The 56521-nt window shown below is 63.6% G+C and carries 52 protein-coding genes and 3 pseudogenes (2 of these 55 only partly in view); 28 read left to right on the top strand and 27 right to left on the bottom strand.

Translation table 11 applies throughout. The annotated features are described in order from the left end of the window. From NOV72_RS15320 to NOV72_RS15305, 4 genes are all read left to right on the top strand, one after another. On the top strand, positions 1 to 1183 hold the 3' portion of the coding sequence (locus NOV72_RS15320; RefSeq protein WP_106855450.1) for an ABC transporter ATP-binding protein. It extends 128 nt beyond the left edge of the window; 1183 of the gene's 1311 nt are visible here — the last part of the coding sequence; its start codon lies beyond the left edge, outside the window; the stop codon is at positions 1181 to 1183. 7 nt (positions 1184 to 1190) lie between these two features. Continuing rightward, a complete protein-coding gene (locus NOV72_RS15315) occupies positions 1191 to 4919 on the top strand; it encodes a polysaccharide pyruvyl transferase family protein (RefSeq protein WP_106855449.1) in 3729 nt (1242 codons plus the stop codon). An 11-nt stretch (positions 4920 to 4930) separates the two neighbouring features. Continuing rightward, positions 4931 to 6031 (top strand): non-hydrolyzing UDP-N-acetylglucosamine 2-epimerase, encoded by a 1101-nt coding sequence (wecB, locus tag NOV72_RS15310; RefSeq protein WP_106855448.1) that lies wholly within the window; start codon positions 4931 to 4933, stop codon positions 6029 to 6031. A 137-nt stretch (positions 6032 to 6168) separates the two neighbouring features. Then, positions 6169 to 7146: a glycosyltransferase family protein gene (locus tag NOV72_RS15305; protein ID WP_245933058.1), complete on the top strand. Its 978-nt coding sequence runs from the start codon at positions 6169 to 6171 to the stop codon at positions 7144 to 7146. A 5-nt stretch (positions 7147 to 7151) separates the two neighbouring features. Here NOV72_RS15305 and rfbD read toward each other — a convergent pair whose 3' ends face one another. From rfbD to rfbB, 4 genes are read right to left on the bottom strand one after another with little or no spacing between them, the layout of a single operon-like run. Further along, positions 7152 to 8033, bottom strand: coding sequence for a dTDP-4-dehydrorhamnose reductase (gene rfbD / locus NOV72_RS15300; protein WP_106855446.1), 882 nt, complete (start codon positions 8031 to 8033; stop codon positions 7152 to 7154). Then, a complete protein-coding gene (gene rfbC / locus NOV72_RS15295; RefSeq protein WP_106855445.1) occupies positions 8030 to 8581 on the bottom strand; it encodes a dTDP-4-dehydrorhamnose 3,5-epimerase in 552 nt (183 codons plus the stop codon). Before rfbC ends, rfbD begins: the two co-directional genes overlap by 4 nt. Beyond that, complete coding sequence (gene rfbA, locus NOV72_RS15290; protein ID WP_106855444.1) at positions 8566 to 9459, bottom strand: glucose-1-phosphate thymidylyltransferase RfbA; 894 nt, start codon at positions 9457 to 9459, stop codon at positions 8566 to 8568. Before rfbA ends, rfbC begins: the two co-directional genes overlap by 16 nt. Positions 9460 to 9469: 10 nt before the next feature. Next, positions 9470 to 10531 (bottom strand): dTDP-glucose 4,6-dehydratase, encoded by a 1062-nt coding sequence (gene rfbB / locus NOV72_RS15285; protein ID WP_106855443.1) that lies wholly within the window; start codon positions 10529 to 10531, stop codon positions 9470 to 9472. 256 nt (positions 10532 to 10787) lie between these two features. Here rfbB and NOV72_RS15280 point away from each other — a divergent pair, with 256 nt between their 5' ends. Continuing rightward, positions 10788 to 11642, top strand: a complete 855-nt coding sequence (locus NOV72_RS15280; RefSeq protein ID WP_106855442.1) for a symmetrical bis(5'-nucleosyl)-tetraphosphatase — start codon at positions 10788 to 10790, stop codon at positions 11640 to 11642. Here NOV72_RS15280 and NOV72_RS15275 read toward each other — a convergent pair. Genes NOV72_RS15275 through NOV72_RS15250 form a run of 6 tightly spaced genes read right to left on the bottom strand, consistent with a single transcriptional unit; the run spans position 11611 to position 16287 of the window. Continuing rightward, entirely contained in the window at positions 11611 to 12411 is an 801-nt protein-coding gene (locus tag NOV72_RS15275) for a lysophospholipid acyltransferase family protein (RefSeq protein ID WP_106855441.1), read from the bottom strand. The two genes, NOV72_RS15280 and NOV72_RS15275, sit on opposite strands and share 32 nt — an antisense overlap. Positions 12412 to 12413: 2 nt before the next feature. Next, the gene (locus NOV72_RS15270; RefSeq protein WP_106855440.1) at positions 12414 to 13691 is read right to left on the bottom strand and encodes a dihydroorotase; all 1278 of its coding nucleotides are present in this window, start codon (positions 13689 to 13691) and stop codon (positions 12414 to 12416) included. A 10-nt stretch (positions 13692 to 13701) separates the two neighbouring features. After that, positions 13702 to 14727, bottom strand: coding sequence for an aspartate carbamoyltransferase catalytic subunit (locus NOV72_RS15265; protein ID WP_106855439.1), 1026 nt, complete (start codon positions 14725 to 14727; stop codon positions 13702 to 13704). A gap of 42 nt (positions 14728 to 14769) precedes the next feature. After that, positions 14770 to 15279, bottom strand: coding sequence for a bifunctional pyr operon transcriptional regulator/uracil phosphoribosyltransferase PyrR (gene pyrR, locus NOV72_RS15260; RefSeq protein WP_106855438.1), 510 nt, complete (start codon positions 15277 to 15279; stop codon positions 14770 to 14772). Then, on the bottom strand, positions 15266 to 15712 hold the full coding sequence (gene ruvX / locus NOV72_RS15255; RefSeq protein WP_106855437.1) for a Holliday junction resolvase RuvX: 447 nt from the start codon (positions 15710 to 15712) through the stop codon (positions 15266 to 15268). The genes pyrR and ruvX overlap by 14 nt, the downstream gene beginning before the upstream one ends. Continuing rightward, entirely contained in the window at positions 15709 to 16287 is a 579-nt protein-coding gene (locus tag NOV72_RS15250; RefSeq protein WP_106855436.1) for a YqgE/AlgH family protein, read from the bottom strand. Before NOV72_RS15250 ends, ruvX begins: the two co-directional genes overlap by 4 nt. Before the next feature lie 30 nt (positions 16288 to 16317). On the opposite strand from NOV72_RS15250, the gene NOV72_RS15245 reads away from it, so the two are divergent. After that, positions 16318 to 17808: a cryptochrome/photolyase family protein gene (locus NOV72_RS15245; protein ID WP_106855435.1), complete on the top strand. Its 1491-nt coding sequence runs from the start codon at positions 16318 to 16320 to the stop codon at positions 17806 to 17808. Here NOV72_RS15245 and NOV72_RS15240 read toward each other — a convergent pair. Both NOV72_RS15240 and NOV72_RS15235 read right to left on the bottom strand, forming a co-directional pair. Beyond that, on the bottom strand, positions 17805 to 19199 hold the full coding sequence (locus NOV72_RS15240) for a FimL-related protein (RefSeq protein ID WP_106855434.1): 1395 nt from the start codon (positions 19197 to 19199) through the stop codon (positions 17805 to 17807). The two genes, NOV72_RS15245 and NOV72_RS15240, sit on opposite strands and share 4 nt — an antisense overlap. A 323-nt stretch (positions 19200 to 19522) precedes the next feature. Continuing rightward, the gene (locus NOV72_RS15235; RefSeq protein WP_044041514.1) at positions 19523 to 19693 is read right to left on the bottom strand and encodes a rubredoxin; all 171 of its coding nucleotides are present in this window, start codon (positions 19691 to 19693) and stop codon (positions 19523 to 19525) included. A gap of 308 nt (positions 19694 to 20001) precedes the next feature. Here NOV72_RS15235 and NOV72_RS15230 point away from each other — a divergent pair, with 308 nt between their 5' ends. Genes NOV72_RS15230 through NOV72_RS15220 form a run of 3 tightly spaced genes read left to right on the top strand, consistent with a single transcriptional unit; the run spans position 20002 to position 22102 of the window. Then, the gene (locus NOV72_RS15230) at positions 20002 to 20877 is read left to right on the top strand and encodes a hydroxymethylpyrimidine/phosphomethylpyrimidine kinase (protein ID WP_106855433.1); all 876 of its coding nucleotides are present in this window, start codon (positions 20002 to 20004) and stop codon (positions 20875 to 20877) included. 32 nt (positions 20878 to 20909) lie between these two features. After that, positions 20910 to 21689: a DUF72 domain-containing protein gene (locus NOV72_RS15225; protein ID WP_106855432.1), complete on the top strand. Its 780-nt coding sequence runs from the start codon at positions 20910 to 20912 to the stop codon at positions 21687 to 21689. A gap of 20 nt (positions 21690 to 21709) precedes the next feature. Further along, positions 21710 to 22102: a hypothetical protein gene (locus NOV72_RS15220; protein ID WP_106855431.1), complete on the top strand. Its 393-nt coding sequence runs from the start codon at positions 21710 to 21712 to the stop codon at positions 22100 to 22102. A gap of 96 nt (positions 22103 to 22198) precedes the next feature. Here NOV72_RS15220 and groL read toward each other — a convergent pair whose 3' ends face one another. From groL to NOV72_RS15205, 3 genes are all read right to left on the bottom strand, one after another. Next, entirely contained in the window at positions 22199 to 23839 is a 1641-nt protein-coding gene (gene groL, locus NOV72_RS15215; RefSeq protein ID WP_106855430.1) for a chaperonin GroEL, read from the bottom strand. A gap of 95 nt (positions 23840 to 23934) precedes the next feature. Then, positions 23935 to 24225, bottom strand: a complete 291-nt coding sequence (locus tag NOV72_RS15210) for a co-chaperone GroES (protein WP_106855429.1) — start codon at positions 24223 to 24225, stop codon at positions 23935 to 23937. Between the two features lie 629 nt (positions 24226 to 24854). Continuing rightward, on the bottom strand, positions 24855 to 25268 hold the full coding sequence (locus tag NOV72_RS15205) for an IclR family transcriptional regulator domain-containing protein (protein ID WP_245933057.1): 414 nt from the start codon (positions 25266 to 25268) through the stop codon (positions 24855 to 24857). A gap of 15 nt (positions 25269 to 25283) precedes the next feature. Here NOV72_RS15205 and NOV72_RS15200 point away from each other — a divergent pair, with 15 nt between their 5' ends. The 6 genes and pseudogenes from NOV72_RS15200 (at position 25284) to NOV72_RS15175 (ending at position 29972) form a co-directional block, all read left to right on the top strand. After that, positions 25284 to 25577 (top strand): hypothetical protein, encoded by a 294-nt coding sequence (locus NOV72_RS15200; protein ID WP_245933056.1) that lies wholly within the window; start codon positions 25284 to 25286, stop codon positions 25575 to 25577. Between the two features lie 4 nt (positions 25578 to 25581). Continuing rightward, a pseudogene (locus NOV72_RS15195) lies at positions 25582 to 26029 on the top strand (type II 3-dehydroquinate dehydratase). Positions 26030 to 26148: 119 nt separating this feature from the next. After that, positions 26149 to 26964, top strand: a complete 816-nt coding sequence (locus NOV72_RS15190; protein WP_106855428.1) for an IclR family transcriptional regulator — start codon at positions 26149 to 26151, stop codon at positions 26962 to 26964. A 155-nt stretch (positions 26965 to 27119) separates the two neighbouring features. Beyond that, entirely contained in the window at positions 27120 to 28448 is a 1329-nt protein-coding gene (locus tag NOV72_RS15185) for an MFS transporter (protein ID WP_245933055.1), read from the top strand. Between the two features lie 59 nt (positions 28449 to 28507). Continuing rightward, positions 28508 to 29179 carry a DUF4286 family protein gene (locus NOV72_RS15180; RefSeq protein WP_106855426.1) on the top strand — a complete coding sequence of 224 codons (672 nt, stop codon included), beginning with the start codon at positions 28508 to 28510 and terminating at the stop codon, positions 29177 to 29179. 61 nt (positions 29180 to 29240) lie between these two features. Beyond that, positions 29241 to 29972, top strand: a complete 732-nt coding sequence (locus tag NOV72_RS15175; RefSeq protein ID WP_106855425.1) for an SDR family oxidoreductase — start codon at positions 29241 to 29243, stop codon at positions 29970 to 29972. 379 nt (positions 29973 to 30351) lie between these two features. Here the strand turns inward: NOV72_RS15175 and NOV72_RS15170 are convergent, their stop codons facing one another. Beyond that, entirely contained in the window at positions 30352 to 31035 is a 684-nt protein-coding gene (locus tag NOV72_RS15170) for a TetR/AcrR family transcriptional regulator (protein ID WP_106855424.1), read from the bottom strand. A gap of 106 nt (positions 31036 to 31141) precedes the next feature. Here NOV72_RS15170 and NOV72_RS15165 point away from each other — a divergent pair, with 106 nt between their 5' ends. The 6 genes from NOV72_RS15165 (at position 31142) to NOV72_RS15140 (ending at position 39328) form a co-directional block, all read left to right on the top strand. Then, positions 31142 to 32041 carry a TauD/TfdA dioxygenase family protein gene (locus tag NOV72_RS15165; protein ID WP_106855423.1) on the top strand — a complete coding sequence of 300 codons (900 nt, stop codon included), beginning with the start codon at positions 31142 to 31144 and terminating at the stop codon, positions 32039 to 32041. A gap of 35 nt (positions 32042 to 32076) precedes the next feature. Next, complete coding sequence (locus tag NOV72_RS15160) at positions 32077 to 33510, top strand: aldehyde dehydrogenase family protein (protein WP_245933054.1); 1434 nt, start codon at positions 32077 to 32079, stop codon at positions 33508 to 33510. Between the two features lie 61 nt (positions 33511 to 33571). After that, positions 33572 to 34858, top strand: coding sequence for an MFS transporter (locus tag NOV72_RS15155; RefSeq protein WP_106855422.1), 1287 nt, complete (start codon positions 33572 to 33574; stop codon positions 34856 to 34858). 81 nt (positions 34859 to 34939) lie between these two features. Then, on the top strand, positions 34940 to 36082 hold the full coding sequence (locus NOV72_RS15150; RefSeq protein ID WP_106855421.1) for a porin: 1143 nt from the start codon (positions 34940 to 34942) through the stop codon (positions 36080 to 36082). A gap of 53 nt (positions 36083 to 36135) precedes the next feature. After that, the gene (locus tag NOV72_RS15145) at positions 36136 to 37782 is read left to right on the top strand and encodes an acyl-CoA dehydrogenase family protein (RefSeq protein ID WP_106855537.1); all 1647 of its coding nucleotides are present in this window, start codon (positions 36136 to 36138) and stop codon (positions 37780 to 37782) included. Between the two features lie 46 nt (positions 37783 to 37828). Beyond that, positions 37829 to 39328: a class I adenylate-forming enzyme family protein gene (locus NOV72_RS15140; protein ID WP_106855420.1), complete on the top strand. Its 1500-nt coding sequence runs from the start codon at positions 37829 to 37831 to the stop codon at positions 39326 to 39328. A gap of 251 nt (positions 39329 to 39579) precedes the next feature. Here NOV72_RS15140 and NOV72_RS15135 read toward each other — a convergent pair whose 3' ends face one another. Further along, positions 39580 to 40383 (bottom strand): hypothetical protein, encoded by an 804-nt coding sequence (locus NOV72_RS15135; RefSeq protein WP_106855419.1) that lies wholly within the window; start codon positions 40381 to 40383, stop codon positions 39580 to 39582. A 145-nt stretch (positions 40384 to 40528) separates the two neighbouring features. Next, a pseudogene (locus NOV72_RS32550) lies at positions 40529 to 40675 on the bottom strand (integrase core domain-containing protein); the annotation flags it as partial. A gap of 2 nt (positions 40676 to 40677) precedes the next feature. Here NOV72_RS32550 and NOV72_RS15130 point away from each other — a divergent pair. After that, a pseudogene (locus NOV72_RS15130) lies at positions 40678 to 40953 on the top strand (type II 3-dehydroquinate dehydratase); the annotation flags it as partial. A gap of 13 nt (positions 40954 to 40966) precedes the next feature. On the opposite strand, the gene NOV72_RS15125 reads toward NOV72_RS15130, so the two are convergent. From NOV72_RS15125 to NOV72_RS15105, 5 genes are all read right to left on the bottom strand, one after another. Further along, positions 40967 to 42274, bottom strand: coding sequence for a chloride channel protein (locus tag NOV72_RS15125; protein ID WP_106855417.1), 1308 nt, complete (start codon positions 42272 to 42274; stop codon positions 40967 to 40969). Between the two features lie 75 nt (positions 42275 to 42349). Further along, the gene (locus NOV72_RS15120) at positions 42350 to 42769 is read right to left on the bottom strand and encodes a MarR family winged helix-turn-helix transcriptional regulator (RefSeq protein WP_106855416.1); all 420 of its coding nucleotides are present in this window, start codon (positions 42767 to 42769) and stop codon (positions 42350 to 42352) included. A gap of 106 nt (positions 42770 to 42875) precedes the next feature. Next, on the bottom strand, positions 42876 to 43124 hold the full coding sequence (locus NOV72_RS15115; RefSeq protein ID WP_106855415.1) for a pentapeptide MXKDX repeat protein: 249 nt from the start codon (positions 43122 to 43124) through the stop codon (positions 42876 to 42878). Between the two features lie 66 nt (positions 43125 to 43190). Continuing rightward, positions 43191 to 43967, bottom strand: a complete 777-nt coding sequence (locus NOV72_RS15110; protein WP_106855414.1) for a molybdopterin-dependent oxidoreductase — start codon at positions 43965 to 43967, stop codon at positions 43191 to 43193. Between the two features lie 19 nt (positions 43968 to 43986). After that, the gene (locus NOV72_RS15105) at positions 43987 to 44613 is read right to left on the bottom strand and encodes a cytochrome b/b6 domain-containing protein (protein ID WP_106855413.1); all 627 of its coding nucleotides are present in this window, start codon (positions 44611 to 44613) and stop codon (positions 43987 to 43989) included. 294 nt (positions 44614 to 44907) lie between these two features. Here NOV72_RS15105 and NOV72_RS15100 point away from each other — a divergent pair, with 294 nt between their 5' ends. Together NOV72_RS15100 and NOV72_RS15095 are read left to right on the top strand one after the other, a co-directional pair. Next, positions 44908 to 45456, top strand: a complete 549-nt coding sequence (locus NOV72_RS15100) for a sigma-70 family RNA polymerase sigma factor (RefSeq protein ID WP_106855412.1) — start codon at positions 44908 to 44910, stop codon at positions 45454 to 45456. After that, on the top strand, positions 45453 to 46094 hold the full coding sequence (locus tag NOV72_RS15095; protein ID WP_106855411.1) for a DUF1109 domain-containing protein: 642 nt from the start codon (positions 45453 to 45455) through the stop codon (positions 46092 to 46094). Before NOV72_RS15100 ends, NOV72_RS15095 begins: the two co-directional genes overlap by 4 nt. 4 nt (positions 46095 to 46098) lie before the next feature. On the opposite strand, the gene NOV72_RS15090 is transcribed toward NOV72_RS15095, so the two are convergent. Further along, entirely contained in the window at positions 46099 to 46500 is a 402-nt protein-coding gene (locus NOV72_RS15090) for a hypothetical protein (RefSeq protein ID WP_106855536.1), read from the bottom strand. 23 nt (positions 46501 to 46523) lie between these two features. Then, entirely contained in the window at positions 46524 to 49805 is a 3282-nt protein-coding gene (locus NOV72_RS15085) for an adenylate/guanylate cyclase domain-containing protein (protein WP_106855410.1), read from the bottom strand. Between the two features lie 232 nt (positions 49806 to 50037). Here NOV72_RS15085 and NOV72_RS15080 point away from each other — a divergent pair, with 232 nt between their 5' ends. Both NOV72_RS15080 and NOV72_RS15075 read left to right on the top strand, forming a co-directional pair. Beyond that, positions 50038 to 50379: a DUF4148 domain-containing protein gene (locus NOV72_RS15080; RefSeq protein WP_106855535.1), complete on the top strand. Its 342-nt coding sequence runs from the start codon at positions 50038 to 50040 to the stop codon at positions 50377 to 50379. Between the two features lie 203 nt (positions 50380 to 50582). Next, a complete protein-coding gene (locus tag NOV72_RS15075) occupies positions 50583 to 51281 on the top strand; it encodes a DUF2242 domain-containing protein (RefSeq protein WP_106855409.1) in 699 nt (232 codons plus the stop codon). A 13-nt stretch (positions 51282 to 51294) separates the two neighbouring features. Here the strand turns inward: NOV72_RS15075 and NOV72_RS15070 are convergent, their stop codons facing one another. Continuing rightward, positions 51295 to 53361: a D-(-)-3-hydroxybutyrate oligomer hydrolase gene (locus tag NOV72_RS15070; RefSeq protein ID WP_245933063.1), complete on the bottom strand. Its 2067-nt coding sequence runs from the start codon at positions 53359 to 53361 to the stop codon at positions 51295 to 51297. A 311-nt stretch (positions 53362 to 53672) separates the two neighbouring features. After that, the gene (locus NOV72_RS15065; RefSeq protein ID WP_106855407.1) at positions 53673 to 54044 is read right to left on the bottom strand and encodes a BON domain-containing protein; all 372 of its coding nucleotides are present in this window, start codon (positions 54042 to 54044) and stop codon (positions 53673 to 53675) included. Between the two features lie 606 nt (positions 54045 to 54650). On the opposite strand from NOV72_RS15065, the gene NOV72_RS15060 reads away from it, so the two are divergent. Together NOV72_RS15060 and NOV72_RS15055 are read left to right on the top strand one after the other, a co-directional pair. Further along, a complete protein-coding gene (locus tag NOV72_RS15060; RefSeq protein WP_106855406.1) occupies positions 54651 to 56126 on the top strand; it encodes a TAXI family TRAP transporter solute-binding subunit in 1476 nt (491 codons plus the stop codon). 138 nt (positions 56127 to 56264) lie between these two features. After that, positions 56265 to 56521, top strand: partial view of a 2-hydroxychromene-2-carboxylate isomerase gene (locus tag NOV72_RS15055; RefSeq protein ID WP_106855405.1) — the start only. It continues 403 nt past the right edge of the window; only the first 257 of its 660 coding nucleotides appear in the window; the start codon lies at positions 56265 to 56267; the stop codon falls past the right edge of the window.

Here is a 56521-nt window from a genome sequence, read left to right as displayed (position 1 = left end):
CGTGAAGCTGCCGGGCCGCGCCGCGCGCGAATACGGCCGCAATTTTTGGGCGTTGCAGGACGTCTCTTTCTCGGTGAAGCGCGGCGAAACCATCGGTATCATCGGGCGCAACGGTTCGGGCAAGTCCACGCTGCTGCAGATCATCGCGGGCACGCTTTCGCCGAGCAGCGGCGAGATCGCGGTCAACGGTCGCATCTCCGCACTGCTCGAACTCGGCGCGGGCTTCAATCCGGAATTCAGCGGCCGCGAGAACGTCCTGCTGTCGGCGCGGATCATGGGCGTGTCGCGCGACGAGATCGCCGCACGCTTCCACGATATCGAGGCGTTCGCGGACATCGGCGAGTTCATCGATCAGCCGGTCAAGACGTATTCGTCTGGCATGTACGTGCGTCTTGCGTTCGCTGTGGCGATCCACGTATCGCCGGACATTCTCGTCGTGGACGAGGCGCTCGCCGTCGGCGACACCGCGTTCCAGACCAAGTGCCTGACGCGCATCCGCGACATGCAGAAGTCCGGCGTCACGATCCTGCTGGTCACGCACTCCACGAACACGCTCGTCGAATATTGCGATCGCGCGATCTATCTGAAACGCGGCCGGCTGATCAAGGACGGCCCGTGCCGCGACGTGGTCAAGCTCTACGCTAACGATCTCGTCGATGAGGAAGGCGGCCGGGCGATCGACATTCCCGTGCCCGAGGACGACGCGGGAGAAACTCGCGAGCATGCGGAGAGCGTCTCGGAAACGAAGAAGGTCGTGTCGGACAAGACTTCGATTCTGGACGTGAAGATCACCGACGAGGACGGCCGCGACCGCACGACTTTCACCTTCGACGATCCGTTCAGGATCACCGTCTCGATCCGCGTGGCGCAACCTAACAACCGGCCGTGTTTCGGCGTGCAGTTGAAAAGCGTTGACGACATCGTGCTGTGGAGCACAACCACGCAGCACATGAATATCGACTTGGACCGGCTGGACGCGGGCACGTATCGCTTCTCCTGGTCGCTGCGTGCCAATTTCTCGGGCAACCGCTATGTCGTCGCGATCGGCGTGGGCGATGTCGAGTCAGGCGAGTACAAGCGCCACGCGCGCCTGCCGTACGCCGGCCACATCGATGTACTGCCGCAGAGCAATGGTGGCTCCGGCTGGCTCGCGCCCTGCCCCGTTTTCGACTTCACGAAATGAGCACGCCATGAGCAGGGAAAGCCATCACATGTCCGATCGCATCAGAGTAGTCGCCGTCGGTTATTACGGCGCACCAAATGTCGGCGATGAACTGCTGCTCGCCGCGCTCGCGCGCCAGGTCCACGCGAAAGGTGGTGAACTCGTCGCGCTCAGCAACAATCCTGAGTACACGAAGAGCCGGCTCGGCATCGAGGCCATCGATTATTTCAATCTCGGCGATGTCGGACGCGCGCTCGCCAAGGCCGACCTGCTGGTATTCGGCGGTGGCGGGATCTTCCAGGATCATCACCCGTTCAACGTCGAGGCGCTGTACGATCCGACGCAAAACGATATTGCGGCCTACGCGCGCGTCTTCTACATGGCGCGGCAGTTTGGCCTGCGCACGGCCATCTGGGCGCATGGCGTCGGGCCACTCAATCATCCGAAGGCGCGCGAAATCGTCAAGGACGTCTTCACTCATGTCGACGACCTCACCCTGCGCGACAACGACTCCCTCGCGCTTCTGCGGTCGGTGGGCGTCGAGCGCGCAATCGAAGTGGGAGCGGATCCGGGCTGGGGCTACGTCGCCGAACAGGCACAGCCGGTCATATTCGAGGCACCGGGCATTGAGACGCTTGCCGGACGCAAGAAGCTCGCGATCGTCGCGCGACATTGGGAGTTCTCGCACGACTGGGAAGAAAAGCTGATCACGGCATTGCGCAAGACGCTCACGCCAGAATGGTCGGTCCTCTGGATTGGCTTCCAATGGTCCGAAAGCACGAACGAGCAGACCTCCGACCGCGACTTCCTCGAGTCGATGAAGAGCCAGCTCGGCGCGAATATTGCAAGCATCGTCGTTGACCGGCTGACGCCGGACGAGGCACTGGCTGTGCTGCGCCAGTGCGACGCCGCGTTCTCGATGCGTTTGCACGCGAGTATCATGGCGATCGCGTCGAACATTCCGACCGCGGCGCTCGAATACGACCGCAAGATGGCGCTCGCGCACGACATGGCCGGCATGCCCGCCAGTCTGCGCGTGCAACTCACCGACGACGAGGCGAAGTTCAGCCACACGTTGCGCGCGTTGACCGGCGCCGACCCCGATGCGCCCGCGTGGGTCGCCGCGCCGGAGACGCTTGCCGGGCTGGCGGCGTCGTCGCATGTGCACGAAGTCATGCTAGACGGGGCCATGGACCGCGCGCGCAGGGTGGCGCAATCGAGAGAAGCGTGGCAAAGCCGTGATTTCGATTGGCTGAGCACGTGGCTCGAACAGACCATCTGGCAAAAGAATGCCGCGTTGAGAATGCGCGCGAAAGCGTTGGACATCCTGCGCTTTCGCGACAGTCAACTGAGTACGAGCGAAGCGCAGACGACGCAGGCGCGCGCGGCGGAGCAGGACGCGCTCGACCGGGTCGCGCAGTACGAGAAGCGCGTGTATGAACTGAGCGACATGTACAACGCATCGCAGCGCGCCTTCGCCGATCTTGGGCGCGAACTCGAAGCCAGCCGCGCCGAGACCGAAGCTAGCCGCGCGGAGACCGGAGCCAGTCGCGCAGAGATTGAAGCCACGCAGGAAGCGCTCGTCGTCGCGCAGCAACAACTCGCCGTGGCAAACGAGGCACGGCTCGCGCAGGAGCGTGAGTTTCAGGAAATCCGGAACCACCACCGCCTATTATTCAAATTGTTGAGGATCGCGCCTCCTGGCTCCACCGGCCAGTCCGCCGAGGCCGCCCGATCATCGTCCATGGGTCAGAACATGCTTGTCCGTAAGATCATCTCCGCTCCGCGCACCTATACGGACCGCGCCGTCTATATTCTGCGGAATGGCGGCGTGCGCGCCCTCGCCTCCGCCGCGAAACGCCACTACCGCACGCAGCAAGCCATGCAGGACGCGAACGCGAGGATCATCGACGCCTCGCCTCAGGAATTCTCGCCCACGGACCCGGACCTGTGGTTCCGCGCTGCGGCGAAGCTGCAACGCTCGGAGCTGTTGATCGTCTCGCAGCATCGCTACGACTGGGCCGGCGCGGCACACCGGCACGCGCAACTCGCGCTGGCCGCGTTGCACGCCGGACACCGGGTGATCTATCTGTACCTGTCTCCGAAGGATGGCACGACCGCCGCGACGCAGGCCGGCGCACTTCAGATACCCGGCCTGATTCACCAACCGATCGACGCCGTGACGCTCGAATATGTGTTCGAGCGGCTGTCCGAGTCCGCGCGGCTCGTGATCGGCGTGCCGGATGCGCAGGTGTCGCCGTTCTTCCAGTACGCGAAGCATCGCGGCATCGAGACGATTTTCGACGTCGCCTACGACTGGACGCATGCCGCCGAGCCTCATCGCGCAATGTATTCGACGCTCGTCGCGCAGGCTGACCGCTGCACGGTCGCGACGCCCGCGCTTGCCGAAGTCGTCCGTCAAAAGGATCGCGACGAAGTCGAAGTCCTGCCCGGCGCCGCAATGCACACGGTATTCGATCCGTACAAGACTTTCGAGGCGCCCGGCGGCTTTGCCGTGAAGAACGCCCGCGTCGCGCTGTTCCATTCGGTGAGTGGACTGGAATCGATCGACTGGGCGCTAGTGCGCCGCGCCGCCGAGGAGTCGCCCGACATCACGTTCTGCTTCGTCGCCGACGGCACGCCCGCGCCTGGCATGCCCTCGAACGTCGTCGTGCGCGCGGTCGAGTCGCTCGACAGGTTGCCGGCCTACGTCGCGCATGCGCATTTCCTGTTCTTTCCGCTCTTGCGCGATGCGCTCGTCGATGGGGACGCCACTGCGGGCATGTACGCTGGCCTGCATCTGCGCAAACCAGTCGTGACTTCGCTCGATTTCGGCATCACGCCGACGGCGAACCTGCATGTCTGCGAAGACGAAGCGTCGTTTGCCGCGCGTTGCGCGGAACTGGGCAAGACAGCATCCGTCCCGCTCGCCGACGACAGCTTCGTCTCGAAGAACAGCTGGCTCGCCCGGCTGGAGCTCTTGTGCCCGCCGGTTCCCCGACATGACGTGAGCGTCGTGATCCTGATCCACAACAATGCGAAGATCATCGCGCGCGCGCTGGAAACGCTGCTCGCGCATTGCGCACCGTATCTCGCCGATGTGATTGTGGTCGACAACGCGAGCGTGGATGGCGGCGCGGAGATCGTCGAGAAGGACTTCCCGCAGGTGAAACTGGTGCGCAATCCGGAGAACGGCTGCTCTTCGGGCCGCAATCTCGGCGTTGGACATAGCAAGGGGAAGTACATCGCGTTCTTCGATAGCGATCAGTGGTTCGCGGGCTCGTCCGGCTTCGCCGAGGCGCTGCACGTGCTCGAGAACGACGCGAGCGTCGGCGTGATCGGCTGGAACGCAGGCTGGTTCGACAAGACGCGTACCGATCTGGGCGGCATGATCGCCGACTATTGCCCGAATCGCGCGATGAACGGGGTCGCAATTCGCGATGGTTATCGCGCGGACATCGGCTTTCTCGGCACGAGCGGATTCTTCATGCGTCGCCGCACCTTTGACGCGACGCACGGCTTCGACACGTTTTACGATCCGACCTGCTTCGAAGACACGGACCTGTGCTTTCAGATCAAGGCGCTCGGCATGAAGGTGACGTTCCGCGATCTCTCAGGCGTGCGCCATCAGCCCCACCAGACCACGCAGGCCAACTCGGGCAGCGACAAATACACGGCGCTGTTCCTGCGCAACGCGCAGTACTTCAAGGAGAAGTGGCGCGAGTATCCTCACTTCTATCTCGACTACACGTGGTAAAGGAACCACGCATGCCGCAAACCGTTCTGTGCGCAGTGGGCACGCGCCCCGAAGCGATCAAGCTGGCGCCCGTCATCCTTGCGTTGAAGGCATGCCCCGAGTTCGACGTGCGCGTGCTCAACACGGCGCAGCACCGCGGCATGCTGGACAAGATCCTCGCATGCTTCGGGCTCGTTCCCGATATCGATCTCGACATCATGCGGCCGAATCAGTCGCTCGCCGGACTGACCGCGCGTCTGTTGACGGAGATAGATCGCGTGCTCGGCCAGGAAAAGCCCGCGCTCGTGCTTGCGCAGGGCGATACGACGACCGTGATGACCGTCGCGATGGCGTGCTTCTACCGGCGTATCGAATTCGGGCATGTCGAAGCGGGCTTGCGCACGGGCGATATCGACAATCCCTTCCCCGAAGAGATGAACCGTATTGTGGCGGGTCGTCTCGCGTCGCTGCACTTCGCCCCGACCGAAGGCGCGCGCCAGAACCTGCTACGCGAACGCGTACCCGACAACACGATCTGGATGACCGGCAACACGGTCATTGACGCGCTCCTTTCCGTCGCGCATGAAAAACCCGCGCTCGGACTTGATATCGACGAAAGCAAGCGTCTCGTGCTCGTCACCGCGCATCGTCGCGAGAACTTCGGCGAGCCGCTCAGAAACATTTGCTGTGCGCTGCTCGAACTGCTCGCGCGCCATGACGACATTCAGATTCTATTTCCGGTTCATCCGAACCCGAATGTGCGCGACGTGGTGTTCTCCATTCTTGACAGGCATCCGCGCATCATCCTGACCGATCCGCTCGACTATGTGCCGTTCGTCGCGGCAATGCAGCACGCGACGCTCATTCTGAGTGATTCCGGCGGCGTGCAGGAAGAAGCGCCTGCGCTCGGTAAGCCGGTGCTCGTGCTGCGTCACGAGACGGAGCGACCCGAGGCGATCGAGGCCGGCGTCGTGAGGCTCGTGGGCACGCGCACCGATGTCATTGTCGAAGCGGCGTCAAAACTCCTGAACGATCCCGGCGAATACCGCGCGATGGCGCGGGGCGTCTCGCCCTATGGCGACGGCCGCGCGGCCGGCCGCATCGTCGATGTACTTAAGGGACGTCTTTGCTGATGCGGCAACTCGTTTATGTGTCGCCCCTTCCGTGGGCAAGCTTTGCGCAGCGTCCGCACAAGTTCGTCGAATGGTTCCACGCGACGACGGGCGGTCGCGTTCTGTGGATCGACCCCTATGCAACGCGTCTGCCCGCGTTGCGCGATCTGCGCCGTCCGTCGGCAATCGCTTCGGGTGCGACGGTGCATCGACCGGAGTGGGTCACGGTTGAAGGCGTGCGCGCGCTACCTATCGAACCGATACCCGGCGGCACCCTGATCAACCGTCTCGGCTGGCGTCAGGTTGCGGAGCGCGTCGCGCGCTTCTGCGCCGCCGAGAAGACGCTTCTGGTGATCGGCAAACCGAGCGCGCTCGCGTTCGACCTGCTCAGGCACGCGGGCGCAGCGTGCTCCGCCTACGACAGCATGGACGACTTTCCCGCGTTCTACACCGGCGTGTCGCGTGCGGCGCTGGCACGCGTCGAGGCGCGCATCGCGGCGGACGTGGACCGGCTGCTCGTGTCGTCAACCGCGCTGCGCACGCGCTGGCAGACGCTGCGCCCCGACGCGTGCCTCGTCTACAACGGGCTCGATCCGTCGATCCTGCCAGCCCCCGACGTCGCCAAGCTCGCGCGGCTCGGCGATGGCAGGCCGAAGATAATCGGCTATCTCGGCACAATGGGCCCCTGGTTCGACTGGGTGTGGCTTACCGCGCTCGCGCGGCAGCGTCCGAACGATCGGGTCCGGCTGATTGGCCCGGTGTTTTCGCAACCTCCGGGCGCGCTGCCGAGCAACGTGCAGATGCTGCCGCCCGTGCCGCACGCCGAGGCGCTGAAGGCGATGCGCGAATTCGACATCGGCCTCATTCCGTTCATCCGCAATCAGCTGACCGGCGGTGTCGATCCGATCAAATTCTATGAATACCGGGCGATGGGCCTGCCCGTTATATCGACGGGCTTCGGTGAGATGGCGCTGCGTGGCAACGAACCGGCGACTTTTCTGATCGATGCACCTGATCAGCTTGGAGACGCGATCGATGCTGCCCTGCGCTGTCGCGCCAGCGACGTTGACATCGCCGAGTTTCGGGAAGCGAACAGCTGGCGTGCGCGCTTCGATGCTTCCAGCGTGCTCGAATAAAGTAATCAGCCCTGCTGCGCGCACAACTCCAGCGCCCGCAGCCAATCGGGAGCGACGAGGCCGAACACCTTGGCGAGCTTTTCGTTGGACAGGCATGAGTTGACAGGACGACGCGCCCTGACGGGATAGGCGGCTGCCGGAATCGGTTCGATGCGCGTCTGGTCTTCCTTGCCCCAGATGCGCAAGATCTCGCGGGCGAACTCGTACCAGGACGTCCTGCCGTGGTTCGTCAGGTGATAGATGCCCCGATGTTCGTCGAATGCGACGGACCTGTTTCGCTCCGCCGCCGCGATCTGGCTCAACATGTTCGCGGTAAGTTCTGCAATCGTCCGACTCCAGGTCGGCGCGCCGAACTGGTCGGCTACGATCGTGAGCTCGGGCCGCTGCTCCGCCAGTCGCAGGATCGTGCGCATGAAGTTCGCGCCGCGCGCGCCGTACACCCAACTCGTGCGCAGGATCAGATGGCGGCATCCGCTTTGCGCGATGGCACGCTCGCCCGCGAGCTTTGCTTCGCCGTAGACATTTAGTGGCGCGGCCGCATCGGTTTCGACATAGGGCGATGACTTCGCGCCGTCGAAAACGTAATCGGTGGAATAGTGGACGAACCACGCGTTGGTCCGCGCGCATTCGCTCGCGAACAACGCGGGCAGCTCGGCATTGAGCCGATGCGCTTCGTCGCGCTCGTCTTCGGCTCGATCGACCGCCGTGTATGCGGCAGGATTTACGATGACCTCCGGCTTCGTTTCACGCACGAAGTTTCTCACGCGGTCGAGATCGCGGAGATCGAGCGTGTTGCGATCCGGCGCGATAACGCGTCCCAATCCCTGCAGCGTGCGCGCAAGCTCAAAACCAATCTGGCCATTCACCCCGGTCAGCAGGATGGTCATACGTAGCACTCCGCTTCACTGAGCCGCTTGCCGTCGCGGTCCTTCGCGGCAAGCACCGGCTCGAAGTCGATGGGCCATTCGATGCCGATCGACTCATCGTTCCATACGATGCTGCGTTCGTGCTCCGGATACCAGTAGTCGGTCGTCTTGTAGAGAAACTGCGCCGAGTCCGACAGTACGACGAAGCCATGCGCAAAGCCCGGCGGCACCCACAATTGACGATGGTTCTCCGCGGAGAGCTTCACGCCTGCCCATTTGCCGAACCTCGGCGAGCTTTTCCTGATGTCGACGGCGACGTCGAATACTTCGCCTTCCACGACCCGCACGAGCTTGCCCTGCGCATGCTCGATCTGATAGTGCAGCCCGCGCAAAACGCCGCGCGCCGATCGCGAGTGATTGTCCTGCACGAATTCGACGCCCCTCGCGACCAGTTCGGCGAATTCACGCGCGTTGAAACTTTCGTAGAAATACCCTCGAGCATCGCCGAACACCTTCGGTTCGATGATCTTCACTTCGGGCAGCGCGGTCGCGCTCACCTGGATGGCCATGCAATGTGTTCCTTGGGAAGATTGAGCAGATATTGGCCGTAGGCGTTCTTCGCGAGTGGCGTAGCGAGTCTTACCAGTTGCTCTTCGTCGATCCATTTGCGCCAGTACGCGATTTCCTCCGGACACGCCACGATGAACCCCTGGCGCTTTTGGAGTGTCGCGACGAAAGTTGCGGCCTCGATGAGCGAATCATGCGTCCCGGTGTCGAGCCACGCATGGCCGCGCCCCATGATCTGGACGCTCAGCCTGCCGTCTTTCAGATAGCGCGCGTTGACGTCGGTGATTTCCAACTCGCCGCGCGGCGACGGCTGGATGTCCGCCGCGATGTCGCATACAGTGTTGTCGTAGAAGTACAGGCCTGTCACTGCGTAATTCGATCGAGGCGTCGCGGGCTTTTCCTCGAGAGACAGCGCGCGGAAATCATTGTCGAACTCGACGACGCCATAACGCTCAGGATCATGCACGTGATACGCGAAGATCGTCGCGCCGTCTTCGCGGGCATCGGCGCCTTGAAGCTGGGTCGCGAGATCGTGCCCGTAGAAAATGTTGTCGCCAAGGATGAGCGTCGACGGATTATTGCCAATGAACTCTCGCCCGATGATGAACGCCTGTGCCAGCCCGTCCGGCGACGGCTGGACCGCGTACTGGAAATTCATGCCCCACTGACTTCCGTCGCCGAGCATCGCCTCGAAGCGCGACGTATCCTGCGGCGTCGAGATGATCAGCACGTCGCGGATGCCGGTCATCATCAGCGTCGATAACGGATAGTAGATCATCGGCTTGTCGTACACGGGCAGCAATTGCTTGGACACGACATGCGTGATCGGGTAAAGCCGGGTGCCAGAACCGCCCGCGAGAATGATGCCTTTGCGCGTCATGGTCTTTCCTTCACGCGCGCTGCGCGTAGTTCGTCTCGACCCATTTCCGGTATTCGCCGGAGGCCACACCGTCAACCCATTGCTGATTGTCGAGATACCACTGAACCGTCTTCGCGATGCCTGTCTCGAACGTTTCCGCCGGCGTCCATCCGAGCGCGCGTTCGAGCTTGCGCGCGTCGATCGCATAGCGGCGGTCGTGACCGGGTCGATCCTTTACATACGTGATCTGATCGCGATAGGAGCCGCTGGATTTCGGTCTGAGCTCGTCGAGCAAGTCGCAAACCGTACGCACGACGTCGAGATTCTTCTTCTCATTCCAGCCGCCGACGTTGTAAGTCTCGCCGACGTCTCCGCGCGCAAGGACTTCGCGAATCGCGCTGCAGTGGTCGCCGACGTAGAGCCAGTCACGCACGTTCTGACCATCGCCATAAACGGGCAGAGGCTCGCCCGCGAGCGCGTTCGCGATCATCAATGGGATCAGCTTCTCGGGAAACTGATATGGGCCGTAGTTGTTCGAGCAGTTGGTGGTCAGTACCGGCAATCCGTACGTATGGTGATACGCACGCACGAGATGATCGGAAGCCGCCTTCGTCGCCGCATATGGGCTGTTCGGTGCGTAGGGCGTGGTCTCCGCGAATTGCGGGTCAGTGGACGAGAGCGAGCCGAAGACTTCGTCGGTCGACACATGCAGGAAGCGAAACGCCTGCTTCTGCTCCTCGGGTAACTTAATCCAATGCATCCGCGCGGCTTCGAGCAGCGTAAACGTGCCAACGACGTTCGTCTGCACGAAATCGGCCGGACCGTGGATCGAGCGATCGACGTGGCTTTCAGCGGCAAAATGCAGAATGGCGCGCGGCTGATGCTTTGCCAGCAGCGTATCAATCGCAGCGCGATCGCAGATGTCCGCGCGCTCGAACACAAGGCGGGCGTCGTGCTCAAGCGCCTTGAGCGTTCCCAGATTGCCCGCGTACGTGAGTTTGTCGATGTTCAGAACGGACTCATCCGAACTTTCGAGCCAATCGAGAACAAAATTGGCGCCGATGAACCCGGCACCCCCCGTCACAAGAATCATGAAAAACCTCTTCGCCGCTTCTGCAAATCAAAAAACGAAACACGCGACCGAACAAGCCAGAAATTCAGCGCTCGGCATGCGCCTGCCAGGTCCGCCGCCAGACTCACGATCGATTATAAAAGCAGGGAATGCAAAACCTTCTGTCTGAAATAGTAATAAAACCGCGAGTATGCGTGCTTGCAAATTTGCAATGCCAGACACGCCTCACCACCTGCCCCATAATCACCGCACACACCGCCTTCCGCATCCGCCTTCAATGACCGACGCCCTGACTTCCAGCATCGACAGTTCCCTCGCCCCGCTCGTCTTCGGCGATCTCCAAGGCTGCTGCGACCCTTTCCAGCGTCTCCTTAAAAAAACCGCGCCCTCCCCCGACACACCGCTCTGGTTCGCGGGCGACCTCATCAATCGCGGTCCGAAATCATTGCAGACCTTGCGCGAAGTGATCGCGCTCGGCTCGCGTGCGACGGTCGTGCTCGGCAATCACGATCTGAATCTGTTGTCAGTCGCCGCCGGACTGCGCAAATCGAAAAAAGGCGACACGCTCGACGAAATCCTCGAAGCGCCCGACGCCGCCGATCTCATCGATTGGGTGCGTCACAAACCCGTCGCGCATTTTGAGAACAACGTGCTGATGGTCCACGCCGGCGTCCTTCCCCAATGGGACGCGACGATGACGATGGAACTCGCCCACGAACTCGAACAGGCGTTGCGCGCGCCGAACTGGAAAGAAAAGCTGGCGGCGCTCTACGGCAATGAGCCGCATCGCTGGGAAGATTCGCTCACGGGCGCGGATCGCCTGCGCGTGATCTACAACGCGCTGACGCGCATCCGCTTCTGCACGCCCGAAGGCGCGATGGAATTCGCCAACAACGGCGGCCCCGACGCCGCGCCACCCGGCTACATGCCGTGGTTCGACGTGCCGGAACGCCGCACGCAGGACGTGACCATCGTGTTCGGCCATTGGGCGGCGCTCGGCCTCATGATTCGCGACGACGTGCTGTGTCTCGATTCAGGCTGTGTCTGGGGCAACAAACTCTCGGCGGTGCGCATGACGGCCGATCCCGCGCAGCGCGTGGTCACGCAGGTGAGCTGCTCGATGAAGAAGTGATCGCCACCTCAGCTGCCGTTTCGACGACAGCCGGCGCGCCACGCATCCGTTGCAGCGCCGCGTCGACCGCCGCCTGCGCCTCGCTCGCGAGCAACCGCCGGTCCGCGCCCGGCGCGAGCGGATCGCACACGTACAAATGCGCGGTGATCTTCCCCGCGCCCAGCAACGCATTCAGCGAATCGTTGAGCGACATATCGCCGATGTACGCCGGCGCGGTCGAATGCCTTCCTTGCGCATCTTCATACATCAGGCAGATCGGCTGCACCGGGCACGACGCCGAGACCGCCGCCTGAAACATGTTCGCGTGAAACGGCAGCAGCGACTGGCCATCGGTCGTCGTGCCTTCGGGGAACACGCACATCATTTCGCCCTTCATCAGGCGATCCGCCAACTCATGCATGATGCGCTTCGCGTCGCTGCGCTTCTCGCGCTGCACGAACACCGTGCCCAGTTGCTCCGCGAGCCAGCCGACGACCGGCCACTTGCGAATCTCCGCCTTCGACACGAACGGCGTCGGACGCCACGCGTTGATCACGTAAATATCGATCCACGAAATGTGATTGCCGACGACGAGCACGCCCGCATCGAGCCGCGCCTCGTCGTTGTGCACGACGAGCTTCATGCCGGAAAGCCGCAACATCTCGATCGACCATTCGCGGTTCAGCCTCATGCGCTCTGCCGCCGACACGCGCGAGAAACGCGTCGCGACGACCCACATGCCGTACAGCAAGTGGACGACGAGCCGCAACTTGCGCAACGCGTAGCTCATGATCAGCGGCTCTCGTACGCAACGTGCCCGCCGACGATCGTCGCACGCACGCGCGCCGGCAGCTCATAGCCGAGGAACGGCGTATTGCGGCCCTGGCTCTTCAGTTTCTGCGGATCGACGCGCCATTCGCTCGATGCATCGAACACGCAGAGATCCGCGATGGCGCCCGTCGCGACGCGGCCCGCGGGCAGCTTGAGCACATCGGCGGGTGCGGACGAGATGCGCGCGAGCGCCTTCGCGAGCGGCACGTTCGCCTCGCGCGCCCACTTCACCGTCAGCGACAGCAGCAGTTCGAGGCCGGTCGCGCCGGGCGTCGCTTCGGCGAAGGGCAAGAGCTTTTCGTCGTCGTCGAGCGGCGTGTGGTCGGAGCAGATCGCGTCGATGGTGCCATCGGCCAGACCCGAGCGGATCACGTCACGGTCGCGCTGCGAGCGCAGCGGCGGATCGAGGCGGAATTGCGCATCGAAATAACCGATGTCGATGTCGGTCAGATGGACGTGATTGATCGTCACGTCGCACGTCACGGCGAGACCCTCGGCCTTCGCCGCACGCACGAGCTCGACGCCCGCCGCCGACGACAGATGCGACAGATGCACGCGCGCGCCCGTCACGCGCATCAGTTCGAAAATGGTATGCAGCGCGATGGTTTCCGCCGCCACCGGCACGCCCGACAACCCGAGCCGCGACGCCACCGCGCCGCTCGCCGCCACGCCGCCCTTCGACATGTACGCGTCCTGCGGGCGCAGCCACACGGTGTAGCCGTACGTGGTCGCGTATTGCAGCGCGCGCTGCAAGGTGCGCGTATCGACGATCGGGTTATCAGCCTGCGAAAAACCGATGCAGCCCGCTTCGGTCAGCTCGACCATCTCGGTGATGGCCTCGCCTTTGAGGCCCATCGTGAGCGCGCCGAGCGGATACACATGCGCCAGATGCAGCTTCTGCGCGCGAAACTTGAGCATCTCGACGAGGCCCGGCTCGTCGAGCGTCGGGTCGGTGTCGGGCGGACAGACGAGGCTCGTCACGCCGCCCGCCATCGCGGCGGCCATTTCGGATTCGAGCGTCGCCTTGTGCTCGAAGCCCGGCTCGCGCAAGCGCGCGGACAAATCGACGAAACCCGGCGCGATGTAAAGCCCGCTCGCGTCGATGATCTTCGCCGCGTTGAAATCGAGAGGCGCCTCGCCGATGCCGACGATCCTACCCGCCGCGATAAACACGTCCTTGCGCTCTTCGGTGCCCGCGGCCGGGTCGATGATCGTGCCGTTTTGAATCTGGATCTTCATGTCGATTTCTTCAGTCGCTGTTGCCGGCCACGATGCCCATCACCGCCATGCGCACGGCGATGCCGAAGGTCACCTGATTCAGGATCACCGATTGCGGGCCGTCGGCCACCTGCGAGTCGATTTCCACGCCACGGTTCATCGGACCCGGATGCATGACGATCGCATCGGGCGCGGCGAGCGCGAGGCGCTCGGGCGTGAGTCCCCAACTCTTGAAATATTCCTGCGCGGAAGGCAGCAGCGCGCCGCTCATGCGCTCGTTTTGCAGGCGCAGCATGATGATGACGTCGACGCCCTTCAGACCTTCGTCGAGATTGTGATAGACGTGCACGCCCATCTGGTCGAGGTTGCTCGGCAAGAGCGTGCGCGGGCCGATCGCGCGCACTTCCGGCACGCCCAGCGTGGTCAGCGCGTGAATGTCCGAGCGCGCGACGCGCGAATGCAGAATGTCCCCGACGATCGCCACGCGCAGCTTCGTGAAGTCGCGCTTGTAATGGCGGATCGTGTACATGTCGAGCAGGCCCTGCGTCGGATGCGCATGGCGGCCATCGCCCGCGTTGATCACGTGCACGTGCGGCGCGCAATGCTCGGCGATCAGATACGGCGCGCCGCTCGACGCGTGACGCACGACGAACATGTCGGCGTGCATCGCGGAAAGGTTGTTGATCGTGTCGAGCAGCGATTCGCCCTTGCTCGTCGACGACGCGTTGATGTTCAGATTCAGCACGTCCGCCGACAAGCGCTTGGCCGCGATCTCGAACGTGGTGCGCGTGCGCGTCGAGTTCTCGAAGAAGAGGTTGAACACCGACTTGCCGCGCAAAAGCGGCACCTTCTTCACTTCGCGGTCGGTCACGCTCACGAACTGCTCGGCCGTATCGAGAATGTGCGTGACGATCGAGCGCGGCAACCCTTCGATGGTCAGCAAGTGCTTGAGCTCGCCGTTCTTCGTGAGCTGCGGGTTGCCCTTGAGAAAGCCGTACCGGAACTTGTCTTGTGTGAGCGCGCCCGTCTCGGATGCGCCCTGAGTGGCGGTATTCATGATGATCCCGGGTGTTACTTTGAAAAAGCCCGCGAGCGTCGCTCAGCGCGCTTCGGTCGTGAAAGCGAAGCCGCCGTCGTCGCGACGCGCGAGCACGAGGTTCTGGTTCGCGGGCACTTCCACCGTCGCGCCGGTGAAGCGCGCGCCGATCGGCATTTCGCGGCCGCCGCGATCCGCGAGCACCGCGAGATCGATCGAGGCCGGGCGGCCATAGTCGTACAGTTCGTTGATCGCCGCGCGCACGGTGCGGCCCGTCGAGAGCACGTCGTCGATCAGGATAATGCGACGGCCGTTCACATCGAAAGGCAGCTCGGTCGGGCGCGCCTGGCTGTGCAAGCCCTTTTTCGCGTAGTCGTCGCGATGCAGCGCGACATTCACCACGCCGAAGTGCGGTGCATGCAAATCCTTCGCGAGCCGCTCGGCGAGCCACACGCCGCCGCTGTAGATGCCGGCGAGCACGGGGCCGTCGGGTGCGGCAAGCGATTGTCCGAACGCGGCGCGAATCTGGTCGACGAGCGCGCGGTACAGCGACTCGGCGTCAATGGAACTCATGATCGTCGGCAAGTCCGTCGAGGTATTGTTGAAGGATGACGCGCGCGGCTTCGGCGTCGATCTCGTCGAAGCGGCCGCGCGCGTTGGTGCGCACGCCGCGCGCGCGCAGATCGGCCTTGGCGTCGACGGAGGAATAGCGCTCGTCCACCCATTGCACGGGCACGTTGAAACGGCCGTTCACCTGATTGCCGAAGCGCTTCGCGAGCGCGCTCATTTCATGCGGCGTGCCATCGGGATGCATCGGCATGCCGACGATCACCGTATCGGGCTTCCACTCGTCGAGCAGCTTGCCCACTTCGACGAAACGATATTCGCGATCGCGGTTTTCCAGCGTGGCGAGCGCACGCGCGTTTTTCGTGAGCGTATTGCCGACGGCGACACCAATGCGTTTCTCGCCGTAATCGAATGCCAGCAGCGTGGCTTCGCGGCTCATGCGTGCCCTGCTTCGCCGGACAACATCGAGCGCGACACGCCGAGCAGCGAGAGCGCCGCTTCGAGGCGGTCTTCGGCGGGCACGTCGAAGATGATGCGCGGATCGGCTTCCACCGTGAGCCAGCCGTTCTTCGAAATTTCCTCTTCGAGCTGCCCCGCGCCCCAGCCGGCGTGGCCGAGCGTGAGCAGGAAGCGCTCGGGGCCCTTGCCGCTCGCGACCGCTTCGAGCACGTCTTTCGACGTGGTCATGGCGAGGCCGCCGGGCACGCTCATCGACGAACTGTATGGTTCGCCGTCGCCCGCTTCATGCAGCACGAAGCCGCGCTCGGTCTGAACGGGGCCGCCAAAATACACGGGCAAATGGACGAGCGGCTCGATCTCGAGTTTAAGATCGATGCGGTTGAAGAGCGACTGGAGATCGATGTCGGTCGGCCGGTTGATGACGAGGCCGAGCGCGCCTTTCTCGGTGTGATCGCAAAGGTAGACCACCGTTCCTGAAAACGTCGGATCGGCCATGTTGGGCATGGCGATCAGGAACTGATTCGTCAAATTGATGCGATCGGAAGTCTTGGACATAATTCAGAATTTTAACAAAGGCGCTGCGAGATGGCCGACTTTGATGTAGGTCTGGTCTGGTTTCGGCGGGACCTGCGCGCGGCAGACAATGCTGCACTCTATCATGCGCTTACACGGTGCCGCCGCGTGCTGTGCGCCTTCGTTTTCGATCGCGATATTCTCTCGCCGCTCGACAAAAAGGACCGGCGCGTGCCGTTCATCCATGCGAGCGTCGTTGAACTGGATCGCACGCTGCGCGAGGCCGGCGGCGCGCTGATCGTGCGGCACGGTCATCCGGTTCACGATATTCCGACGCTCGCGCGCGAGTGCGGCGTCGATGCCGTGTTCGCCAACCGCGACTACGAGCCGGCCGCGAAGGCGCGCGACGAGGCCGTCGCGAAGAAACTCGCGAGCCAGGGTATCGCGTTCTTCACGTTCAAGGATCAGGCCGTCTTCGATCATGACGACGTGATGACAGGCTCCGCCAAACCGTACACCGTCTTCACGCCGTACAAGCGCAAGTGGCTCGCCGCGCTCACGCCGGACGCGCTGAAGCCGTACGCGTCGGAGGACCATCTGAACGCGCTCGGGAAGCCGCCGTCGGGCGTGAAGCACGCGATTCCGTCGCTCGCCGCGCTCGGCTTTCCGGACGCGCACGGCCCCGCGTTTCCCGCCGGCACGAGCGGCGCGTACGAACTCTTCGACGATTTCCGCGACCGCATGACCGACTACGGCCGCACGCGCGACTTTCCCGCGCTAAAAGGCCCGAGCTATCTCGGCGTGCATTTGCGGCACGGCACCGTGTCGATCCGCGCGCTCGCCCGCAGCGCGCACGATGCACAGCGCCACGGCGACAAGGGCGCGGAAACCTGGCTCGGCGAGCTGATCTGGCGGGAGTTCTATTTCTCCGTGCTGCACCATTTTCCGCACGTCGGAGTGCCGGGCGATCATCGCGCGTTCACGCCGGAATACGACCGCATCCGCTGGGAAACGGGCGATGCCGCCGACGCCGCTTTCGCCGCATGGTGCGCGGGTGAGACGGGCTACCCGCTCGTCGATGCGGCAATGCGGCAGATCAACACGTCCGGCTACATGCACAACCGGCTGCGCATGGTGGTCGCGAGCTTTCTGACAAAGGATCTGGGCCTCGACTGGCGGCGCGGCGAGGCGTACTTCGAAGCGCTCCTGAACGACTTCGAGCTTTCGAACAACAACGGCGGCTGGCAATGGGCCGCGTCCAGCGGCTGCGACGCGCAGCCGTACTTCCGCATCTTCAATCCGGTCACGCAGTCGCGGAAGTTCGACGCCACGGGCAGGTTCATCCGGCATTACGTGCCGGAAATCGCGGGCCTGCCGGATCGCGATATCCACGCGCCGTGGCTCGCCAGGCCCGATGCGCTGAAGGCCGCGAAAGTGTCGCTCGGCGCGGATTATCCACAGCCGATCGTCGATCACGACGCCGCGCGAAAACGCACGCTCGCGCGTTACGACGTCGTGCGCGGGCCGGGCGCGAAGCCCGCCGCGCCGCCCGAGGACGACTAACGCGCGATCAGCGCCGGCTTCTCGATCATCGCGGTGAGCGCGACGATCGACACGCGGCCTTCGGAAGGCGCAATGCCGGCCGCCGCCTGATGCAGCATCGAGCGCAGCATTTGGGCGGCGCGCTCGGGCACGGTGGCATCGATGCCGCGCGTCGCGCCTTCGGCGCCATCGGCATGCGTTTCTCCGTGATGCGCGACGCGCCGCCAGGCCAGGCCGAGCGTGTCCGCAAGCAGCGCGACATGCCCGAGGCCCAGCGCGCAGGCCGCCGCACCCAGCCGATGCGACGCGTCCGCCGCGGAAAGCGCCGCGGCTTCGTCCACCGTGCCGGTTTCGCTTGCCTGCGTGCCGCGCTCGACGAGCGAATCGATCGATGTCTCCGCGCTCTGCAAAAAGTCCTCGTAAGCGGCTGCGTTCACGCGCAGCACGCCGAGATCGCGGGTCGCGGCATCGCGCGAGGCTTCGTCGCCGGCCTGCGCGGCGCCCGCTTCCCACGCCGCTTCCGATGCGGGCGTCGCCGCGACGTGCCACGCCACGGTCAGGCCATAGTCGCGGAGCACGTCGACGTGCGCGACGTCTTCGGACGCCGCGCCGTACAGCGCGAAATCGCGCCACAGCAGCGCGAGCGTCGCGCGCACGAGCGAACGCGGCGCATACGACAGCGCATGCGCCTGATCCGCCAGCACGAGGTTGAAACGTGCGTAGAGGCGCTTCGTGTCGGCGAAATGATCGAGCTCGCCGCCGCTGCGTTCGGCGCGTTCACGCAGCGCACGGACCGTCGACGACGCCAGCCGCCAGAAATCGTAGGGATCGGGACCGCGCAGTTCGTCGAGGCAGGCATCGAGGCGCGCGAAGGCATCGGCGGATGCTTCGGCCGGCCCGCGCAGGAGCTTGAGCAGCGCCTCCTCGTAGCGCGCCCGCACGTGCGCGAGGCGCTCGGGTGCGATGCCGCGCAATGTCGATGGCGCGATCGCGCGGCCCGCGAGCGCGAGGTCGTCGTAGGAAACGGGCGCGACGCGCGTGTGCATGGCCAGCAGCGCGTGCAAGCCGCGATAGTGATCGAAAAGCACGGTCGAACACGAGAGCTCGCGCAGATTGTGGCGCTCGACCGCCCCGCGAAATACGGCGATCGCGTCGGCGATGCGCGCGTGGCTCCCTTCCGATTCGTCGCCGAGCGGCGCGACGAGCGCGAGCGCCTCGGCGAAACGCTGCGCGGGCAGCCAGCCCGCCGAATGCAACGCGGCGATGGCGCGCTTCAGCGCGGCCCCGGTTTCGCCCTGACGCTGGAACGCATGCAGCGCGTCGGTCAGCGCCATTTCGGCGAGTCGCACCGATCCGCCGCGCGGATTGGGCAGGGCTTCGAGGGGAACGGGCAAATCGGGACGAGATGTCATAACGAGCGCTCACGAGCCGTTTCGCGAACACGGCGATCGAACGCCGCCGTGCGCGCGGTTGAAATGCGTCATCGGTAAGCGAGGCGGCTGTCGCCTCGCCTCTTCAAGCGTATGCCTCAACGAGCGCGCTGGGCAATCGAATACGCTCGGCAAGGCGTCTTGCACCTTCACCTTTGTTCGCCAACATCGTGCGGCACCGGAATCGCCGCAACGAACTCGCCCTACGCCGCAAAATCAGAAAAATTGGACACGCCGCACTGTTGCGGTCCGCAAAAAAGGCGCGCCGCATGACGCGAGTCATGCGGCGCGGCAGAACGACAAGATCAGATCTGAACCATCTCGAAATCTTCCTTGCGGGCTCCGCATTCGGGACAGGTCCAGTTGATCGGGACGTCCTCCCAGCGCGTGCCCGGCGCGATGCCCTCTTCGGGCAATCCCGCTTCCTCGTCGTAGATCCAGCCGCAGATCAGGCACATCCAGCTTCTGTGTTCCATACTTATGCCGCGTCGAATGGTCGGTTGAAATTAGGACATGATGGTACCGTGTTGCCGTGTCGATGCCTAGCAAGCGGGCCGTCCGGGTTCGTGCAGAGCGACATCGGCCGAAACGGACGTCGCGCCGGTTTCAGGCGCCCAAGGCTGGCGCGCCGGAAAAAAGTGCGCAAAGAGAACAGACCGGCGGCATTAGGCCGCATAATCAGACATGACCGGGCGGGCATTCGCTTACGCGCTTCAGCGCGGACGAGTTCGCTCAGAGCCGATCGTCCATTCAAGCAATCAATACCATAATGTCCGCTTTTGCCATGACCGGCGATTCTCCTCCGATCGTACTCACCTTCGGGCTTTCCGATCCCACGGGCGGCTCCGGCCTGCAGGCCGACCTGCTGACGCTCGCGAGCATGGGCTGCCACGGCGCGACCGTGCTCACCGGCTACGCGGTGCGCGACTCCGCAAGCTGCGATGAAGTGACCGGCCTCGATCCGGACACCGTCGCGACCCAGGCGCGCATGTTGCTGGAAGACATGCCGGTCTCCGCGTTCAAGATCGGCGCGGCGACCCGCGCGGAGCTCGTGTCCGCCATCGCCGAAGTCGTGTCCGACTACGACGACGTGCCGCTCATTCTCGCGCCCGATTTCACGCTCGACGACGAACACGTGCTGTCCGCCGACGAACTGCGCGAATCGCTTGCCGATCTGCTCGTGCCGCAGACCACCATGCTGATTGCCGATCACGCCACGCTACTGCAGCTTGCCCAGCCGGACAGCGACGCCGAATCGCCGACGCTCGATTCCGCGATTTCCCACATTCTGGCGCAAGGCTGCGAGTACGTGCTCGCGATGGAAACCGGCACGCATCGGCACGTGAACACGCTCTACAGCGAAGAGGGACAAGTGCGCCAGGACACGTGGGAGCGCAGCGTTCAGCGCATCATGGGCCTGACCGACACACTCGGCGCGGCCGTCGCCGCTCTGCTCGCGAACGGTCAGGAGCCTGCCGAGGCCGCGCGCGAGGCGCAGGAGTACGTGTTCCAGGCCGCGCGCGCCGCGTTTCGGCCCGGCATGGGCGCGTATCTGCCGGATCGCTTCTTCTGGGCGCGCTCGAACGATGCCGATGAAGACGGCGACACGACCTCGCTCCCCGACGATCCAACCGGACTGCCCGGAGAAGCCCGACACTGACGCCCGAACAATAAGGGAGGCGACGCGAGCGCATGCCATATCGACTGCCCCATCTGCACAAGCCCGGCCCGCAAGGCGCGATCCGCATCGGCTGCGCGGGCTGGGGTCTTTCGAGCACAGTCTCCGCTAGCTTTCCGCACGAAGGCACGCATCTCGAACGCTATTCGCATGTGCTGACGTGCGTCGAGATCAACTCCAGTTTCTATAAGCCGCATCGCGAGCAGACCTACGCGCACTGGGCGGAGAGCGTGCCCGAGTCGTTCCGTTTCTCGGTCAAGATGCCGAAGGCGATCACGCATGATGCGCGTCTCGTCGATACCGAATCCCTGCTCGACGAATTCCTTCAGGGCGCCGGCAAACTCGGCGACAAGCTCGGTTGCTGGCTCGTGCAAGTGCCGCCGAGCCTGCCGTTCGATCACGACGTCGCCGAAACTTTTTTCAAGGCGTTGCGCGAACGCACGAAGCTGCCGGTCGCGTTCGAGGCGCGCGAGCATAGCTGGTTCACGACGCACGCGGCGGCGCTGCTGAAGGCCCATCACATCGCGTACGTGGACGCCGACCCGATTCCCGACGAATGCGAGATCAAGCATCGCGCGGACGCGTCGCTCGTCTATGTGCGGCTGCACGGCTCGCCCGAGCTCTACAAGTCTTCCTACAACTACACCTATCTCGACGATCTCGCGCGCACGCTGCATAACCGTGCGAAGAAGACCGCCGAAGTCTGGTGCATCTTCGACAACACCGCCGAGGGCCACGCGCAGCCCAACGCGCTGCATCTGATGGAGCGGTTGCGGATTCATCACAAAGTCTGACGTTCTTGGGAGATTGCCCGATGCACAAATTGCTCGTGGCCGCGCTGGCCGCGTCGTTGTTTATCTCGATCACGCCCGCGAAAGCGCAGAACGCGACGCCTGCCGGCGACGGCACGTTCCTGCTGACGATCTTCCTCAAGCACGACGAATCGAAGACGCTGCCGCAGATCAACCAGCAACTGAAGGAACAAGGCTACTTCAAGCAGTTTCCGCCGCCGGGCGTGGAAGTGGTCTCGTGGTACGTGATGATGGGCATCGGACAGGTGGTGACGCTGCGCGTGCCCGCGGACCGGCTGCGCGAAGTCAACCGCGCGATCGAGAGCACCGCGTGGGGCGGCTATCGGACGGAGTTTTATCCGACGTACGACTACAGGGCGGCCGCGCAGAAATTGCGCGAAGAGATGAACAAATAGACCGGACGTAAAAAAACCCGCATCGCTGCGGGTTTTCTTTTGGCACGGCGCGAGCCTCTTTCGAAGCCCGCGCCGATGTAACCGGCGTCAGCCAGATTACATGTCCATGCCCATGCCGCCCATGCCGCCGGGCATGCCGCCAGGCATCGGAGCATCTTCCTTCGGCAGTTCGGCAACGGCTGCGTCGGTCGTCAGCAGCAGGCCAGCCACCGATGCCGCGTTTTGCAGCGCGGTGCGCGTGACCTTCGTCGGGTCCACGACGCCGGCTTCGACCAGATCACCGTACTCGCCGGTGGCTGCGTTGTAGCCGTAGTTGCCCGAGCCCTGAGCGACAGCCGCCACGACGACCGATGCTTCTTCGCCGCCGTTCGTGACGATCTGGCGCAGCGGCTCTTCCATCGCGCGCAGGACGATCTTGATACCAGCGTCTTGATCTGCGTTCGCGCCCTTCAGGCCGTCGATTGCCTTGCGTGCGCGGATCAGCGCAACGCCGCCGCCCGCCACGATGCCTTCTTCCACGGCTGCGCGCGTTGCGTGCAGTGCGTCTTCGACACGTGCCTTCTTTTCCTTCATTTCGACTTCGGTCGCAGCGCCGACCTTGATCACTGCAACGCCGCCGGCCAGCTTGGCCACGCGCTCTTGCAGCTTTTCACGGTCGTAGTCCGACGTCGCTTCTTCGATCTGCTTGCGCACTTGCTTCACGCGCGCTTCGATGTTCACGGCTTCGCCAGCGCCATCGATGATCGTCGTGTTTTCCTTGCCCACTTCGATACGCTTCGCCTGGCCCAGTTCAGCCAGCGTTGCCTTCTCGAGCGTGAGGCCGGTTTCTTCCGCGACGACTTGACCGCCGGTCAGGATCGCGATGTCTTCCAGCATGGCCTTGCGACGGTCGCCGAAGCCCGGAGCCTTGACGGCAACGGTCTTCAGAATGCCGCGGATGTTGTTCACGACCAGCGTTGCCAGCGCTTCGCCTTCGACGTCTTCAGCGATGATCAGCAGCGGACGGCCGGCCTTCGCGACTTGTTCCAGAACCGGGAGAAGGTCACGGATGTTCGACACCTTCTTGTCGTGCAGCAGCACGAACGGGTTGTCGAGCACGGCGACTTGCTTGTCCGGATTGTTGATGAAGTACGGCGACAGGTAGCCGCGGTCGAACTGCATGCCTTCCACGACGTCCAGTTCGTCTTCCAGCGACTTGCCGTCTTCGACGGTGATGACGCCTTCCTTGCCGACCTTGTCCATGGCTTCAGCGATACGATCGCCGATGGACGTGTCGCTGTTCGCCGAGATCGAGCCGACTTGCGCGATTTCCTTGTTCGTCGTGCAGGGCTTGCTGATCTTGCGCAGTTCTTCGATTGCTGCTGCAACGGCCTTGTCGATGCCGCGCTTCAGGTCCATCGGGTTCATGCCCGATGCGACGTACTTCATGCCTTCGCGAACGATGGATTGCGCGAGCACGGTAGCGGTCGTGGTGCCGTCGCCTGCGTTGTCGCTGGTCTTGGAAGCAACTTCCTTGACCATTTGCGCGCCCATGTTCTGGAGCTTGTCCTTCAGTTCGATTTCCTTCGCGACCGACACGCCGTCCTTGGTGACCGTCGGGCCGCCGAACGAGCGCTCGAGCACGACGTTGCGGCCCTTCGGACCCAGCGTGACCTTGACCGCGTTGGCCAGGATGTTCACGCCTTCGACCATCTTCGCGCGTGCGGAATCGCCAAAAGTGACTTCTTTAGCTGCCATATCCAAACTCCTTGATTCGATTCGGTTTGCGGGCTTCGTCGCGGCGCTTCACAAAGCGGCCAGTCGGACGAAGCCGGAACGTGCAGGAAGGATGCTTACTTGACCAGAATGGCCATGATGTCTTCTTCGCGCATGACGAGCAGTTCCTGCCCGTCGACCTTGACGGTCTGGCCGGCGTACTTGCCGAACAGAACGCGGTCGCCGACCTTCACGTCGAGAGCGTTCTGCACGCCCTTGTCATCGCGCTTGCCCGGGCCGATGGCCAGCACTTCGCCTTGATCCGGCTTCTCAGCCGCGGCTTCCGGAATCACGATACCGGATGCGGTCTTGGTTTCCTGGTCCAGACGCTTGACGATGACGCGATCGTGCAAAGGACGAAGGTTCATACACACTCCTCTCTTGATTGAGACTGAAAACGCGGGAAAACCCGCCCGTTGAGAACAATCTCGCCGGACGGCAATCTTGTTAGCACTCTCGTGCGGTGAGTGCCAATTATATGGATCGAGTTTGACAATTTCAAGGAGGGGATGCGAGTGGGGGATTCCTGTCGAGATTCACTTAACTCTGAACTGGTACGCGGCATCCCGCACCTGATGCGGCGCACATTTTTCTCGAGAAAACAATTACTTAGGATGAAGCTCGCAGTTCCGCCGTGTACCGCGCACGGTCCGACACCTGCGGTTTAACAGCCCCGCTCTGACCATCACCGTTCGACATTAGGGTAAACCCGTGAGTCGACACGCGGTCTCGCTCGCACAGAATTCGTTGACCAGTTTGCAGTCGGAATTGGCTCGGCTGCCACGGAACCTCCGATACCGAAGGGCTGCCGCCAAAGGAGTCGAGCGGCGTCCGGTTAGAGAGTGTGAAGGCGCTTGGCGACCCACTGCAGTCGGTCATGCAGTCAGGTACCCAAGGGCCGCTAATAGAGTGGGCCGGTCATCCATCCCGCAATACCCTAAAAAATCATCCGAGGCGACGTTTGTCGCCTGCCGAAGAACCTTGGACTGATTTCTGCTCATCCCTTGCCGAGACGCGGTCGCGCGGGAAATCCAGCCATAGTGCTCAACTGCGTGAGTTCATTGGCCGCCTCGCGCAGCAGCACCGAGTATTCGTGAATCTTCTCGACCGTCAGCCGCGCCCGCGCCCCCGCCAGGCTGATGACGCCGACGCTACTCGAGCCGCTGACCACGGGTGCCGCAACCGCAGACATTCTTGGCGCAAAGACCTCGTCGATCATCGCGTAATCGCGCACCCGCGCGGCGTGCAGGAAACCGGCCAGTGCTTTTAGCGTTGTCGGCGCATCGAGGCCGAACTCCTTCGGCTGACCGATGCCCTGCTTCAGGACTAGTGCGGCAGCTTGCTCGTCGGACATCGTCATGAGCCACGCGAGTCCGGTCGACGTGCATGAAAGCCGCGCGGCCTGGCCCATGTCGAGATCGTAGGGATGGGCGCCTTCCTCGGCTTCAAGGAGTTCCAGAACAGTATCCAGCCAGTATGGTTCGCCGAGTCGTTTCCGACCGAGGCGCGCTACACGGGTTCAGCACTGTCGTACTCGGGCGCCAACGTGCTCACCGGCGGGCCGATGCCGATCGTCGCCGTGGCGCTGCTCAACGCCTTTCACGGCTCGCCGTGGGCCATCGTCGCGGTTTGCGGTTCGCTCAACCTGCTCTCCTTCCTCATGATTGCGACGTCCCGGGAAACCAGAAACACGGCCCTGGAATGCAGCACACCACACTGAAACCATGAGTCGCAAGCTCTACATCCTCAACGGCTCCAACCTGTACATGCTGGGCGTCCGGGACGCCTCACCTGTACGGCAACACCACGCTCAAGGACATCGGACACAACTGCGTAGCTCTGGCCGACACGCTCGAGTTCGAGTGCGTGTTCCGTTAGACCAACAGCGAGTCCGAGCTGATCGACTGGATCCAGGAGGCGTTCCTGCAGGACGCCGCGCAGATCACCAATCCTGCCGGCTTTTCCTTCGAGCGGATTCCGGTGCTCGACGCGGTCAAGCTGATCCGCCGACCGGTGGTCGAGGTGCATATCACAAACATCCACCGGGGTTCCGAGGAATACCGTTACTCGACGAGCTCGGTGGCGGCGACCGCAGTGATCTGCGGCGCTGGCGCGAACAGCTACCTCCTAGCTATTCGCGCAATCGACGATCTTCGGGGCGCGCAAGGCTGAACGCTTCCGCCGCGTCCTCGCCTCGTATTTTTGGAAATTCTTTGCAAAATGCAAATACTTTCCATTAAACTGTGGTCACGGTGCCAGAGCCGTCGTGCAACCCATCCCGAGGCCGAGCAATGAGCGCAGTCGCTGAACGAATCCTTCGTGTACTGGAAGAGCTCGCCAGTTCACCGGAGGGTAAGACGCTTTCCGAGTTGTCGATTAAACTCGACCTGCCGGTCAGCGCGACACACCGACTGCTCGCCGATCTGATGGAACAAGATTACGTGCGCAAGGACGAACGGCGCGGCGAATTCACCCTAACTATGAAGATGCCGTCGCTCGGGTTGCGCTTTCTGAGCGCGGGCGGAGTCGTCGATATCGCGCAGCCAATCCTTGAGCGCCTCGCGTCGACATCTGGCGAACTAGTTCGACTCGCGATTGTCGACGGCGAGCAGCTTATTTACGTCGCCAAGGCGCAAGGCGCACGGCAGGGCATCCGCTACGACCCCGAGATGGGCCGCCCGGTGACGCTGTCTTGTAGTGCTGCGGGCATAATTTGGCTCGCCGGCAAAAGCGACGAAGACATCATGAGGCTGGTATCGAAGCAAGGCTTTGGCGCGCCGGCGGACTTCGGGCCGCAGGCGCCGACGACGTTCAGAACGCTTCTACCCTTGATCGAGATTGCGCGTGCTGACGGTTACGCGACGACTCACGATATGTTCCTGCCGTCGATGAGTTCAATGGCTACGACCGTACGCGCGACGAACAGCGAGGTCCGCGCGATTTTGATCATCGCGGGCCCGATGTCGAGGCTAAACGATGAGCGCATGAAGGCGCTCGTGTCTCCGTTGATGTCGACGGCCGCCGAGTTGTCCGAGGCGAGCGGCGTATCGCCGATGCTGCGGCGAGCCATGCAAGGTCCCAACTTCGCAGTAAGCATCACCAGCTAGGAGACGAATCGCATCCGATGCGCTTGATGGCGAGGATGATTTCAGATCATAGTAATTAGTATTCCTAAGCCAAAGTCAAGAAAACCCAAATTTTTTAGATTCACGGAGGAGACATGTCAAAGGAAGCAAATCACGCTGCCGATTCGACGCGCTCGATGGCACAGCGCGCGGTCAGCGCCGCGACGCTCGGAACGGCGCTCGAATGGTTCGATTTCACGCTATACGGCTCAGTCGCCGCAACTGTGCTGCCCAAGCTGTTCTTTCCATCCATGGAGCCGAGTTCGGCGCTGCTTGCATCACTCGCGACGTTCAGCGTCGGTCTCGCGGCGCGCCCGTTGGGCGCTATCATCTGCGGCTACTTTGGCGACAAGATCGGGCGGCGCAATCTGATGCTCGGCACCGTTTCCGTAATGGGCATCACCTCGGTATTGATGGGTCTGCTTCCGACATACGCCCAAATCGGCATGCTGGCTCCCGTTCTGCTCGTGCTTTTGCGCATCATCCAGGGGTTCGCGCTCGGCGGAGAATCGACCGGCGGTCAGCTCATGGCGCTTGAACATGCGCCTTCCAATCGGCGTGGAAAGTACTCCGGGCTCATCGGCATGTGCGCGCCATTGAGCCAGATACTTGCGAACGCGGTATTGCTCGTCCTCTCCGCTACGATGACCGCTGACACGTTCCTGAGTTACGGCTGGCGTATCCCCTTCGTCATGAGCTTTCTTCTGGTGTTGGTCGGCATCTATATTCGACTGCGCGTATCGGAAACACCCGCTTTTGTGCAGATGAAGCAGTCCGCCGTCGGGACGCTCGGCAGTCCGCTACGCGACGCGTTCCGGCTGCACTGGAAGACGATCGTCCGCATGATGTTGTTCTTCTGCGGACCTACGGCACTCTTTTATCTCGCCGTCGTGTTTACGCTGGGCTATCTGACCAACTCGCTCGGCGTGCCGAAGCAGACCGGCTTCACGCTGCTGATGATCGCGAATGCATGCGCGGTCGTGGGCTCGATCGCCGGCGGCCTTCTCAGCGACAAAATCGGACGCAAGCGCACGCTGTTGATGGCGTCCACGGCCACGTTCATCATCATGATGATCTACTTTCCGATGCTCGGAACGCGAAGCTTCGCCATGATGGCACTGGCGATGGGACTGTTTATGGGCTTCACGCAGGTTCAAACCGGCATTCAGCCGGTTGCATTCGCGGAAGTCTTTCCCACCAACGTCCGTTATTCCGGATCCGCGCTGGCCTTCACCGGAGCGAGCCTCTTCGCCGGCGGGCCGATTCCAGTCGTCGCGACGTGGCTGCTGAACCTGAGTCACGGCTCCCCCTGGCCACTTGTGGCCCTCGTCGCCACGCTTAACGTGCTCTCGTTCTGCATGATCGCGATCGGCCCCGAGACCGCCGGAATCGACATGAATCGTCTCGACTCCACGGACGACGTCATCGGCAACCATGCTACGAACGCAAATCAGGCAACGCTGTGAACGTGATCGCGGAACGTATCGGAAAGCGCTGTCAATCAACTATATGAAGCGAGGAGTAAATGAACAATCAATCAGACGGCTTGCTTGCGATCTGGAGCACGATCGCGACGGAAACGGAGGTGGACTATCTCCATTGGCTGACGCGCGAGCATATCTTCGAACGCGTAGGCGTTCCAGGCTTCCTTTCGGGCCGTGTATTCAAGCGTCGCGACCGATCACCGTCCGAATATCTGATGTTGTACGAACTGGCGAGCGCGGATGTCATGTCCAGCGATGGCTACCTCGCGCGACTCAACGCGCCTACACCGTGGACCCAAAAAATAATGCCAGCACTGATGCATTTTAGGCGAGGCGGCGGCGTGACGCACACGGCAAACCATGGCCGCGCGTACGGCACTCACATCGCGGTCGCGAGGTTCGAGGATTCGATGCCCGAGGCTTTGGTCGGTCTCGCCGGTCAAAAAATGCTCGACGATGTTGTGGGGTTGGACTGGATCGTTGCAGCGCGTGCGATGGCGGTAAAGACGGATGCGACATCCATCGCAACGCGGGAAAAGTCGATGCGAAGCAGTCAGGAAGGTGCCTTCTCGGGACTTCTGGTGATCGAGGCGCTCGATCACTCTTCATTGAATGGCGTTGAGAGCCTTATATCGCGCGCCGTCCCCGGCGGCTGCAACTTTCAACGCTACGACACGATTTTTTCGCACCATCGCATCGCTGATATCTCGTGAATCCCCGCTATGACGCGAGCATCAGTGGCTGAGCGTCTTTAAAATCAATTGGAGAAGGTCCATGGAATCATCACTGTTCCAAGACAAGGCGGTTCTAATCGTGGGCGGCAGTGCCGGTCTGGGCGCGGCGACGGCGAGGTCGTTCGCCGCTCAAGGGGCACGAGTAACCATTGCATCCCGCAACGCAGCTAAGCTCGACGTGTGCGCGCGGCAGATCGCGGCAGACGTCAATGCGCAAGTCACCACAACCGTCCTTGACATTACCGATGACGCTTTTGTCGAAAGATATTTCGCTAATGCCCCCGTCTACGATCATGTGGTGGTGACAGCGGGCGAGACACCCATGGGTCCCGCCCGCTCACTGCCGCTCTGCGAAGCATACGCGGCCATGAACAGTAAGTTTTGGGGCGCCTATCGTGTCGCGCGAGCGGTGCAAATCCGGGAGGGCGGCTCGCTCACACTGGTATCAGGATTTCTGAGCGTGAGACCGCGAAAGACTTCAGTGCTCCAAGGTGCGATTAATGCAGCACTCGAAGCGCTAGCAAGAGGCCTCGCATTGGAATTGTCGCCGGTTCGCGTCAACACAGTGTCGCCCGGTTTGATCGCCACGTCGCTGTGGTCAAATCTGGACGAGGTTGCCCGAACGCGCATGTACGCGGATGCCGAGGCCCGGTTGCCGGTACGACGCGTGGGTCAAGCAGAAGACGTGACGAACGCTATCCTGTATCTCGCTTCCACCGGTTACGCCACGGGTTCGACCGTGCTGCTTGATGGCGGCGCTGCGCTAGCATAGCGTCAATGCATGGGTGCATTCCACGTTCTCGCTCCTCGCACAACGCGCCATGCGTCCGACGATCGGCTCATGGCCGATTGCGGTGCGCAGAAGTCACTTGAATGACCGCGCGATCGTCTTGGCGAAAGGCGGCAATTGGCCGAACCCGGTCATCGACATCAAAATAGAACGCAAGAAAGTTCGGCATATTCGATCCAGCCGCGCGCCAACGACGCGAAAGGCTGCCTTGCAAACTGCTCTGGCTTCAGGCTCGCATCATCATGGAGGCGCTGGGGCTCGGTGTTCGTCGTTCACGCGCCCGACTCCACACTGCCGGACTGCCAAATGGAAATAGCGTTCGCGAGGCCTTAGATCGAGCGATCCATCCCTGCCGTTTCCGCTACGACGACCGCCCCTGCCCGGCCACATAGAACACGAGCATCTGCCCCAGCGCTTCGCTCATCGCCGTATCGTCGAGATGCAGCGGTCCCGGATCGTTCAACGCCGCATTGACCATCGTCGCGATCACCGCCTGGAATCCGTTCTTCAGCCGCGCCAGCGCTTGCTTGTCTCTGCGCAGTTCGGGCAGGCGAATCATGCGGTCGGTGACTTCGTCGACGAATCCCTTGCCGTATTCCCGAAACGGTATCCAGCCGTTGGACGTATGGTCGCGACGTTGTAGCGACGCGCGGATCACGCCGCAGTGCTTGAGATGCCACGTGCGCACTGCATCGACCACCAGATACGCGCATTCCCCGAATTTCATCGAGCCGCCTTCGGGCCGGTCGAATTTCGTCATGAGCGACTCCTTGATCCGGGCCGCGTCATCCAGTGCAAGCCGCTGCAACGCGAGAAAAAAAGCGTCCTTGCTCTCGAAACGGCGATAGAAAGCGCCTTTCGTGAGATTCGCGCTGCTGCACAGATCGTTGATGCTCAGCGCCTCGTAGCTGATATCCGTGAGCAAGACACGGCCCGCCTCGAGCAGCGCGTCGGCGGTGCGCTGGCCGCTCCGATAACGCGGCGCGACGAAACCATCGCCGCTCTCCAATCGACCGGACAACGGCTTCTCGACTTCCTGCGACATGGGAAAACCCCCGGTTGACCAACGAAAAGATGCTCAATAGTATCTTTTCTAAATAGTACCCGTCGGTATCTTTTTGACCTCGAATCTTGATTCCGTGGAGGAAGTCATGGAAAGCACCGCTCATAGTCCGTCGATCGTGCGCCCGGGCGCGCTCAAAAGCTCGTTCAGCGTCGAGCCGCTCGCGCCGACGATCGGCGCGGAGATCGGCAACATCGATCTCACTTCGCCGCTGGACGACGACCAATACACCGCCCTGCGCGCCGCGCTCGTCAAGCACAAGCTGCTCGTGTTCCGCGATCAGGACATCAGCGCGGCACAACAAGTGGCGCTCGCGAGACGATTCGGCGAACTCGAAGTGCATCCGGTGTTTCCGCATCACCCCGATCATCCGGAACTCGTGATGCTCGGCGGCGACAGCAAGATTCCGGGCCGCGAGAACATCTATCACTCGGATGTGAGCTGGCGCGAACGGCCCTCGATGGGCTCCATGCTGCGTTGCCTCGAATGTCCGTCGGTAGGCGGCGATACCATCTGGGTCAACATGGCCGAGGCCTACGCGCGGCTCCCCGAATCGACGCGCGATGCGCTCGACGGCCTTCTTGCCGTTCACGATCTGCTGCCGGCCTTCGGCACACGCATGAGCACGGACGAGCGCGCCGCACGCCGCGCCGCCTTTCCGCCCGCCGTGCATCCGGTCGTGCGCACGCATCCGGAAACGGGCGAACGCGTGCTCTACGTGAACGAAGCATTCACGACGCATCTGCTGAACTACATTGAGAAGAACGATGTGCGCTTCGGCATCGATTTCCGGCTGGCCGAGATGGACCTGCTGCAATACCTCTATCGCCAGGCGGCCGTGCCCGAGTATCAGGTGCGCCTGAAGTGGCGGCCCAACACCATCGCGTTCTGGGATAACCGCTCGACCCAGCATTACGCCATTCAGGACTACTTCCCGGCGCGCCGGCGGATGCTGCGCGCGACGGTCATCGGCGATGTTCCGGTTTGAACGCCGTCGCTTCGAAAGCCTGGGGGACGAATCTCATGATGCTGATGGAACACGACCGGCGGGACACACCCGCCGCGACCGACGCACTCGGCGCACGCTTCGCCGCGATGCGCGCAGCGTTCGCCGCGGCGCCCTATCCCGCCTACGACGCAAGGCGACGCGCACTGCAGAGTCTGCGTGACGCGTTGCGCCGTCATGCGCATCAATGCACGGCGGCTGCCGAAGCGGACTTCGGCGTGCGCGCCGCCGACGAGACAATGCTGATCGACATGCTGCCTTCGCTGCTGCACATCGATCATTTGCTGCGTCATCTGCGACGCTGGATGCGGCCGTCGCGCCGTGCGCCGGAGCTGCTGTTCCGCACGAACCGCGCCACGGTCCAATATCAGCCGAAGGGTGTGGTCGGCATCGTGGTGCCGTGGAACTTTCCGTTCTATCTCGCGCTGGGGCCGCTCGCGACGGCGCTGGCCGCAGGCAATCGCTGCCTGATCAAGACATCCGAATTTGCGCCCGAGTCGTCGCGCGCGCTGCGCAACCTGCTCGCCGACGCATTGGGCGAAGATGAAGCGGCCGTCGTCGAAGGCGACGCAGAGTGTGCGAAACGCTTCTGCGCCCTGCCCTTCGATCATCTCGTGTTCACCGGCTCGCCCGCGGTCGGCCGCGAAGTGATGCGGGCCGCCGCGCACAATCTCACGCCCGTCACGCTCGAATTGGGCGGGAAATCGCCTGCGCTCGTTTCGCGCTCGGCGAATATCGAGCGGGCTGCGCAGCGGATCGTGCATGGCAAGACCGTCAACGCCGGGCAAATCTGCGTCGCGCCGGACTATGCACTCGTGCCCCGCGAGCACGTCGAAGCGTTCACTGCGGCCGCGGCGCGCGCCTATGCCCGCTTCATCGGCGACGACGCGAGCCAGACATCGATGATCAACGCACGCGCCCGGCGCCGCATGCTCGATCTCATCGACGATGCGCGCGCACTCGGCGCGACGGTGACCGTATGCGACGCACAGGGCATGAAGGGGCGCCAGATGCCGCTGCACATCATCACCGGCGTTCGGCCCCAGATGCGCATTGCGCGTGAAGAGATTTTCGGGCCGCTCCTGCCGGTTATCGAGTACGACACCTTCGAAGCCGCGCTGGCCCATGTGCGCGACGGCGACCGGCCGCTCGCGCTGTACTGGTTCGGCACAGACAGCGGCGAGCGCACACGCGTTCTGCGCGAGACGCACTCGGGCGGCATCACGTTCAACGACTGGGGCTGGCACGCGATGAACCACGCGCTGCCATTCGGCGGCATCGGTGCGTCGGGCATGGGCAACTATCACGGCGAAGAGGGGTTTCGCGAACTCTCGCATGCGAAGGCCGTGCTGGCGGAGCATCGCTGGTTCCCGATCGAGCTGTTTCATCCGCCGTATGGCCGCACGGTTCAACGCGCCGTGTTGCGCTGGTACTTCGGCCGGCGTTCCTAAGTACGCGCCGAAGCGGCCAACCTGCGCGACACCGTCGCACTTCATCTCGGGGATCTCACGCATGCAACCCAACTATCGTCCGGCGCGCGCCTGGTTCATGACCGGCATGTTGTTCCTGCTCATCGCGATCAACTTCATCGACAAGGTCGTGCTCGGTCTGGTCGCGACGCCGCTCATGAAGGAACTCGGCCTTTCGCCGGCGCAGTATGGCCTGCTCGCCGGCAGTTTCTTTTTTCTCTTCGCGCTGACGGGCGTGGCCGGCGGCTTCCTCTCGAACCGCTGGCCCACGCGCTGGCTGCTCCTAGCGATGGCCGTGATATGGGCGCTGGTGCAACTGCCGATCGCCTGGAGCTCGTCGCTCGTCATGCTGATCGCGTGCCGCGTTCTGCTCGGCGCGGGTGAAGGCCCGGCCCAGCCGATCGCGATTCACGCCTGCTACAAGTGGTTTCCGGACGAGCGGCGCAATCTGCCCGTCTCGGTGTTTCAGCAAGGCGGCGTGTTCGGCATGGTCGTGGCGGGCATCGCGGTGCCGTGGATCGATTCGGTTTGGGGCTGGCGCACGAACTTCGTCGTGCTGTCCGTGCTCGGCCTCGCGTGGGCGGTGCTGTGGCTCGCCTTCGGCAAGGAAGGTCCGCTCGACGCGCAAGCGGCTCGCCCGACGGCCGGAACGACCGCGCCCGCCGCGACCGAGCGCATCGCCTATCGGGCGCTGCTGACCGATCGCACCGTGGCATGCATCATCGCGCTGCATTTCGCCGCCTTCCTGACGCTCGCGCTCGTGCTCACGTGGCTGCCCGCGTATCTGAATCAGGGGCTTGGCTTCGCTCCGCGCGTCGCAGGGCAGGCGTTCGCCGCCGTGCTGCTCGCGAGCGCACCGGTGAGTCTCGTTCTGTCCGCATGGTCGCAACGCTTGATGAAGCGCGGCGTGCCGTCACGCGTCGCGCGCGGTGCGTTCGTCTGCGGCTGCCTCGCGGTCGGCGGCGCGCTGCTCGTCGCGACGGCGGCCTTCGATCTCGGCCCCATCGCGAAGGTCGTGCTGATCGCGCTCGCGATTTCCACCACGCCGATCATCTATTCGCTCGGGCCGGCGATGGTCGCCCAGATCACTCCGCCCGCGCAGCGCGGCGCGGCGCTCGCGATCGAGTACTCGGTCGCGTGGATCGCCGGTATCGTCGCTCCGCCGGTGGTCGGCTGGCTGATCCGCGCGGCGCACGACAACGTCTCCATCGGCTTCGAGCAGGCGCTGCTGCTCACGGGCGCGCTGCTCGTGGTGCTCGCGGTGGCCGGTTTCCTGGTGCTCAATCCGGAGCGCTCGCGCGAACGTCTCGCGCGCCAGTTCGCCGCGTGACGCGACGCGCCCGGCGCATCGCAAAGACATTTCAAAGACGGCCTCAGCCGACAGTTCGACAACAACGACGGGGATGATTCGATGCAACGAAGCAAGACAACGGGGAGCGGGCGCGCCGCAACGGTACGCGCGGCGTGCGCACTGGCGATCGGCGCATACGGCGCGATGGCACATGCGCAGTCGTCGGTGACGCTGTATGGCATCGTCGATACGGCCATTCGCTACACCACGCACGCGAACACGGCCGGCGACGACAAGCTCCAGCTCGCCAACGGCGGCGTGAGCGAAAGCATCTGGGGACTGCGCGGCGTCGAAGATCTGGGCGGCGGCAACAAGGCGGTCTTTCAAGTCGAAGACCGCTTCTTTCCGAACAGCGGCGTGACGGATCCGGCCTATCCGTTCTTCAATACGGCTTTCGTCGGGCTGCAGTCGCCGACATTCGGACGGCTCACGCTCGGCCGTCAGCCGAATCCGCTCTCGGACGCCGTCCTGCGCACCTACGTGAGCGCCGGCTGGCTCCCGACGGTCTATGAATTCCGCCCGGAAGTGAACATGGCCCAGGGCGTATGGACGAGCAACATGGCGAAATATGCCGCGAGCTGGCATGACCTGACGCTGGAGCTTTCCTACGCGTTCGGCGGCCAGGCCGGTGCGTTCGGCGCGGGCAGCCAGATCGGCGCGTCGCTCGCGTATGTGCCGCAAGGACCGCTGCGTCTCGCCGCGGCCTATCTCGATTCGCGCGACGCGGTCAACACCTCGGCGCACTTCAAGGCATGGACGGCCGGCGCCGCCTACACGTTCGGCGGAACGACCGTGAACTTCGGCTGGTCGCAGAACCGCGAGGACAGCGGCTTCGTCGGCAACTTCCCGAACGGCCCGTTCACCGTCGCGCAGCTCACGGCGCTCAAGTTCAACACCTTCTCTTCACGCGAGATGTTCTTCGGCGGCATCTCGCAAGTCGTCGGCGGCGCCACGCATGTGTCGGCGAACGTCTGGCGCACGCTGCAGGACGGCAAGACGCAAAGCGGCGACGGCAACGCCACGCAGTTCCAGGTCATCGCGGACTACGCCCTCTCGAAGCAAACCGACGTCTATGTCGAAGGCGATTACTCGCTGTATCGCGGCGGACTGATCGGCGCGCAATTGCAGGGTTTCTGCGGCCTGAGCGCGGCGGCCGGCTCGACTCAGCTCGGGATGATGGTGGGCTTGCGCCACATGTTCTGATCGTACGAACCGGCGCGTGCACGCCGGTTCGTACGGGCAATGGAGTGATCGACATGCAATGGAAGACACACGACGTAACCAATGTCGTGCAGGAGGTGCGCGACTACAACCTCTATGCCAGCGACATCGCGCTGCAGGATGCCGTGCGGCACGCGGGCGGCGCGGCGCATGAGGCGGAGTTGAGCCGATACGGCCGGCTGCTCGGCATGGCCTCGACGATGCACGCGGCCGAGCTCGCCAATCGCTGCAAGCCGGAGTTGCAGACCTTCGACCGGCAGGGCGAGCGGATCGACCGCGTCGAGTTCCATCCGGCGTGGCACACGATGATGCGGATGCTGCGCGAGCAGAACCTCGTCTCGCAGCCATTCTCGGATGCGCGGCCCGGCGCGTGGGCCGCGTACGCCGCGGGCTTCTCGATGCACGGCCAGATCGAGGCCGGCTCGCAGTGCCCCTCCTCGATGACCTTCGCGAGCATTCCCGTGCTCAGGAAAGAACCCGCGCTTTTCTCGCAGCTCGCGGACAAGCTCTACTCGACGACCTATGACGGGCGCGACCTGCCGATCGAGCAGAAGACATCCATCCTGATCGGCATGGGAATGACCGAGAAACAGGGCGGCTCGGACGTGCGGGCGAACACGACCGTCGCGACGCCGGTTCCGGGCGGCGAACACGGCCGGGAACATACGCTCGTCGGTCACAAGTGGTTCTTCTCGGCGCCGATGTGCGATGCGCACCTCGTGCTCGCGCGCACCGGCGGCGGCCTCTCGTGCTTCTTCGTGCCCCGCTACCGGCCCGATGGCAGCAAGAACGCGATTCATATTCAACGCCTCAAGGAGAAGGTGGGCAACCGCTCGAACGCGAGCAGCGAGGTCGAGTTCCTCGGCGCCTGGGGCCGCATGGTGGGAGAAGAACGCCGGGGCGTGGCGACGATCATCGAAATGGCGACGCATACGCGCCTGAACTGCGTGATGGGCAGCGCGGGCATGATGCGCCAGGCGCTCGTGCAGGCGATCCATCATGCGCGGGGACGCAGCGCATTCGGCAGGCCGCTCGCGCAGCAACCGCTGATGCAGAACGTGCTCGCCGACCTCGCGCTCGAAAGCGAAGCCGCGACGCATCTGATGATGCGGCTCGCCGAATCGTTCGCCGGCGCAGGCGACGATCCGCTGCATCGCGCGTACCGCCGCATCGTCACGCCTGCCGCGAAATACTGGATCGCCAAGCGCGCGATCGAACATGCGGCCGAGGCGATGGAAGTGATCGGCGGCAACGGCTATATGGACGACAGCCCCACCGGGCGGCTGTTTCGAGAGACGCCGGTCATTTCGATCTGGGAAGGCTCGGGCAACGTGATGGCGCTCGACATGATGCGCGCGATCCGGCGCGAGCCCGATGCCATGGAGGCGCTCGTCGAAGACCTGCGGGCTTCGTGCGGAGGCGACGCCGATCTGCGCCGCCGGATCGACGCATTGACCGGCGACATCGCTCTCGACGACGACGCTTTCGAAATCGGAGCGAGGCGTGTGGCGCAGCGGCTCGTTCTGCTGATCCAGGCGCAGCTTTTGAGAGAGCGTGCGCCGCAAGCCGTAGGCGACGCATTCGCCGCGAGCCGTTTCGACGCCGAATGGGGACGCACCTTCGGCCTGCTGCCGCGCGACACGCCCTGTGTTTCGATGATCGAACGCGCATGGCCGTGCTGACGTCAGCCTTCTTCAACCCATCACAGGGCGTCGCGCCCGCCGGAACATGAACATCATTTCGCTTTTCGACCATCACGTTCGCCAGCAGCCGGACAAGGCTTTCCTGCGTCATGCGGGCCGCACGTACACCTATGCGCAGACAGACGATCTGGCGCGCCGCGCCGCCACGTTTTACGCGAGACATGGCATCGCCGCCGGCGATCGCGTGGCGATGATGTGCTTCAACACGCCGGGGTTCGTGATCGCGATGCTGGGCGCATGGCGTCTGGGCGCGGTCGTCGTGCCGGTCAACCACAAGCTCCAGGCGCCGGAAATCGACTACGTCCTCGCGCACGCGAGCGTCAAAATGGCGATTTTCGATGGTGCGCTTGCGCCCGTGGTCGGGCGTCTTGCGTACCGGACGCCTAAGTTCGGCACGGACAGCGAGCTCGCGGGGCACCCGTGCTTCGATACGCTGATCGCACGTGAAGCGCCTTTCGACGGACCGCCGCCCGCCGACGATTCGGTCGCCGAAGTGCTCTACACGTCGGGGACGACCGGCAAGCCCAAGGGCTGTCTGCATAGTCATCGCACCGCGTGTCATGCTGCCGAAACAGCCGTCAAGGGTGCTTCCATGAAGCCCGACGAGCGAACCTTGATCGCCATGCCGCTGTGGCATTCCTCGCCGCTCAACAACTGGTTTCTGGGCACGCTTCATGTCGGCGGAACTGTCGTCCTGTTGCGCGAATATCATCCGCAAGCCTTCCTGCAAGCGGTGCAGGACGAACGCGCGACCTTGTACTTCGGCGCGCCGGTGTCGTACTTGCTGCCGCTTCAGATGAACCTCGATATCGCCGCTTTCGACCTCAGTTCGATGCGCGCGTGGATCTATGGCGGCGGACCGATCGGCGCCGATACGGCACGGCGTCTCATGGCGGCCTATCGCAGCGAGTGCTTCTACCAGATGTTCGGCATGACCGAGACCGGGCCGGCGGGCACCGTGCTGTATCCGCGCGAGCAGATCGCGAAAGCCGGGTCGATCGGACGCGTGTGCACGCCGGGCAGCGAGATGAGAGTTGTCCGTGAAGATGGGCTCGAAGCGCGCAGCGGCGAAGTCGGCGAGATCTGGCTCAGATGTGACTCGCTGATGCTCGGCTATCTCGACGCACCCGAGGCGACGGCGCAAGCCATTGCGGACGGCTGGTATCGCACGGGCGACCTCGTTCGCGTCGATGCCGACGGTTACCTTTTCGTCGTGGACCGTTGCAAGGACATGATCGTGACGGGCGGCGAGAACGTGTACTCGAAGGAAGTCGAGGACGTGCTGATCGAGCATCCGGCGATACGGGACGTGGCGGTGGTCGGCCGTCCGCATCCCGAGTGGGGCGAAACCGTAGTCGCGTTTGTCGTGCCGGCGGAAGGCTCGTCGATCGACACGGACGCAATCAACACCTTCCTCTCGACGAGATTGGCAAAGTACAAGATCCCTCGCGAATACATCGCGCGCGAGCTGTTGCCGCGCACTCCGACTGGAAAGCTGGCGAAACCGGCGTTGCGGATGGGATAACCACTGGCTGGGTTTCCAGCGATGGCGATGGCGGTCGATCGGTTTGGGAGCATAGTGTGCGGACATCGGCGCTGACGTTGACAACGAAAATCAGGTGGAAGCACTCATCGCATTTCCCTTCCCTTTCTATCGCCTCGAACTGGGCAGCGCCTCCACACGCGCTCGTCGAACAAAGCGACATGACGCTGTATGTCTTCAATGGAAGTGGATCGCCCGATGCACGTCAAGCGGTAGGCCGTTGCAAGCGTGAGTTACCGGTCAGCCGCGCTCGGCGATCCACCGGGACCATAAGGATCAGGGTTACCGAATCGAGGAAGGGAACCGTTCATCCGCGCCCTGCGAAGTTCCTCTTGAACGTCATGCCTGGATTTTGGCGGCTGTTGCGCCGAAGTGATCGGCGGAGGGTTGGCCGGACCGGATTGGCTTTCGATCGCAGGCCGAGCCGTCCCTTCGGCCTGCGATGTCAACGGCGTGGAGTTCTCTATTGCCGGCGACGAAGCATCGATTGAGTTTTGGCTCTGGCTTCCCACTTGACCACCCTCCGCGTCACCGGGTCCGGAGGATATAGGAAGATCGAGTGAGCTTGCCGTGTGCTCACTGCTTTGCGGCGCCGAATACTTGCTTTCGGTATGTCGTCCGGACTGTTTCTTTATCGCAGGATCGAAAGGCGCCGTCTGCTTTGTTACGCGACGGGCAGTTGATGGCGGCGCTCGTTGTTCGACGGCCGAAGTCGGCGGTATCTCCTTGCGCGGACTCAAGTCCAGCTCATCGCCGGCGTCTGGTCCCACGATGGGCGAACTCATTCCAACACTGCTCGACTCACCCGCTCCAGTCTCTTCCCGTTGGCCCGAACCGACGCTCTCCGGTTCGATGTTCGCTGCCGGCGCCGCAGGACGAATGGCGCCCGTGACCACCGATGTCTGTTGACGAGTTGACCAGGCTTCTACGTCCTCGCGCTGCTCACGATGTTGAAGCAACGCGAACAGGCCAATGATCGATACGCCAACTACACAAAGGCCCAGAACGATGAAGCGGTCAGAAGTTCTTATCATCATAAGATTGATCCTTGATGATACATGGGCGAATCGCTCCACCGATCGTATCTTCGGTTATACGGCTGATACGAGCGCGGGCGGCTAGCGGATTCGCCAAGAGCCTGTCGTTATCCGCCAAAGTTAAGCGAAGCAATGACCTGCGACTAGCCGCAGGAGCATCCGGTGTAGCCCGATGTCTCGCCGCAAACTCTGATGGCGAGAGGTAATTCAGTGCGCTGTGTGGGATTTGCTCGCGATAGTCCTGACGCCATGGCGCGAGCGTCGTGAATCAGTGGTCGTTCAGGCACTCGTCGCTTGTGCGAGCGCATTCACCAGGCTTCCGAGCAGCATTGCGACGCCGCGCTGATCAACGCAGGCGCGTGGACGCACTACAGCTACGGCATCCGCGATGCGCCGGCCATTCTCACGTGCCCGGTCGTGGAACTGCACATGTCGAACATTCATGCGCGCGAGGCGTTTCGGCATCGTTCGGTATTTGCCGAAGTCGTCGATGGACAGATTTGCGGCTTCGGCGTGGAAAGCTATCTGCTGGCGTTGCGGGCGGCGGTCGCTCATGGCAAGAGCAAGTAAGACGGCCGCAGCGTCACTTGCTCATGTACTTGTGCGCCAAAGCCTCGTAAAGCGGCGGCGCGAACAACTTCGACACCTGACTCGAAATCAACGCCGTGGCCATCAACGACAGCACGAGCGCATGGCCATTGATCATCTCGATGACGATCACGAATGCCGTAATCGGGCTCTGCGTGACCGCCGCGAGATAACCGACCATGCCGAGCGCGATCAGCATCGGCAATTGCATGTCGCCGAAAACCTGATGAAGCGCGTTGCCGATGCCCGCGCCGATCGCGAGCGACGGCGCGAAAAGTCCGCCGGGCGCGCCGGGCAGATACGAGCCGACCATCGACGCCATCTTCAGCAGCGGATAAGTCGCGCCGAGTTGCGAATTGCCTTCGAGCATGCCGCGCGCTTCCGCGTAGCCGCTGCCGAACGTATGACCGCCCGCGACAACGCCGATCACGGCGATGACCAGCCCGCACGCCGCGCCGAACGCCACCGGATGCGACTGCCGCCAGTCGACGAGCCGCGCGGGCATCCAGCGCTGCGTGTTCAGCAGGAGCCAGCAGAAGATGCCGCCCGCGATGCCCGTCACCGCGCCGAGCAGAATGACCGCGAGCGCGAGCGATTCGGGGAAATGGCCGGTCAGATCGATCGTGCCGAAATAGGTGTAGTTGCCTTGCAGCGCGAGCGACACGATACCGGCGAAGATGATCGCCGTGATCAGCACGCCGCTCGTGCGCTGCTCGAAGCTGCGCGTGAGTTCTTCGATGGCGAAGACCACGCCCGCGAGCGGCGCATTGAACGCGGCCGACAATCCGGCGGCCGCGCCCGCGAGCGCCAGATTGCGCTCGATTGCGCCGCCGCGCATGTTCCGCAGGCGCAACGGATAGAAACGGCGCAAGCTGTACATCAGCGCCGCGCCGACGTGAATGGTCGGCCCTTCGCGCCCGATGGTGAAGCCCCCGAGAATCGAGAGAAACGACAGCACGATCTTGCCGATGAGAATACGGATGGTGAGCAGCCGTGTTCCGAGTTCCCGCCCGTCGTGCAGCATCGCGATGACTTGCGGAATGCCGCTGCCTTCCGAACCGGGAAAGAAGCGCCGCGTCATCCACACGCAGAACGCGGAGATGGCGGGCGTGATCACCAGAGGCAGCCACCAATGGAGGGCGGTGAAGCGCAGAAAGGTGTCGTAACCGAAGTCGATCAGCCGCGCATACATGACCGCGACGAGCCCGGTCGCGACCGCGCCGAGCCAGAACACGCCGTAATGCAGCCACAGCCGCCTGCCGCGCAAGATCGTGCGTCGGTCGATGAATCCTGGAATGCGCATCTGGAAGTCATGAAACTTGAAATTAAGGCACATTGTGACATAAATTTCAATCGGCCCGTCTCGTGCGCTATCGGCTCATTCCTGTTGGTCTTCGAATATCCAGCCGAACGATCCGTAGTGCGACTTGTGTTCGGCCGCGAGCTTGAGCAGACATCGTTCGCCTTTTGCCGTCAGATGCACTTGCACCTGCCGGCGATCCGTCTTGTCGGTTTTGCGCGCGACGAGGCCCGCCTCCTCGCACCGCGATACCAACGCAGCCGTTCCGTTCGGCGCGGCCTGCAAGCGCTCCGCGAGTTCGCCGACGGTGGCCCACTTCCGCCCGGAAAATCCGCGTACGTGCAGAAGCAACTGATATTGAAGCGTGGTGATGCCCACGGCATTGGAGATTTCTTCCGACACACGCAGAAACTTGCGCAGCTCATAACGGAAGAGGGACATGGCTTCCAGATCGTGCTTGTCCGGAGATGCGGCTTTCTGTTTCGTACTCGATGACATTGGGAGACCCTGATTCGACAGCTTGTTCGCGGATCATACCCAGTTTCGAAACTGCCAACTTCATGCGCAAAGGACCGGACACGCCGTCGCGCCCGGTCGCTCCGCCTTACTGCGACATCGCGCCGGACGCGGGATGGTCCGTGCCCATCGCATCGTTCTTCTTCATCTTGTCGCCCTTGCCCATCAAGTCGTGCGACATGGCGCCCTTCTTCATCGAATCGTGAGACATGTTGTCCTTTTTCATCGTGTCGTGCGACATCGAGTCGTTCGACATCGCGCCGCTTGCCTGCGCGAACGCGGCCGATGTGCCCATCGTCAACGCCGCTGCGAGTACGGCCGTCATCAATCGTTTCATTGCTTCTCTCCTTGGTGAGTCAAACATGGCATCCGGACAATCCGGAACCGGTTGATGATCCGGCGCTCAGGAGCCGCCGAACCAGTTGTACCCCTGGTCGACCCAATAGCCGCCCGGATAGGTGTTGGTCACGAACATCTCGACGATGTGCTTCGGATTCTTGTAGCCGAGCTTGGTCGGCATGCGCAGCTTCATCGGATAGCCGTATTTCGCCGGAAGGCGCTGGCCGTCGTAAGCGAACGTCAGCAGCGTTTGCGGATGCAGCGCCGTGGGCATGTCGATGCTTTCGTAGTAGTCGTCGGCGCAGCGAAAACCGACGTACTTCGCCGTCGTGTCCGCGCCCACGCGCCGCAGAAAATCGGCGAACGGCGTGCCGCCCCAGCGCCCGATCGCGCTCCAGCCTTCGACGCAAATGTGCCGCGTGATCTGCTCTTCGTGCGGCAGCGCGTAGAGCTGCGGCAATGTCCACACGCGCTGTCCCGTCACGAGGCCGCTCACCTTCAGGCGATAGTCGCTGCCGTTCACTTCGGGCACGTCGTCGATTCCGTAGAAGGCATTGAACGGAAACGGCCGCGTGAGCTGCGCTTCGGTGTAGGTCGGTGCGAGCCGCTTCGGATCGAAGAGCAGCGCCTGCGCACGATCGTTCAGGCGCGAGACGGCGGTGAGAAACGTGTTGACGGAATCGTCGTCCGTGATCGAGCAGCCGGTCAGTAGCGATAGGCCACCGAGTGTCAGCATGCGCTTGCCGAACAGGCGTCGCGACGGCATGTCGAGTTCGCGGCGCGCGTCCGCCAATACCGATGCACGATCGACCGTGATGATTCGCTTGTCGCTGGATTTCATGGCGTGTTCCTCGATCGAATCAGCGGCCGCGCAGCATCGTGATGAGCGAGCGCGGCACGAGCGCGACCATCGCCACATGCACGACGACGAACGCCGCCATCACCGCCATCGCGCAGAAGTGCACGACGCGCGCGTTGTCATAACCGCCCATCAGTTCGCGCAAGAGCGGGAACTGCACGGACTTCCAGATCGCGAGCCCCGACAGCACGAGCACGAGCAGATCGACGATGACCACGAGATACGCGAGCTTCTGCACCGCGTTGTACTGGCGCAGATCGGCGTGGGCGAGCTTGCCGCTCAATGCCGCGATGAAATCGCGCAGCACGGCGCGCGGCGACAGCGGAAAGAACTTCGAGCGGAAACGGCCGCTCGCGAGATTGAGCGCGAGATAGACGATGCCGTTGAACACGAGCAGCCACATCGCCGCGAAATGCCACTGCAGCGCGCCGCCGAGCCAGCCGCCGAGCGTGATCGACGGCGGAATGACGATGTTGCTGAACACCGGCGATGCATCGTAGATGCGCCATCCGGAGAACATCATGATCAGCGCCGCGATTGCATTGAGCCAGTGCGTGACGCGCAGCCACAGCGGATGGATCGGTGCTTTTTCGCGTGCTGGCGCAAGTGGCGGTGTCGTCGCTTCCATGTCGGTCACCCTGGTCGTCGAATTGCAACTGGATTACCGGTTAATTCGTCGCTCGAGCGTCGCCGGTTACAGCGTTTCGCCGAAAAATCTCAGGCCGTGCTGTAACGAATCGACGCCGGAGACCGAACTAACGAAATGCAGAGGGAAACGACGAACATGAACCAGGACGGCGCCATTGCAGCGCATCACGGCTTCGGATACTGTGTGACGACCGGTCTCACACAAGGCACGCCGCTCGCTTTTACAGCGACCGCGGCGCACGAAATTTCGTCCCGTCCCGCCCCTACAGGAACCATGTCGCACGATGCGGAAAGGCGGCTGAAAGCGTTGTTCATCAGCGGACTCGATGGCGATCAGAACGCGTATCGCGGCTTTCTGCAGGCTCTCACGCGGCATCTGCGGGGCTATCTGCGAAAGCGCATTCCGCATCGTCTCGACGACGTCGAAGACCTCGTCCAGGAAATTCTGCTGGCGGTGCACAACGCACGGCACACGTATCGGCCGGACGAGCCGTTGACGGCCTGGCTGCACGCGATCGCGCGCTACAAGCTGATGGACTTCTTCCGCTCGCACGCGCGGCGCGAGTCGCTGAACGTTCCGCTCGACGATCACGAGGAACTGCTCGCCGCCGCCGACGACGAACCCGCCCAGGCGCGGCACGACATCGGCAAGCTGCTCGAACATCTGCCGGACAAGCAGCGTCTGCCGATCGTCCACATGAAACTCGAAGGGTTGTCGGTGACGGAAACGGCGCGGCTCACGGGTCTGTCCGAATCGGCCGTGAAGGTGGGCGTGCATCGCGGACTCAAGGCGCTCGCGGCTAAAATCCGGGGACTGCGATGAAGACCGACGAACTCATCTCCCTCCTCTCGAATCAGGTGACACAGGTCGACCGCACGGCGATCGCACGGCGGTTCGTTCAGGCGCTGCTGATCGGCGCGGCGGGCTCGCTGATCCTGATGAGCTTCGTGTTCGGCGTTCGTCACGATATCGGCAGCGTCGCGCGTACGGGCGTCTTCTGGGCGAAGCTGGCGTTTCCGCTGGCGGTCGGCATCGGCGCGATACTCACCATCGGCCGGATCGGGCGGCCCGGCGCGCGCGCGGGGTATTCGTGGGCGCTCGTCGCGCTGCCGTTCGCGGCGGTCTGGATCGCGGGCTGGATGGTCCTGGACAGCGCGGACCCGAACGCGCGCGCCGCGCTGGTGCTCGGTCACACGTGGCGCACGTGCCCGTTCAACATCCTGCTTCTTTCGATACCGACCTTCCCCGCCGCGTTCTGGGCGATGCGATCGCTCGCGCCGACGCGGCTGCGGCTCGCCGGCGCCGTCGCCGGATTGCTGGCAAGTTCGACGGCGACGATCGTCTACTGCCTGCACTGCCCCGAAATGAGCCCGGCGTTCTGGGGCGTGTGGTACGCAATCGGCATGCTGATGCCGGCGCTCATCGGTGCATGGATCGGGCCGCGGCTGTTGCGCTGGTGATGCGCTACCCGAAGACGCGCGTCCATACCGCCCGCACGCGACGCGCACGATCTTCGAGCAGATACGAAGCAAGCAGCGCCAGAAGCCCCGAGACGATGCCCGTCAGGATGTGCTCCACGTAGGGCAGCCGATAATGGCTCGCGTGCGCGTAGGCATCGCCGATGGCCGTCAGCAAGCCGACGATCGCTGCGTTGCCGTATCGGTTTCCGTAGAGTTTCGCGGCGGGCGTGAAGGTCAGAAGCACCGCCAGAAGTCCGGTGAGAAGCCCGGTCTTGAACGCGATCGACCAGTGCGCCATGCTCGCGATATTGCTCCAACTGCCCGGCATGCAGGTCATGCACGCGCTGGTCGGCTGCCAGAAGCGCTGAATGAACAATGTGACCCGACGTTTCAACTCGCTTGACATGATCGACGTCCCACACTCGTTGATCAATGAAGATTCGGTTCGCCCGAGAGCGCGCGATCGATTGCCGCGAGCGCATAGACGAAGCCGGACTTCTGGCCCTCATGCCTGATCTGCTGAAGTTCGTTCATCAACGCAGCGCTCCGATTACCCTTTCCATATGAGGCAAGCGCGCGTGCGCGCGCCACGTAGAAGCCGGTAAAGAGCGACGGCTCGCGTCGCGCATAGTCCTCGAAAGCCGTGGCGTGGTGCGCGGCCTCATCCCAGCGACTCCGTTCGATGCACGCCTCTATCGCGTCACGTCGAAAGAGAAAGTGATTGTGGCTGACCGCGCCCGCCGCCAGCAGCGCTTCGCCTTCCGCGAGCGCGTCTTCGAAAATATTCATGTCGTCGGTCGCGCGCGCAAGCGTGCCGAGATAGCTCGCGCCCAGATAGGTCATGCCGGTTTCACGGCTGATCGACAGCGCCTCCGCGATATCCTCCAGCGCCTCGCGCCTGCGCCCGGCGATCCGATGCGACTCCGCACGAAGCGCGAGCGCTTCGCCTTCGAATCGTTTCGACTTCAACTCGCGCGCGCATTGCAGCGCGGGATCGACGTGTTCCCACGCACGATCCCACTCCCCGAGATCGCGCAGACAGTGCCACGCGGCGTGATGCGCAACGGCGAGCGCCCGCAGATGCCTCACCTTCTCCGCCGCGGCGGCGCTGGCGAGCGCGGTATCGAGTCCGGTGTTCGTGTTGCCTGCGAACCATGCGGTAATGGCGCGCATCGGCAGATTGGCCACTTCGATACGTCCGAACCCGTGGCGCTTGCAAAGCGCGATGCATCGGCTGTAGGCGTCGTGCGCGCTGATCATCCGGCCGCGCATGTACTCCGCGTCTCCGAGCCCGCCGAGCGCGGCCGCTTCCTGTTCGGGATCGTCCGCTTCGCGCGCGAGTGCGAGGCTGCGTTCATGTTCGCGCACGCAGCCGTCGATATCCCCGCGCGGAAAACATAAATTGCCGCGCAGGAAGTGAATGCGCGCCGCCTCGCGCTGAAAGCCGTGGGCGGCGGCGGCATCGGCGGCGAGGTGGAGATCGGCCCAGGCGCCGTCGAGATCGTCCGTGACGCGTTTGACGGTCGCGCGCCCGATCCACGCCGGACAACGCTGCGCATCGGATTCCGCGACTTCGAGCGCGGCTTCGAATGCCGCGAGCGCCGAAGGCATGTCGCCGGCGTCGTGCAGCACATCGCCGCGAAGACATTCGAGCGCGACGCGGTCGCTGCCGCCGCCCGCAAGCTGAAGCCCTCGCTCGACGAGCCGCAACGCCGATTCATGACGATGCGCCTTCGCCTGCGAACGCGCCGCGTCGCAATACGCGCGCGCCGCCGCGCTGTCCGCCGCGCGATCGAGATGCTCGGCGCGCAGGAGCGGATCGCGTCCGTCGTACCACTGCGCGGCACGTCGATGCAGCTCGCGCCGCCGGCTTTTCAGCAAGCCGTCGTAGACGGCGTCGCGAATGAGCGCGTGATGGAATATGAATCCGGCGCCCTGACGCCGCAACAAAAGACTCGTCAGGAGCGGTTCCATCGCGGCGCCCGCGCCATCGACGAGATGCTCGACCGCGTCCTTTTCGAAGAGTTGACCGAGTACCGAGGCCGCCTGCAAAACCGTTTTGTCGACGGCGTCGAGCCGGTCCAGACGCGCCTGCACGAGACTGCGCACCGTGCCCGGCACGCCGGTTTCGTCGCTTTCTTCCGCGTTGCCGAGCAGTTGTTCGAGAAACAGCGGATTGCCCGCCGCCCGCGCGATGCAGCGCGCCGCCAGATCCGCCGCCGCGCCGGGAAACGATGCGGCCATCACGTGCGCTTCGTCGGCGCTGAGCGGACTCAGATCGACGAGCGAAAGCGGCGCCCCGCCCGCCGCGCGCCACGTTTCGTCGAACGCCGGGTCCGAGGGACGCGCGGTCAACACCAGCACGGCCGGACAGGCTGCGACCGTCGCCGACAGCCCGGCGATGTCCTTCAACGTCGATCCGTCCGACCAGTGGATGTCCTCGACCGACAGCAGCCGAGGTTGCCGCCGGCTCGCGCGCTCGACGAGCCGCGTCAGCACATTTCGCCGGCCGTCGATGCGCATCGCGTTGTCCATGGCCGCGTAGATCGTGCGATCGTCGAGCGACATCGGCACATCGACGAGATCCTGGAGAAACAGCGCGTCGCCGCGATCGATCAGGCCGTCGCCGATCGCTTGCTCGACGCCGGATTGCGCATCGGCCGAGTCGTCGAGCGACAAAAGCCCGCGCACGATGGACTGAATCGCGCCCCGTCCGGTTGCCGCGCCGAAATCGAGCACGAGGCCGCCGTGGCAAAGAAAGCCGGCATCGTGCGCTTCGCGTCTGAATTCATCGAGAAGACGCGTCTTGCCGATGCCCGCCTCGCCGCGCAGCAGAACGGCGCGACCGATTCGAGTGTCGAGGCACGCGTGGAGCATCGCGCGAAACTGGCGCAGTTCGCCGATACGGCCGATGAACGGTCGCCCCGGCGCGCTGCGCCGAAGACCCACGATACACCACGCCGAAACCGGCTCCGCGAACCCTTTGACCGCGAGCGCGCCGCGTTCGGCGCACTCGATGCGCCCGGCCAGAGGACGCCGCACGGCTTCCGATACGAGAATTTCCGACGGCCCGGCCGCGTCGGTGAGACGCGAGGCGAGATTGACCGTATCGCCGGTCACGGTGTACTTGCGATGCGCGGCGCTGCCCATGCCGCTCGCGACGACCTCGCCGCCCGCAATGCCGATATGAACCGACACCGGACGATCGAGCATGCGCGACAGCGCGGGCATTGCTTCGGTGATCGCGAGGGCCGCGCGCACGGCGCGTTCGACGTCGTTCCCATGCGAAACCGGCGCGCCGAAAACCGCCATGATCGAGTCGCCGACATGTTTGTCGACGTAACCGCCATGCTGCTCGACGATGCGATCGACTTTCTCGAAATAGCGATCGAGCACGGCGACGATTTCTTCCGGATCGGCTTCACGGCTCATTTTCGTGAAGCCGCACAGATCGGCGAACAGCACCGTGACCTGCCGCCGTTCGCCGTTCGCCTCGTTCGGGTTCGCGGCTGCGTCTTCGTGCGCGGGACGCGCCCGCAGTTCGGCCAGCGCGTCGAGCATTTTCCGCCGATGACCCACCGACGCGATTCCGAGATCCTTCAGATCGTCTGCGGTGAGGCTGCGCAGCACGCCGCCGTCGATGGCGTTCTGCGCGAACACCGCTTCGTACCGCTCCATTCCGAGGCTGCGCAGCCAGGCGGCGACGTCCACGATATCTCCGGGCGAACGAATCCGAGTTGCTTTAAAGATAGCATGCCGGTCCGCCATCAATCGGCCGACGGGTTTTGATTGAAACGATTAATGCTGATTCAGGAAAACTGATTTGGGCGAATCAGGGTTTTTACCTACGTAAGCGAGTCCTACACTGCATCTCAACGACGAAGCAGTGGCAAACAAGTTCACCACCGCGACGTTTCCCCAAGGTCAGCATTCGGAGGTCATCATGTTCAAGTCCATCGTTCCCGCTATCGCCATCGCCGCCGTTCTCGCCGTTCCGGGCTTTGCCCAGGCGCGTGAAGACGGCCCTGTCACCCGCGCGCAAGTCCGCGCCGATCTGGTTCAACTCGAACGCGCGGGCTATAAGCCGTCGGCCGATCAGACCACCTATCCGGCCGACATCCAGGCTGCGGAAGCCCGCGTCGCCGCGCAGCAAGGCGCTGCCGCGTCGTCGTTCGGCGGTGCGAGCGAAGGCGCATCGGCGTCGGGTCATGCGGGCCGGTCGAGCTTTCTCAGCCGCATCGTCCGTCCGGAAGCCTCCAATCCGGTCGACTTCAATCGTCCGTAAGCCGCGTCTCGCGCGGTAATGAACGCCCGGCCGCGCGCCGGGCGTTTCGCTTTCCGGATCGATGAACGACGCGCCTGCCCGCCTTTCATCACGCTGTAAACCATGGATTCGACGATGTTTTCAGACTGCGCTTTTTCATCGGCCAGTCCGGCGGCACTACAATTTGTGTCTGCCGTTGACACAAATTTTGGATCCGCCGCCTCATGCCCATGCCGTCGCCGCGCCTCGTTTTCGCCTCTCTCGGACTCATCGCTCTCGCCGCGTGCGGAGGCCGCAACTCGGTCGCGCCGAGCTATCAGCAAGAGCTTTTCAACACCGGCGCGAGCCCTTTCGCCCACAATTTTGACGCCACCGTCGGCGAAACCTGCGAGGCCGCGCGCCGCGCTTTGCTCTCGCAAGGCTTTCTCACGACGATGGCCCAGTCCGACACCGTCGACGCGACCAAGAATTTCCAGCCGAGCGCCGAGACGCACGTCGTCGTGTCGTTCCATGTCGTGTGTACGCCCGGCGACAACGCGACCAATCAGAGCATCGCGTATGTGAACGCCGTGCAGGACGGCTATGCGCTCAAGAAAAGCGATACGTCGGCGAGCGTCGGGCTGAGCGTGCTCGGCTCGCTTTCGCTGCCGATCCGCTCGAACAGCGACGCGATGGTCAAAATCTCCAGCGAAACCGTGCCCGCCGGCAAGTTCTACGACCGCTTCTTTTCCTTGATGGGGCACTATCTGAATACGGTGCCGCGCAGCGCGCCCGTCGCGGCGGACGAAGTGAAGAGCAAGCCGCTCGTGCCGTCGCTGATCGTCAGCTCGCCCGAGCTCACGCCGACGCCGATCGTCGTGCAGACGCCCGCGGCGGCGGCGGCTTCCAACGCGCCGCTTGCGCCCGCGACCGCGACTCAATAAGCCACGCGCTCCATCAATTCGGCACGTTGACGATGCCGCCCGTCGCCGTGATCGCGTTCGCGCCGGGATCGGTGGCGATCGGCGGCAGATTCGACGTCGTCAGCGCGGGCGCCGATCCCGCCGTGCCGCCGCGCGCAACCGTGCGCACCACTTGCGAAGGCGGCAGCGGCGCGTTGTTCTTCAGGTGGTTCCACATCAGATTGAGCGCCTGAATGTTGTAGTAGTGGACCGGAATGAAGCGCGTATCGAAGCCGGCCACGCTCAGGAACGCGTCGAAGTGCTGTCCGTTCGTGATTTCATAGAGCGAGAGCTGACTCTTGCTCCCCTCCGCCACGCGATTCGCGCCGAGATACGGCCGCGACGCATGATTGATCGGCACCAGCGCATCGGCGCGGCCCTGCACGATGATCGCGGGCTTGCCACGCAGGTTCGCGTTCACGCGGATCGCGTTCACGCTGTCCACCATCGTCGCGTTGCCGTTGGTCCATAGCGAGCGCAGGCATGCGGCGCCCGCGTAGCTGGCATCGGGCGTCGCGAGGCGATGATCCGCCGCGCCCGTCGTCCCCGCGTTGTAGACCAGATTGATGCCGTTCGTCGGCGGCACGCCGTTGCCGTTGCCGAAGAGCGTGGGCATCGGCGAGACGAGCGGCGTCACGCCCGCCGCGCCCGTCGCCGCGTTGGTCGTCCCAAAGCTGAAATTGCACAGGTTGTCGAGCACGCTCGCCTTCATGTAGGCGTCGGCATACGTGACGGCGACGGCCGGCACGGCCTGCGAATCCCACATCGGCGCATGGAGCGTGTCGGAGTCGGTCTCGTAGCCCGCCTGATGAAGCTGGTTGAGCGCGTCGGTGGCCTGCGCGACGGCGTTGCCGCCCGCGATCAGCCCGCTCGCGGCGAGCGTCGCGCAACGCGCCGTGCGGATCGCGTTGGTGGTTGCCACGGGCAGCGCCGTCAGATACGGCGCGCCGGCTGCGGCGGGCGCGAGCGCCGCGCACGGCTGGAGCAGATTGGCGAGCGTCGTGTAATCGGCGAGCGGCCGTCCGAACGAGCCGACCGGCACGCCGCCCTGCCGCACCGAAACCTGCGACGGCAAGTTCATGTTGATCTGCGGCTCGCCGACGACGACCGCCGTGATCCAGCCATCGGTGTCCTGCTCGGCGGCCGCGAGCGACGCGCCGCCGCCGTTGCTCACCGATGCCGCGATCGTCGTGATGCTGCCCTTGTCGTAGCGCACCTGATGCGTCGAGCCGCTCACCGGGCCGAACATGTCGTTGAGCGCCCAGTACGCGAACTGGATCGCCTGCAAGGTGTTCTTGCCCCAGTCCTTTTCCGGATTCTGTTGCGAATGCGCGTGCTTGTAGGCGTAGCGGTTCGGGAACGCCGAATTGAACGACGACAGCGCCGATGCGCTCACGTTCGCCTTGAAGATCGCCTTCGTCCCGGCGAAACTGGCGCCGGCGAGCGTGCCGTCGATCAGCGTGACGAGATCGGTCGACAATTCGTGGCCGCCGTTGCCGCTGCCCTTGTCGGTGTAGGCCACCGCGCAGCCGCGCTTCAGGCCCCACTCGCCCGCCGCCGAAATCGCGCCGTAGATGCCGCGCGACCCCGATGAAGTCGCCGTGACGATGCACGGCTGATCGGGATTGAAGCTCTGCGGAATCTGCACGAGCAGGCTGACGTTCTGCATGCCGCTGCCATCGTCCGAATAGGCGATGTATTCCTTGCCCGCGATCTTCCCTTCGCCGAGCGTGTCGTTGCCGTTCAGATCGACGTTCGGCCCCCAGAAACGGCCATAGCCGCCGTTCGCCGACATATCGACGAGCGCGCGGTAGTTCGAATAGATCGCGAGGCGGCGCAGTTCGGCTGCGGTCGGCGCGGCCGGCTTGGCGATCGAAGGCGCGGTCGCCGACGCGAGGCCCGTCTTGCCGAGACCGGCCGTGAGCAGGTCGTCGGACACGCCGTCGTAGGTTTGCGTATTGACCGAACCGGAGACGAAGCTCGGCAAGGTGTTGGTCGGCGGGCCGCCGCCGTTGTCGTCATCGCCGCCGTGGCATGCGGCGAGTGCGATCGCGGCGAGCATCGCCAGCGCGCCGCGCGCCGCCGTGCGCGGCACGTTCTGCAAAGTCTGCAACCTCTGGGTACGCGCGAATCTTTTCATTGTGAGTCTCCGCCATACGTTCCGTTGAGTGGTGCAACCCGAGGCGCGAAACGCTTCCGATGCTGGAAGTATCGCGCCTTATCCGCCGATAGTTTGCGGCCAAATTCACGCGCCGCCGCAGCAAAAGCGCCAAACGACAACGGGCTCCGGCCGCAAAGCCGGAGCCCGTTCAAACGCCCACACGAGCGAGGACGGCGGCATCGCGCGATGCCGCCGTCTTTCCGTGATTCGTGTTATTGCCCGCCGCCTTGCGTGCCGAGGCTGATCTTGTTGGAAACCGACTTCACGCCCGGCACGCCCTTTGCCACTTCTTCGGCCTGGGCGATCTGGCCGCCTTCCGGCACCGTGCCGGTCAGCGTCACCGCGCCGCTGCGCGCGCGCACGAACACGTTCGACACGTCGAAGCCCTGCGCTTTCGACAGCGCGCGGCGCACGTCGTAGCCGAGCTTGCGGTCGGTCTTCTTGGTCGCGGATTTCTGGGCCTTCGCCTGCGCCGCGGTATCGGCGCTCGTGGCCGCTGCGTCGCTCGATTGGGCATAGGCGCTCGAAGCCACGGCCACGCACACCACCACGCCCAGCGCCTTCAACAGATCGACTGCTTTCATGATTTCTCCTTTTGTTTCGCTTGTTGACTTCGCACAGTTGCTACTTCGCTCGTTTTGCACTCCAAAACCGGACCGCATTCCCAGCGGCTGTGGGCTACGACATCGAGCGGCTGCACGTGGCCACGCGCGCCCGAGGCCTGAGAAGGCAAGCGGGCATGACGGCGGCAAGCCGGCGGATGCGGCTCACGGTGCTGCGAGAGACTGGCGAAAGAAACAAACTGCGGCCGGCTGGTCGGGCGGAAAAGCCCGTCGGCTCGAATATGACCTGCCGCATGGCGGCTGACCGGCGCGACTCACGAACCCACATTCCGGGCTGAGGTGCGCGAAAAGCCTTGTCGTGCGGCGGCGAACGTCAATTTAGCCCAGCGCGGCCATTAGCGCAAAGCATTTAACAATGCGGGCTTTCGTTGAGCCGCGCACACGCAACAACGACGGCCGCGCGGACACATGTCCGTCACAGTGCGCGCGCGCCGTGCGGTGTGTCCGGACGGTCATCGATCTCATGTACCATCGACGCCATGCCGGCCGCCCGCACCGTTCGTCGAGATGTCCGCGCATCGCGATCGGGTAAGCTCGCGGGCACACAGATTTACGATTACCGACGAGATGACCCAGCCTACAGGAAACACTCCGGGCCCCGATCCGGACACCCCGCCGAAACGCAAGCCGCCGCAGCGAATCGTCGCGCGCTTTGTCGCGATTTCCTGGCGCGACCTCGCGCTCACCTTCGGCCCGATCCTGCTCGTCTGCGCGGTCGCGCTCTATGTCGCCGTGCGGCTGATCCAGCCCGCACCGCCGAGCACGCTGACCATCGCCGCCGGGCCGAAGGGCAGTTCGTTCTGGAACAGCGCGCAAAAATACAAGGCGATCCTCGCGCGCAACCGCGTGACGCTCAACGTGCTGGAGACGCAAGGCTCGCTCGACAATCTCACGCGTCTCGAAGATCCGAAATCGAACGTCGATGTCGGTTTCGTGCAAGGCGGCCTGACCAAGCCCGGCGCGACGCACGACAATCTGGAATCGCTCGGCAGCGTGTCCTATGTGCCGCTCGCGGTGTTCTATCGCGGCGCGACGGCCGTCAGCCGTTTGTCGGAGCTGAAGGGCAAGCGGCTCGCGATCGGCGCGGAAGGCAGCGGCACGCGCGTGCTCGCGCTGAATCTGCTGAAGGCGAATGGCATCGAACCGGGCGGCGACACGGCGCTGCTGCCGCTCGCCGGCGACGAAGCCGCGAAAGCGCTCGAAGACGGCCAGATCGACGCCGTCTTTCTGACCGGCGACTCCGCCCAGCCGCCCACGATGGCGAAGCTCTTGCGCACGCCGGGCATCCACTTCATGGATTTCGTTCAGGCCGACGCCTACGCGCGCCGCTTTCCGTACCTGACGGAAATCGAGTTGCCGATGGGCGCGTTCGATTTCTCCCGCAACCTGCCGCCGCGCCCGGTCCACATGATCGCGCCGACGGCCGAGCTGGTCGCGCGCGACAGCCTGCATCCGGCGCTGTCCGATCTGCTGATCGAAGCCGCGCGCGAGGTGCACGGACGCGCCAATCTGCTGCAACGGGCCAATGAATTTCCCGCGCCGCTCGTGCACGAATTCCGCATCAGCGACAACGCCGAGCGGTATTACAAATCGGGCAAGAGCTTTCTGTACCGCACGCTGCCGTTCTGGCTCGCGAGTCTCGCGGATCGCGTGCTGGTCGTGCTGGTGCCGCTCGTCGTGGTGCTGATTCCGGGCTTGCGGCTCGTTCCGGGGCTGTACCGCTGGCGCGTGAAATCGCGGATCTATCGCTGGTATGGCGCGCTCATTGCGATAGAGCGGGAAGCGATCAGCGGCCCCGACATCGCCCAGCGCGATGCCCTGCTCGACCGCATCGACGCGATCGAAACGGCCGTGAATCGCATGAAGATGCCGCTCGCGTTCGCGGATCAGTTTTATGTGCTGCGCGAGCACATCGGTTTCGTGCGGGAGCGTCTTGCGCACGTGCCGGTCGCGCCGGCCGATGAAGCCCCGCCGCGCAGCGTGTCGCGATCGGATACGTCCGGTGTCGCTGCGCGGGCAGACACGGAACAAGGCAGCACGTAATATCTATTGGAGGAACGGGAGACAGGATGCAACGCCGCGCGTCGTACGCGCCATGCAGGCCACGACAAAAAACGAACAGATGAGGCTCCGACGCGCACCGGCGCGAGCGGAGCCAAGGAATCTCAGGGAGAAGGGAACATGAGTGCCCCGCATTCGACCAGTCATGGTCAGCCGTACTTTTTCTTCGATTTCATTTCGCCGTTTTCTTACTTGCTGCTGGAACAGCATGAAAAATGGCCGGACATGCCGTTCGAGCTCGTGCCCGTCCAGTTGATGAAGCTGCTCGACCGCTGGGGCCAGCCGCACGCCGCGACGATTCCCTCCAAACGCGTCTTCACGTATCGGCACGCGCTGTTCCGCGCGGAACAACTGGGCATTCCGTTCAGGATGCCGCC

Source organism: Caballeronia novacaledonica, from assembly GCF_900258035.1.
GTDB lineage: Bacteria > Pseudomonadota > Gammaproteobacteria > Burkholderiales > Burkholderiaceae > Caballeronia > Caballeronia novacaledonica.
The sequence above is the reverse complement of the archived record's forward strand: the minus strand, read 5'-3'. Positions and strand labels throughout refer to the sequence as shown.

Excerpts from the sequence above, each read along its gene's own strand:
- NOV72_RS15315 (WP_106855449.1), top strand. The coding sequence starts at position 1,191 with ATGAGCAGGGAAAGCCATCACATGTCCGATCGCATCAGAGTAGTCGCC.
- wecB (WP_106855448.1), top strand. The coding sequence starts at position 4,931 with ATGCCGCAAACCGTTCTGTGCGCAGTGGGCACGCGCCCCGAAGCGATC.
- rfbD (WP_106855446.1), bottom strand. The coding sequence starts at position 8,033 with ATGACCATCCTGCTGACCGGGGTGAATGGCCAGATTGGTTTTGAGCTT.
- rfbC (WP_106855445.1), bottom strand. The coding sequence starts at position 8,581 with ATGGCCATCCAGGTGAGCGCGACCGCGCTGCCCGAAGTGAAGATCATC.
- rfbA (WP_106855444.1), bottom strand. The coding sequence starts at position 9,459 with ATGACGCGCAAAGGCATCATTCTCGCGGGCGGTTCTGGCACCCGGCTT.
- rfbB (WP_106855443.1), bottom strand. The coding sequence starts at position 10,531 with ATGATTCTTGTGACGGGGGGTGCCGGGTTCATCGGCGCCAATTTTGTT.
- NOV72_RS15280 (WP_106855442.1), top strand. The coding sequence starts at position 10,788 with ATGACCGACGCCCTGACTTCCAGCATCGACAGTTCCCTCGCCCCGCTC.
- NOV72_RS15275 (WP_106855441.1), bottom strand. The coding sequence starts at position 12,411 with ATGAGCTACGCGTTGCGCAAGTTGCGGCTCGTCGTCCACTTGCTGTAC.
- NOV72_RS15270 (WP_106855440.1), bottom strand. The coding sequence starts at position 13,691 with ATGAAGATCCAGATTCAAAACGGCACGATCATCGACCCGGCCGCGGGC.
- NOV72_RS15265 (WP_106855439.1), bottom strand. The coding sequence starts at position 14,727 with ATGAATACCGCCACTCAGGGCGCATCCGAGACGGGCGCGCTCACACAA.
- pyrR (WP_106855438.1), bottom strand. The coding sequence starts at position 15,279 with ATGAGTTCCATTGACGCCGAGTCGCTGTACCGCGCGCTCGTCGACCAG.
- ruvX (WP_106855437.1), bottom strand. The coding sequence starts at position 15,712 with ATGAGCCGCGAAGCCACGCTGCTGGCATTCGATTACGGCGAGAAACGC.
- NOV72_RS15250 (WP_106855436.1), bottom strand. The coding sequence starts at position 16,287 with ATGTCCAAGACTTCCGATCGCATCAATTTGACGAATCAGTTCCTGATC.
- NOV72_RS15245 (WP_106855435.1), top strand. The coding sequence starts at position 16,318 with ATGGCCGACTTTGATGTAGGTCTGGTCTGGTTTCGGCGGGACCTGCGC.
- NOV72_RS15240 (WP_106855434.1), bottom strand. The coding sequence starts at position 19,199 with ATGACATCTCGTCCCGATTTGCCCGTTCCCCTCGAAGCCCTGCCCAAT.
- NOV72_RS15235 (WP_044041514.1), bottom strand. The coding sequence starts at position 19,693 with ATGGAACACAGAAGCTGGATGTGCCTGATCTGCGGCTGGATCTACGAC.
- NOV72_RS15230 (WP_106855433.1), top strand. The coding sequence starts at position 20,002 with ATGACCGGCGATTCTCCTCCGATCGTACTCACCTTCGGGCTTTCCGAT.
- NOV72_RS15225 (WP_106855432.1), top strand. The coding sequence starts at position 20,910 with ATGCCATATCGACTGCCCCATCTGCACAAGCCCGGCCCGCAAGGCGCG.
- NOV72_RS15220 (WP_106855431.1), top strand. The coding sequence starts at position 21,710 with ATGCACAAATTGCTCGTGGCCGCGCTGGCCGCGTCGTTGTTTATCTCG.
- groL (WP_106855430.1), bottom strand. The coding sequence starts at position 23,839 with ATGGCAGCTAAAGAAGTCACTTTTGGCGATTCCGCACGCGCGAAGATG.
- NOV72_RS15210 (WP_106855429.1), bottom strand. The coding sequence starts at position 24,225 with ATGAACCTTCGTCCTTTGCACGATCGCGTCATCGTCAAGCGTCTGGAC.
- NOV72_RS15205 (WP_245933057.1), bottom strand. The coding sequence starts at position 25,268 with ATGGGCCAGGCCGCGCGGCTTTCATGCACGTCGACCGGACTCGCGTGG.
- NOV72_RS15200 (WP_245933056.1), top strand. The coding sequence starts at position 25,284 with ATGGGCGCCTTCCTCGGCTTCAAGGAGTTCCAGAACAGTATCCAGCCA.
- NOV72_RS15190 (WP_106855428.1), top strand. The coding sequence starts at position 26,149 with ATGAGCGCAGTCGCTGAACGAATCCTTCGTGTACTGGAAGAGCTCGCC.
- NOV72_RS15185 (WP_245933055.1), top strand. The coding sequence starts at position 27,120 with ATGGCACAGCGCGCGGTCAGCGCCGCGACGCTCGGAACGGCGCTCGAA.
- NOV72_RS15180 (WP_106855426.1), top strand. The coding sequence starts at position 28,508 with ATGAACAATCAATCAGACGGCTTGCTTGCGATCTGGAGCACGATCGCG.
- NOV72_RS15175 (WP_106855425.1), top strand. The coding sequence starts at position 29,241 with ATGGAATCATCACTGTTCCAAGACAAGGCGGTTCTAATCGTGGGCGGC.
- NOV72_RS15170 (WP_106855424.1), bottom strand. The coding sequence starts at position 31,035 with ATGTCGCAGGAAGTCGAGAAGCCGTTGTCCGGTCGATTGGAGAGCGGC.
- NOV72_RS15165 (WP_106855423.1), top strand. The coding sequence starts at position 31,142 with ATGGAAAGCACCGCTCATAGTCCGTCGATCGTGCGCCCGGGCGCGCTC.
- NOV72_RS15160 (WP_245933054.1), top strand. The coding sequence starts at position 32,077 with ATGATGCTGATGGAACACGACCGGCGGGACACACCCGCCGCGACCGAC.
- NOV72_RS15155 (WP_106855422.1), top strand. The coding sequence starts at position 33,572 with ATGCAACCCAACTATCGTCCGGCGCGCGCCTGGTTCATGACCGGCATG.
- NOV72_RS15150 (WP_106855421.1), top strand. The coding sequence starts at position 34,940 with ATGCAACGAAGCAAGACAACGGGGAGCGGGCGCGCCGCAACGGTACGC.
- NOV72_RS15145 (WP_106855537.1), top strand. The coding sequence starts at position 36,136 with ATGCAATGGAAGACACACGACGTAACCAATGTCGTGCAGGAGGTGCGC.
- NOV72_RS15140 (WP_106855420.1), top strand. The coding sequence starts at position 37,829 with ATGAACATCATTTCGCTTTTCGACCATCACGTTCGCCAGCAGCCGGAC.
- NOV72_RS15135 (WP_106855419.1), bottom strand. The coding sequence starts at position 40,383 with ATGATGATAAGAACTTCTGACCGCTTCATCGTTCTGGGCCTTTGTGTA.
- NOV72_RS15125 (WP_106855417.1), bottom strand. The coding sequence starts at position 42,274 with ATGCGCATTCCAGGATTCATCGACCGACGCACGATCTTGCGCGGCAGG.
- NOV72_RS15120 (WP_106855416.1), bottom strand. The coding sequence starts at position 42,769 with ATGTCATCGAGTACGAAACAGAAAGCCGCATCTCCGGACAAGCACGAT.
- NOV72_RS15115 (WP_106855415.1), bottom strand. The coding sequence starts at position 43,124 with ATGAAACGATTGATGACGGCCGTACTCGCAGCGGCGTTGACGATGGGC.
- NOV72_RS15110 (WP_106855414.1), bottom strand. The coding sequence starts at position 43,967 with ATGAAATCCAGCGACAAGCGAATCATCACGGTCGATCGTGCATCGGTA.
- NOV72_RS15105 (WP_106855413.1), bottom strand. The coding sequence starts at position 44,613 with ATGGAAGCGACGACACCGCCACTTGCGCCAGCACGCGAAAAAGCACCG.
- NOV72_RS15100 (WP_106855412.1), top strand. The coding sequence starts at position 44,908 with ATGTCGCACGATGCGGAAAGGCGGCTGAAAGCGTTGTTCATCAGCGGA.
- NOV72_RS15095 (WP_106855411.1), top strand. The coding sequence starts at position 45,453 with ATGAAGACCGACGAACTCATCTCCCTCCTCTCGAATCAGGTGACACAG.
- NOV72_RS15090 (WP_106855536.1), bottom strand. The coding sequence starts at position 46,500 with ATGTCAAGCGAGTTGAAACGTCGGGTCACATTGTTCATTCAGCGCTTC.
- NOV72_RS15080 (WP_106855535.1), top strand. The coding sequence starts at position 50,038 with ATGTTCAAGTCCATCGTTCCCGCTATCGCCATCGCCGCCGTTCTCGCC.
- NOV72_RS15075 (WP_106855409.1), top strand. The coding sequence starts at position 50,583 with ATGCCCATGCCGTCGCCGCGCCTCGTTTTCGCCTCTCTCGGACTCATC.
- NOV72_RS15070 (WP_245933063.1), bottom strand. The coding sequence starts at position 53,361 with ATGCTCGCCGCGATCGCACTCGCCGCATGCCACGGCGGCGATGACGAC.
- NOV72_RS15065 (WP_106855407.1), bottom strand. The coding sequence starts at position 54,044 with ATGAAAGCAGTCGATCTGTTGAAGGCGCTGGGCGTGGTGGTGTGCGTG.
- NOV72_RS15060 (WP_106855406.1), top strand. The coding sequence starts at position 54,651 with ATGACCCAGCCTACAGGAAACACTCCGGGCCCCGATCCGGACACCCCG.